At 59.5% G+C, this 57671-nt stretch carries 52 protein-coding genes (1 of these 52 running past the window's edge); 25 read left to right on the plus strand and 27 right to left on the minus strand.

The window, feature by feature from the left end; genetic code table 11:
* Positions 1-167 precede the first annotated feature (167 nt).
* Complete coding sequence (argH, locus tag AC13C0_RS07885) at positions 168-1577, plus strand: argininosuccinate lyase (RefSeq protein ID WP_117619365.1); 1410 nt, start codon at positions 168-170, stop codon at positions 1575-1577.
* A 34-nt stretch (positions 1578-1611) separates the two neighbouring features.
* On the opposite strand, the gene AC13C0_RS07890 is transcribed toward argH, so the two are convergent.
* On the minus strand, positions 1612-4056 hold the full coding sequence (locus tag AC13C0_RS07890) for an EAL domain-containing protein (RefSeq protein ID WP_482954241.1): 2445 nt from the start codon (positions 4054-4056) through the stop codon (positions 1612-1614).
* A gap of 109 nt (positions 4057-4165) precedes the next feature.
* Between AC13C0_RS07890 and AC13C0_RS07895 the strand changes: the two genes are divergently transcribed.
* From AC13C0_RS07895 to AC13C0_RS07930, 8 genes are all read left to right on the plus strand, one after another.
* Entirely contained in the window at positions 4166-7024 is a 2859-nt protein-coding gene (locus AC13C0_RS07895) for a class I adenylate cyclase (RefSeq protein WP_117619367.1), read from the plus strand.
* Between the two features lie 62 nt (positions 7025-7086).
* On the plus strand, positions 7087-7233 hold the full coding sequence (gene lptM / locus AC13C0_RS07900) for an LPS translocon maturation chaperone LptM (protein ID WP_227539315.1): 147 nt from the start codon (positions 7087-7089) through the stop codon (positions 7231-7233).
* Between the two features lie 41 nt (positions 7234-7274).
* Positions 7275-8525 carry a diaminopimelate decarboxylase gene (gene lysA, locus AC13C0_RS07905; protein ID WP_117619368.1) on the plus strand — a complete coding sequence of 417 codons (1251 nt, stop codon included), beginning with the start codon at positions 7275-7277 and terminating at the stop codon, positions 8523-8525.
* A 14-nt stretch (positions 8526-8539) separates the two neighbouring features.
* Positions 8540-9457 (plus strand): diaminopimelate epimerase, encoded by a 918-nt coding sequence (gene dapF, locus AC13C0_RS07910; protein WP_117619369.1) that lies wholly within the window; start codon positions 8540-8542, stop codon positions 9455-9457.
* A gap of 16 nt (positions 9458-9473) precedes the next feature.
* Complete coding sequence (locus AC13C0_RS07915) at positions 9474-10220, plus strand: DUF484 family protein (RefSeq protein WP_341581254.1); 747 nt, start codon at positions 9474-9476, stop codon at positions 10218-10220.
* 28 nt (positions 10221-10248) lie between these two features.
* A complete protein-coding gene (gene xerC, locus AC13C0_RS07920) occupies positions 10249-11190 on the plus strand; it encodes a tyrosine recombinase XerC (RefSeq protein ID WP_341582819.1) in 942 nt (313 codons plus the stop codon).
* Positions 11191-11249: 59 nt separating this feature from the next.
* A complete protein-coding gene (locus AC13C0_RS07925) occupies positions 11250-12347 on the plus strand; it encodes a GGDEF domain-containing protein (protein WP_482954242.1) in 1098 nt (365 codons plus the stop codon).
* A gap of 40 nt (positions 12348-12387) precedes the next feature.
* Positions 12388-12717, plus strand: a complete 330-nt coding sequence (locus AC13C0_RS07930) for a GGDEF domain-containing protein (protein WP_482954243.1) — start codon at positions 12388-12390, stop codon at positions 12715-12717.
* Here the strand turns inward: AC13C0_RS07930 and AC13C0_RS07935 are convergent.
* Positions 12714-12947, minus strand: coding sequence for a DUF2789 domain-containing protein (locus tag AC13C0_RS07935; RefSeq protein ID WP_117620424.1), 234 nt, complete (start codon positions 12945-12947; stop codon positions 12714-12716). The two genes, AC13C0_RS07930 and AC13C0_RS07935, sit on opposite strands and share 4 nt — an antisense overlap.
* Positions 12948-13043: 96 nt before the next feature.
* On the opposite strand from AC13C0_RS07935, the gene AC13C0_RS07940 reads away from it, so the two are divergent.
* Complete coding sequence (locus AC13C0_RS07940; RefSeq protein WP_341581255.1) at positions 13044-15845, plus strand: ATP-binding protein; 2802 nt, start codon at positions 13044-13046, stop codon at positions 15843-15845.
* 17 nt (positions 15846-15862) lie between these two features.
* Here the strand turns inward: AC13C0_RS07940 and AC13C0_RS07945 are convergent, their stop codons facing one another.
* Entirely contained in the window at positions 15863-16228 is a 366-nt protein-coding gene (locus tag AC13C0_RS07945) for a hypothetical protein (protein ID WP_117619373.1), read from the minus strand.
* A 218-nt stretch (positions 16229-16446) separates the two neighbouring features.
* On the opposite strand from AC13C0_RS07945, the gene AC13C0_RS07950 reads away from it, so the two are divergent.
* Positions 16447-17064, plus strand: coding sequence for a hypothetical protein (locus AC13C0_RS07950; protein WP_117619374.1), 618 nt, complete (start codon positions 16447-16449; stop codon positions 17062-17064).
* 7 nt (positions 17065-17071) lie between these two features.
* Complete coding sequence (locus AC13C0_RS07955; RefSeq protein ID WP_341581256.1) at positions 17072-19300, plus strand: patatin-like phospholipase family protein; 2229 nt, start codon at positions 17072-17074, stop codon at positions 19298-19300.
* 6 nt (positions 19301-19306) lie between these two features.
* Here the strand turns inward: AC13C0_RS07955 and AC13C0_RS07960 are convergent, their stop codons facing one another.
* The 3 genes from AC13C0_RS07960 to AC13C0_RS07970 all read right to left on the minus strand — a co-directional run bounded on the left by AC13C0_RS07960 (position 19307) and on the right by AC13C0_RS07970 (position 22582).
* Positions 19307-19984 (minus strand): GntR family transcriptional regulator, encoded by a 678-nt coding sequence (locus tag AC13C0_RS07960; RefSeq protein WP_117619376.1) that lies wholly within the window; start codon positions 19982-19984, stop codon positions 19307-19309.
* An 85-nt stretch (positions 19985-20069) separates the two neighbouring features.
* On the minus strand, positions 20070-21500 hold the full coding sequence (gene cls, locus AC13C0_RS07965) for a cardiolipin synthase (protein WP_117619377.1): 1431 nt from the start codon (positions 21498-21500) through the stop codon (positions 20070-20072).
* The gene (locus tag AC13C0_RS07970) at positions 21500-22582 is read right to left on the minus strand and encodes an AraC family transcriptional regulator (protein ID WP_117619378.1); all 1083 of its coding nucleotides are present in this window, start codon (positions 22580-22582) and stop codon (positions 21500-21502) included. Before AC13C0_RS07970 ends, cls begins: the two co-directional genes overlap by 1 nt.
* Before the next feature lie 398 nt (positions 22583-22980).
* Here AC13C0_RS07970 and AC13C0_RS07975 point away from each other — a divergent pair, with 398 nt between their 5' ends.
* From AC13C0_RS07975 to AC13C0_RS07985, 3 genes are all read left to right on the plus strand, one after another.
* Positions 22981-23778: an alpha/beta fold hydrolase gene (locus AC13C0_RS07975; RefSeq protein ID WP_341581257.1), complete on the plus strand. Its 798-nt coding sequence runs from the start codon at positions 22981-22983 to the stop codon at positions 23776-23778.
* 101 nt (positions 23779-23879) lie between these two features.
* Entirely contained in the window at positions 23880-24965 is a 1086-nt protein-coding gene (locus tag AC13C0_RS07980; protein ID WP_117619380.1) for an SMP-30/gluconolactonase/LRE family protein, read from the plus strand.
* A gap of 207 nt (positions 24966-25172) precedes the next feature.
* Positions 25173-26156: an NADP-dependent oxidoreductase gene (locus AC13C0_RS07985; protein WP_341581258.1), complete on the plus strand. Its 984-nt coding sequence runs from the start codon at positions 25173-25175 to the stop codon at positions 26154-26156.
* Between the two features lie 9 nt (positions 26157-26165).
* Here AC13C0_RS07985 and AC13C0_RS07990 read toward each other — a convergent pair whose 3' ends face one another.
* From AC13C0_RS07990 to speA, 5 genes are all read right to left on the minus strand, one after another.
* Positions 26166-28058, minus strand: coding sequence for a cation:proton antiporter (locus AC13C0_RS07990; RefSeq protein ID WP_482954244.1), 1893 nt, complete (start codon positions 28056-28058; stop codon positions 26166-26168).
* A 21-nt stretch (positions 28059-28079) separates the two neighbouring features.
* Positions 28080-28871, minus strand: a complete 792-nt coding sequence (gene tcdA, locus AC13C0_RS07995) for a tRNA cyclic N6-threonylcarbamoyladenosine(37) synthase TcdA (RefSeq protein ID WP_205422218.1) — start codon at positions 28869-28871, stop codon at positions 28080-28082.
* A 156-nt stretch (positions 28872-29027) separates the two neighbouring features.
* Positions 29028-29666 (minus strand): ChrR family anti-sigma-E factor, encoded by a 639-nt coding sequence (locus tag AC13C0_RS08000; RefSeq protein ID WP_341581260.1) that lies wholly within the window; start codon positions 29664-29666, stop codon positions 29028-29030.
* Positions 29663-30262 (minus strand): sigma-70 family RNA polymerase sigma factor, encoded by a 600-nt coding sequence (locus AC13C0_RS08005; protein WP_482954245.1) that lies wholly within the window; start codon positions 30260-30262, stop codon positions 29663-29665. Before AC13C0_RS08005 ends, AC13C0_RS08000 begins: the two co-directional genes overlap by 4 nt.
* Before the next feature lie 162 nt (positions 30263-30424).
* Positions 30425-32335: a biosynthetic arginine decarboxylase gene (gene speA, locus AC13C0_RS08010; RefSeq protein ID WP_341581261.1), complete on the minus strand. Its 1911-nt coding sequence runs from the start codon at positions 32333-32335 to the stop codon at positions 30425-30427.
* Between the two features lie 211 nt (positions 32336-32546).
* Here speA and speE point away from each other — a divergent pair, with 211 nt between their 5' ends.
* Positions 32547-33428 (plus strand): polyamine aminopropyltransferase, encoded by an 882-nt coding sequence (gene speE / locus AC13C0_RS08015; RefSeq protein ID WP_117619386.1) that lies wholly within the window; start codon positions 32547-32549, stop codon positions 33426-33428.
* 64 nt (positions 33429-33492) lie between these two features.
* Here speE and AC13C0_RS08020 read toward each other — a convergent pair whose 3' ends face one another.
* A complete protein-coding gene (locus tag AC13C0_RS08020; protein ID WP_117619387.1) occupies positions 33493-34761 on the minus strand; it encodes an ammonium transporter in 1269 nt (422 codons plus the stop codon).
* Between the two features lie 74 nt (positions 34762-34835).
* A complete protein-coding gene (gene glnK, locus AC13C0_RS08025; RefSeq protein ID WP_071264623.1) occupies positions 34836-35174 on the minus strand; it encodes a P-II family nitrogen regulator in 339 nt (112 codons plus the stop codon).
* 381 nt (positions 35175-35555) lie between these two features.
* Here glnK and AC13C0_RS08030 point away from each other — a divergent pair, with 381 nt between their 5' ends.
* The 3 genes from AC13C0_RS08030 to trmB all read left to right on the plus strand — a co-directional run bounded on the left by AC13C0_RS08030 (position 35556) and on the right by trmB (position 38210).
* Entirely contained in the window at positions 35556-35810 is a 255-nt protein-coding gene (locus tag AC13C0_RS08030; protein WP_117619388.1) for an accessory factor UbiK family protein, read from the plus strand.
* A 60-nt stretch (positions 35811-35870) separates the two neighbouring features.
* Positions 35871-37403, plus strand: a complete 1533-nt coding sequence (locus tag AC13C0_RS08035) for a YifB family Mg chelatase-like AAA ATPase (RefSeq protein WP_117620426.1) — start codon at positions 35871-35873, stop codon at positions 37401-37403.
* A gap of 72 nt (positions 37404-37475) precedes the next feature.
* Positions 37476-38210, plus strand: coding sequence for a tRNA (guanosine(46)-N7)-methyltransferase TrmB (gene trmB, locus AC13C0_RS08040; RefSeq protein WP_117619389.1), 735 nt, complete (start codon positions 37476-37478; stop codon positions 38208-38210).
* A 39-nt stretch (positions 38211-38249) separates the two neighbouring features.
* Here trmB and AC13C0_RS08045 read toward each other — a convergent pair whose 3' ends face one another.
* The 10 genes from AC13C0_RS08045 to AC13C0_RS08090 all read right to left on the minus strand — a co-directional run bounded on the left by AC13C0_RS08045 (position 38250) and on the right by AC13C0_RS08090 (position 47371).
* The gene (locus AC13C0_RS08045) at positions 38250-38783 is read right to left on the minus strand and encodes a hypothetical protein (protein WP_117619390.1); all 534 of its coding nucleotides are present in this window, start codon (positions 38781-38783) and stop codon (positions 38250-38252) included.
* The gene (gene hemW, locus AC13C0_RS08050; RefSeq protein ID WP_117620427.1) at positions 38783-39985 is read right to left on the minus strand and encodes a radical SAM family heme chaperone HemW; all 1203 of its coding nucleotides are present in this window, start codon (positions 39983-39985) and stop codon (positions 38783-38785) included. Before hemW ends, AC13C0_RS08045 begins: the two co-directional genes overlap by 1 nt.
* Positions 39986-39989: 4 nt before the next feature.
* Positions 39990-40607, minus strand: a complete 618-nt coding sequence (gene rdgB / locus AC13C0_RS08055; RefSeq protein WP_117619391.1) for an RdgB/HAM1 family non-canonical purine NTP pyrophosphatase — start codon at positions 40605-40607, stop codon at positions 39990-39992.
* Positions 40608-40614: 7 nt separating this feature from the next.
* Positions 40615-41082, minus strand: coding sequence for a DUF4426 domain-containing protein (locus tag AC13C0_RS08060; RefSeq protein WP_117619392.1), 468 nt, complete (start codon positions 41080-41082; stop codon positions 40615-40617).
* On the minus strand, positions 41079-41684 hold the full coding sequence (gene metW / locus AC13C0_RS08065; protein ID WP_117619393.1) for a methionine biosynthesis protein MetW: 606 nt from the start codon (positions 41682-41684) through the stop codon (positions 41079-41081). The genes AC13C0_RS08060 and metW overlap by 4 nt, the downstream gene beginning before the upstream one ends.
* Complete coding sequence (metX, locus tag AC13C0_RS08070; RefSeq protein ID WP_117619394.1) at positions 41681-42829, minus strand: homoserine O-succinyltransferase MetX; 1149 nt, start codon at positions 42827-42829, stop codon at positions 41681-41683. The genes metW and metX overlap by 4 nt, the downstream gene beginning before the upstream one ends.
* A gap of 127 nt (positions 42830-42956) precedes the next feature.
* Positions 42957-44921, minus strand: coding sequence for a dynamin family protein (locus tag AC13C0_RS08075; protein ID WP_117619395.1), 1965 nt, complete (start codon positions 44919-44921; stop codon positions 42957-42959).
* A gap of 243 nt (positions 44922-45164) precedes the next feature.
* Positions 45165-45749, minus strand: a complete 585-nt coding sequence (locus tag AC13C0_RS08080) for a YggT family protein (protein WP_117619396.1) — start codon at positions 45747-45749, stop codon at positions 45165-45167.
* A 22-nt stretch (positions 45750-45771) separates the two neighbouring features.
* Entirely contained in the window at positions 45772-46605 is an 834-nt protein-coding gene (gene proC, locus AC13C0_RS08085) for a pyrroline-5-carboxylate reductase (protein ID WP_117619397.1), read from the minus strand.
* Between the two features lie 61 nt (positions 46606-46666).
* A complete protein-coding gene (locus tag AC13C0_RS08090; RefSeq protein WP_117619398.1) occupies positions 46667-47371 on the minus strand; it encodes a YggS family pyridoxal phosphate-dependent enzyme in 705 nt (234 codons plus the stop codon).
* Between the two features lie 140 nt (positions 47372-47511).
* Between AC13C0_RS08090 and AC13C0_RS08095 the strand changes: the two genes are divergently transcribed.
* The 3 genes from AC13C0_RS08095 to AC13C0_RS08105 all read left to right on the plus strand — a co-directional run bounded on the left by AC13C0_RS08095 (position 47512) and on the right by AC13C0_RS08105 (position 51396).
* On the plus strand, positions 47512-48546 hold the full coding sequence (locus AC13C0_RS08095; RefSeq protein ID WP_008174189.1) for a type IV pilus twitching motility protein PilT: 1035 nt from the start codon (positions 47512-47514) through the stop codon (positions 48544-48546).
* A gap of 218 nt (positions 48547-48764) precedes the next feature.
* Entirely contained in the window at positions 48765-49886 is a 1122-nt protein-coding gene (locus tag AC13C0_RS08100) for a PilT/PilU family type 4a pilus ATPase (RefSeq protein WP_117619399.1), read from the plus strand.
* 118 nt (positions 49887-50004) lie between these two features.
* On the plus strand, positions 50005-51396 hold the full coding sequence (locus AC13C0_RS08105; RefSeq protein WP_117619400.1) for an OmpP1/FadL family transporter: 1392 nt from the start codon (positions 50005-50007) through the stop codon (positions 51394-51396).
* Between the two features lie 10 nt (positions 51397-51406).
* Here AC13C0_RS08105 and AC13C0_RS08110 read toward each other — a convergent pair whose 3' ends face one another.
* Positions 51407-51877, minus strand: a complete 471-nt coding sequence (locus AC13C0_RS08110) for a hypothetical protein (RefSeq protein ID WP_227539317.1) — start codon at positions 51875-51877, stop codon at positions 51407-51409.
* A gap of 131 nt (positions 51878-52008) precedes the next feature.
* On the minus strand, positions 52009-54738 hold the full coding sequence (gene polA / locus AC13C0_RS08115) for a DNA polymerase I (protein WP_482954246.1): 2730 nt from the start codon (positions 54736-54738) through the stop codon (positions 52009-52011).
* Between the two features lie 87 nt (positions 54739-54825).
* Here polA and AC13C0_RS08120 point away from each other — a divergent pair, with 87 nt between their 5' ends.
* Both AC13C0_RS08120 and AC13C0_RS08125 read left to right on the plus strand, forming a co-directional pair.
* Entirely contained in the window at positions 54826-55167 is a 342-nt protein-coding gene (locus AC13C0_RS08120; RefSeq protein WP_117619402.1) for a DUF2782 domain-containing protein, read from the plus strand.
* Between the two features lie 142 nt (positions 55168-55309).
* The gene (locus AC13C0_RS08125) at positions 55310-55735 is read left to right on the plus strand and encodes a hypothetical protein (protein ID WP_117619403.1); all 426 of its coding nucleotides are present in this window, start codon (positions 55310-55312) and stop codon (positions 55733-55735) included.
* Positions 55736-55844: 109 nt separating this feature from the next.
* Here the strand turns inward: AC13C0_RS08125 and AC13C0_RS08130 are convergent, their stop codons facing one another.
* Both AC13C0_RS08130 and pyrE read right to left on the minus strand, forming a co-directional pair.
* A complete protein-coding gene (locus AC13C0_RS08130) occupies positions 55845-56498 on the minus strand; it encodes a DUF4124 domain-containing protein (protein WP_376788052.1) in 654 nt (217 codons plus the stop codon).
* A gap of 3 nt (positions 56499-56501) precedes the next feature.
* Positions 56502-57140 (minus strand): orotate phosphoribosyltransferase, encoded by a 639-nt coding sequence (gene pyrE, locus AC13C0_RS08135; RefSeq protein WP_117619405.1) that lies wholly within the window; start codon positions 57138-57140, stop codon positions 56502-56504.
* A gap of 81 nt (positions 57141-57221) precedes the next feature.
* Here pyrE and AC13C0_RS08140 point away from each other — a divergent pair, with 81 nt between their 5' ends.
* Positions 57222-57671, plus strand: partial view of an exodeoxyribonuclease III gene (locus tag AC13C0_RS08140; RefSeq protein ID WP_117619406.1) — the 5' portion only. Its footprint extends 357 nt past the window's final position; 450 of the gene's 807 nt are visible here — the first part of the coding sequence; its start codon is at positions 57222-57224; its stop codon lies beyond the right edge, outside the window.

Consider the following 57671-nt stretch of genomic DNA (forward strand, 5'->3'; position numbering starts at 1 on the left):
TGATGTTGAGGCCCAGGAGTGCACTGATATTTAGAGCGATTCTGGAATCCTGAAACGTTACAATGTAGACAAGCACACGCTAAAAGTCGCGTAAACTGTCATTTTCATAATTTCTAATAATATCAAGCGGTCGCCGACTATTCACATGCAACTGGAGTACTAAATCCATGACGGATCAGAAAAAGTCTGACCAGACCACAAGTTCCGAAAAACCCTGGGGCGGACGCTTCAGTGAACCTACCGATGCCTTTGTCGAGAAATTTACCGCATCCGTGGGTTTTGACCAGCGCCTGTACCACCATGACATTACCGGTTCCATTGCCCACGCCACCATGCTGGCGGAAGTTGGCGTGCTCACCAACGAAGAGCGGGACCAGATCATTGAGGGCCTGAAGGGCGTCAAGGCGGATATCGAGGCCGGCAATTTCCAGTGGTCGGTCAGTCTTGAAGACGTGCACATGAATATCGAAGCGCGCCTGACCGACCGTATCGGCATCACTGGCAAGAAGCTCCATACCGGCCGAAGCCGAAACGACCAGGTGGCCACCGATATCCGTCTGTACCTGCGGGACGAGATCGATGTGATTGCCGAGGAATTACGGCGCCTGCAATCGGGATTGCTCGACCTGGCCGAGCGCGAGGCGGATACCATCATGCCCGGTTTCACCCATTTGCAGACTGCCCAGCCGGTGACCTTCGGGCACCATCTGCTGGCCTGGTACGAAATGCTGGTGCGGGATGCCGAGCGCCTCCAGGATTGTCGTAAGCGGGTTAACGTGATGCCCCTGGGCGCGGCGGCTCTGGCCGGTACCACCTACCCCATTGACCGTACCCTGACCGCGACGCTGCTGGGTTTTGACCGGCCGACGGAAAACTCCCTGGATTCGGTCAGCGACCGGGATTTCGCCATCGAATTCTGCAGTTTTGCCGCCTTGCTGATGACCCATCTTTCTCGGTTCAGCGAGGAGCTGGTGCTCTGGACCTCCGCCCAGTTCGATTTCATTGATCTGCCGGACCGGTTCTGTACCGGCTCGTCCATCATGCCCCAGAAGAAAAATCCGGACGTTCCGGAGCTGGTCCGGGGCAAGACCGGCCGCGTCAATGGCCACCTGATCAGCCTGCTGACCCTGATGAAAAGCCAGCCGTTGGCCTACAACAAGGATAATCAGGAAGACAAGGAGCCTCTGTTCGACACCGTGGATACCATCAAGGGTTGTCTGAAGGCCTACGCCGACATGATTCCGGCCATTCGTTCCAAGGCCGATAACATGCGGGTGGCGGCCAAGCGCGGTTTCTCCACCGCCACCGACCTGGCGGATTACCTGGTGAAAAAAGGTGTGCCTTTCCGGGACGCTCACGAAATCGTGGGTAAGTCGGTGGCGTTCGGCGTGGCTGAAGGCCGTGACCTGTCTGACATGACCCTGGAAGAACTGCAGCAGTTCTCCGACCGTATCGGGGCCGATGTGTTTGATGTGCTTACCCTGGAAGGGTCGGTTCAGGCCCGCAATCACCTGGGCGGTACGGCGCCGGATCAGGTTCGTGCGGCCGTTGGCCGGGCGCGCAGCCAACTGGGCTGAGCCGCACCTGCCGGCCACGGGTGGGGCCGTTAGCCTAGCCGCCAATCCGTCCCGTGGCCAGATCAACCGCTGCCGGCGTTAGCTGTTCCAGAGGTTGCGGGCGGAACAGGCGGTAGCCCTGGCCATAATGGATGCCGAGGGTCCTGACTTTCCGGAGGGCATCGTCGCTCTCGATAAATGTGGCCACGGTGACCTTGCCGGCGGCCTCGGCAATCCGGTGCAGGGCTTCGAGCATCACCTGCTGCACCGGATCCTCTTCCATCTGCTGCACCATCCGCCGATCCAGCTTGATAATGTCCACGGGCAATTTCGCCGCCAGGCTGTAACTTTCCACCGAAGCGCCGGCGCCGTCCAGAGCCACCCGACAGCCCGCCCGATGCAGGGCGTCGCAAAGCACGGCCACATCGTCCGGGTATTGGGTTGCATGAGCTTCGCGAATTTCCAGGCAAAAGCAGTTGGGGGCAAACGGCGATTCGCTCACAGCCCGGGCCATAAAATCCGGGAAGGTGTCATCCAGTACACTGGCCAGCGACAGGTTAAAGCCGCAGTATTTCAGTCGGGGTTCCAGCAGCGGCTGGTTGCCTAACCAGTCCAGGGTTTGGCAAATCACCTGGCGGTCCAGGCGTTTGGCCAGATCAAAACGTTCCGCGACAGGCAGGAAGTTGTCGGGCCTGAGCATGGTCCCGCCATCCGATGTTGCCGGGATCCGGCACAGGATTTCAATATGATCGCCCCAGGTGGGGCTGGCCACCGGTCGCATGGCTTGATATTCGAGAATCAGGTGACCGCCGTCCAACGCCTCGCGTATCTGCTCCACTCGTCGGCTGGCGGTTGAATCGTCGGTCTGTTGGGTGATTGCTCTGGCGGCATGGACCCGGTTTCGGCCCGAGGTTTTGGCGGTGTGGCAAAGGTCCGCGGCCTGGCTGAGCAGTTGTTCCGGATCGCCCGGTATGTCGCTGTCCATGATCAGGAGGCCGCCGGAGGCTGTGGTCTGAAGCTTGTGGCCCTGCCATTCGAAGACCAGTTCCCCGATCAGGTCCAGGGTTTCCTGGGCAATTTTCCGGGCCCGGGCCTCCGGGCAGTTCTCGATCAGCAGGGCGAAAGTGTCTCCGGCCAGTCGTGCCAGGGCGTCACGCTGATGCACCCGCACGCCGAGATTGCCGGCCAGCTCCCGCAGGTAGCGGTCACAGGTACCGCTGCCGGCCAAATCGTTGAAGCGTTCAAAGTCATCAAGATCCAGATACAGCAGGCTGTCACAGGAATTCCGGTGGGCTTTCTGTTCCAGAGTCCGGAGCATCCGGGCGATGAATTCCTTGCGGTTCATCAGGCCGGTGACCGGATCGTGCCGGATCCGGTGGTCGCCATTTGAGGCGTGGTTGATGCGGTTCCCGATGCGCCTTGCCACATGGACAGCGCCGGTCACTTCGCCAAGTTCGTTGGTCAGGCGCTGGTAGTGGAACTCATGCACCGGCAGCTCCCGGGACTGCTGGGCCATGGGCATCTCAACAACGAAGCCGTCCCGCTCAAAGGCACGATGCCAGAGGCGCTCCATCAGCCTGCGTTCATTCGGAAATTCCTGCAGAAGTTCGCTCAGGTTATCGCCGTGCCCGGGATTCACGCCAAACGTTTCCGCGAACTGGCTGGCCCAGGCGTCATTGAAATGCAGCAGGTTGAACGATGCGTCCACTGCAACCACAAGATCCGGAGTGGCCCGGGTAGTCGCTGCCAGCAGCTGTCGCGCATTCTGGCGGGCGCTTTCGCGCTGCATTTCGGCAGTCCGGTCCACCAGCGTTCCGCCGAGCCTGTGAATCCGGCCCCCCTGCTTGAGTGCCTGGCAATTCAGGGTGACCCGGCGCGGGTTCTGCCTGGAGGTAAGAATGTCGAGATCGAGGCAAAAGCGTTCGCCGGTCCGTATGCAGCGCCGGAACATGGCCCTGACCCGTGCCTGTCCGGTCTGGCAGTAGAACAGGGCCTGTTCCGGGGTGATCTCACTGCCGGGTCTGAGCTCAAGGAGCCGGAACATACCCTCCGTCCAGGTCATCTCGTTGGTTCTGGTGTGGAGCTCCCAGACCCCGAAACTGGCACTGCTCTCCGCCGAGCGCAGCAGCCGTGAGTCCCTGGTTGAACTGTCGCAAAGGGTTATGGTGGCGCTGGCGGCCTTGTCGGAATCACGCATGTCGACGCGCAGGCTCAGGCAGGCTGTGTAAAAGAAACCTTCCTTGTGCCTGAATGTCACTAGAACGCTCTGGCCACGTTCAATCCGGTGTCGGTTGGCCGGCGCGAAGGGGTCGTCCTGGCGGGATGCCAGAATCCGGTGTACCGGCTGGCCTTCCAGTTCACTGCTGTCGTAACCAAGGATGGCTTCGGCCTGATGATCGGCAAGCAGCACTTTGCCTTCATCGTCAATGCGCACAATCGTATGGCGCTCCGGTGTCGGGGACTGCTCCGAGCGGTAGCGGCGAATGATGAATTCTTTCACGACGGGTGAGCCTCGGGGGTTCTATAGCTTTTATTTTTTTGTCGGTTTTGCCACGATGCGTCCATCATACTCATACTGGCATTGAAAAGAACCTCTCCCCGGAGCCGCCTTGAGCACCCACGTTGCCCCGATTGCCCTCGATTTTGAGGAGGGTATAGACCGCAAGACTCTCCGTCGGCTGAGGGACCGGTTTCTCGTGGTCAACCAGCAGCGCTGGGACCGTGCCCATTCGGCGTTGTCCTACCGCCAGCAGATGGTTCTGGAGGTTCTGCCACTGGTGTTCCACCTCAATCATCCCGCCTTGCCGGGGTACCTGGATAGCGACTGCCCTTACGGCCTGAGTCACTACAAACCGCCAGACGCTACCATCAATGCGGCGAAGCGGCTGACCCGTACCTTTTCCCTGAAGGATGAAGGCAAGCGCAAACCGGATCTGGACGCCATGTTCCTGATGGGGAGCCCCGGTACTTTGGGGCATTCCGTTGCCAGTGATCTTGATGTCTGGCTCTGCCACCGCAACGATTTGCCGGAGCGGGGTATTCGCTGTCTCGAGCGCAAGGCGCAGAAGCTGGCCGGGTGGGCCGAATCCTTCGGCGTGGAGCTCCATGTGTTTGTTTTCTGTGCATCGGACTGGCGGGCCGGGCGCCAGCGGGCAGAGGTGACGGGGGAGAACTGTGGCAGTGCCCAGCACTTCCTGTTGCTGGACGAGTTCTACCGGACCAGCATCCACCTGGGCGGCGCCTGGCCGATGTGGTGGCTGATACCGGCCGACCAGGAAACCCGTTATGACCAGTGTATGCGAAAGCTGGTGGATTGCCGGTTTGTACGGGCCGAGGAGCACATTGATTTCGGCCCGGTCCCCTCGATACCGGAAGCAGAATTTCTGGGTGCCGGGGTCTGGCAGCTGTACAAGGGCATTGATGCCCCCTGGAAGTCCATTCTCAAGCTGCTGTTGATCGAATGCTATGCCCGGACCGCCGGGCAGGCGTTGCTGTCCGGTGAGTTCAAGCGGGCCGTCTTCCGGGGTGAAACCGACGCCGACAGTCTCGACCCCTATGTCATGCTTTATGACCGACTGGAGGGCTGGCTCTCCGGGCCGGAGGTGGCGTCGAGGCTGGACCTGGTTCGCCGCAGCCTGTACCTGAAAGCCGGCCTGCCGCTGACCCGTTCTGAGGTGTCCTCTGAGCAGTGGCGAACCCGTCTGCTGAGGCAGCTGGTTGAACGCTGGGACTGGCCGGAGAGCACGCTGGCGGAGCTGGATGAGCGCCAGCGCTGGCGGGCTGAGGATGTCACCACCCTGCGCCGGACGATCGTGAACGAGCTTACCCACAGCTACCGCTTGCTCTCAAAAATGGCCAGAGATCACGGCCAGCGGGCCGCCATCAGTGACAGCGATATCAACCTGTTGGGCCGTAAGCTGTACGCGGCGTTTCAGCGTAAAGCCGGCAAGATTGAACAGATCAATCCGGGCCTCGCGCCGTCGCTGGCGGAGGAGAATCTCGCTTTCCACCACCAGTCGGAGCAGGGTGGCAATGGTGAAGGCTGGTTGCTTTACCGGGACCTGGAAGATCCGGCCGATGCCTTCTGGCAGCCGGTTATCCGCCGCTCCGGCAATCTGGCCGAGCTGATGGTCTGGTGTTACTGCAATGGTCTGCTGACCCGCTCGACCCGGCTGAATGTCCGGGCGGGGACGAGCATTGCCTCGGTGAGCGAGCTGCGGGAGATGCTGGATGCCCTGTCCGGGTTCCTGTCATTCCCGGTTGCGCCTGCACCACGGGAGAGCCTGTCCCGGGGTGTCCGGCCCCTGAGAAATCTGTTGCTGGTCAATGTTGGCGTGGACCCACAGGCCCATCTTACGGACAAGGGGCTTCACAAGCTCAGCGCCCGGCACGATTCCCTCGGCTTCAGTGGCGGCCGGGAAAACCTGGTGATCAGCATCGATCAGATCACCTTCAACAGCTGGCACGAAGTCAGCCTGCAGCACTACGCTGCTGGCGACACGCTCATCCAGTGCCTGAAAAACGTTCTGGCATCGGTGGCGGCCAACCCAGCCGAATTGCCCGGCATTCTGGTGCATTGCCATAACCGGGGGCACGGCTCTGCCATTGCCCGCCGTGTCCAGGAGTTGTTTGCCGATGTCCTGAGGCCCTTCTTCGCCGGCGGTGCAGGGCCCCACCCGTTGCGCTACGTCATCGAAATGGATCGCCGTTATTTCCTGCTGCAGTTCAATGGCCTGGAGCCGGGCTTCGTGGCGCTGGAGAGCTTCGATGCCCTGATGGAGCACCTGGCGCTGCCCCAGGAGCGCTATCTGCCGGTGGTGTTCGATCGTTACGCGCTTCAGGACGAACCGGCCCTGCGGGCCGTTAGTCAGGCCAGTGAACCGGATAATATCCAGGTTTTTTTCCGGGTTCTGGGGGAACAGGCGCGGCTCTGGGTCGTTGATGAACTTGGCTCGGTGTTCAGCTGGGACCAGGCTGTGAACAGCCGTCGGCACCTGCTGGTGCCGGTGTTGCGGTTTCTGGACAACCTGATTGAACGGCGATTGCTCCGCCATACCGATTCGCCCGGCGTTGTTGCCGGGGTGCAATGCTACGAGATTGTCCGGCGCGACGGTGCCTGGCGTGCCGAATGCCGGCCGGAATCGGATTCGGGTGCGCCCTTGCCCGGGCTTGAGGTGCAGGCTGTCGGAATTCACGAAGGGGACAGCCGGCTGCGCTTTGATATTTTTTGTGGCGAGCAGGAATTTACCGTGCAGGAATACGGCGACCAGCTGATTCCCGCCGTGGCCCACTACATCCGTTCCCTGCGCCAGAGCGGCGAGGTTTACCCGGTGTACCTGACCGATGTCCATCTGCCCCACGATATTGACCCCAGGGTCTATCAGCAGGATATCCAGACCAGCCAGTACCTGTATTACCGGTCTGTGCTTGAGGATTCCCTGAATCGACAGCTTGCCAGAGGGCGCTGACCTCGCCGCGCGGTGCGGGTGTCAGGTATACTGCGGCCATAGTGAACTCAGGGGTAGCAGGTATGCGTGCGTGGACTCTTCCGATCATGGTGCTGTTGCTGGCGATCGCAACGAGTGGATGCGGTCAGAAAGGACCGTTGTACCGGGACAATCAGGATATTTCGGCCCGGGCTGCGGCCGAGGCATCTGATGAAGATAATCGTGACTAACGCTCCGGCCTTTCCGCCCCGTTAAACGAATCAGGAAACTCATGGATCATTTCAACTATCGCAACGGCGAGCTTTACGCCGAGGGTGTGGCTGTCTCTGCCATTGCCGGGCGCTTCGGCACGCCAGCGTACGTCTATTCCCGGGCGACCCTCGAGCGCCATTATCGCGCCTACGACGAAGCCCTCAAAGACCATCCCCATCTGGTGTGCTATGCGGTAAAAGCCAACAGCAACCTGGCTGTGCTGAATGTTCTGGCCCGGCTGGGCGCCGGCTTTGATATTGTCTCGGCGGGCGAGCTGGAGCGGGTGCTGCGGGCCGGCGGCGACCCGGCAAAGGTGGTGTTTTCAGGCGTTGGCAAGCAGGAATGGGAAATGAAGCGGGCGCTCGAGGTGGGTGTGCGCTGTTTCAACGTTGAGTCCGATACCGAGCTGGACCGACTGAATGCCGTGGCTGGCGAGCTTGGCGTCAGGGCGCCGGTTTCCCTGCGGGTGAACCCGGATGTTGATGCCGGCACCCATCCCTACATTTCCACGGGTCTGAAAGAGAACAAGTTCGGAATCGATATCGCCGAAGCGCCGGACGTATACACCCGCGCTGCGAGCCTGCCAAACCTGGAGATCAAGGGCGTGGACTGCCATATTGGCTCCCAGCTCACCACCGTCTCCCCGTTCCTGGATGCCCTGGACCGGGTGCTGGCCCTGATCGACACCCTGGCCGACCGAAGTATTCATATCCATCACCTGGATATGGGGGGCGGTCTGGGCGTTACCTACAATCAGGAGCAGCCACCGCAGCCGTCGGATTATGTCCGGGCGCTGGCGGAGCGTCTGGGTGACCGGAAGCTGGAGCTGATTCTCGAGCCCGGCCGTTCCATTGCCGCCAATGCCGGTATCCTGGTTACCAGGGTCGAGTTCCTGAAATGCACCGGGCACCGGAACTTTGCCATCATCGATGCCGCCATGAACGATCTGATCCGTCCGGCCCTTTACAGTGCCTGGCAGGCGATCATCCCGGTCACGCCGCATCAGGACGGCGAGGAAAAAGCCTGGGATCTGGTTGGGCCAGTCTGCGAAACCGGGGACTTCCTGGGTAAGGACCGTCACCTTCGCCTTCGGTCCGGGGACCTGCTGGCGGTTCGCTCTGCCGGCGCCTACGGCTTTGTCATGAGCTCCAACTACAACACCCGCAACCGGCCCCCGGAACTGATGGTCGATGGCGAGCAGGTGCATGTGGTCCGGCGCCGCGAAACCCTTGAAGACCAGCTCGCGCCCGAGAGCTGCCTTCCGGAATGAGCGGAGGCGAGGAGATGAACCAGCAGCGCCGGAGCCAGGGCCCCTTACTTCGGTTCACCAAGATGCACGGGCTGGGTAACGATTTCATGGTTGTGGATGCCATCAGCCAGCCGTTCCGGCTGCGCCCGGACACGATCCGGGATCTGGCCAACCGGAATTTCGGTATCGGGTTTGACCAGTTGCTGGTGGTGGAGCCGCCGGGTTTGCCCGACGTGGATTTCCGCTACCGTATTTTCAACGCGGACGGTTCCGAGGTGGAACAGTGCGGCAATGGCGCCCGTTGTTTCGCCCGGTTTGTCCGGGACCAGCACCTGACCAATAAAAAGGTGATACGGGTCCAGACCGCCAAGGGTGTGATCGAGCTGCGCGTTGGCCGGGATGGCATGGTCATGGTCAATATGGGGGTGCCTGAGCTGAATCCGCCGGCCATTCCGTTTGCTGCAGACCGTCGCAAGGACGTGTACACCGTGGATGTGGACGGCCAGACCGTGGAGCTCAGCGCTGTGTCCATGGGCAATCCCCACGGCGTGCTGGTGGTGGAGGACGTAGACACAGCGCCCGTGGACACCCTGGGGCCGAAGCTGGAGCGCCACCCCCGCTTCCCGGCCCGGGCCAACATCGGCTTCCTGCAGATACTGGATCGCAGCCACGCCCGCCTCCGGGTGTTCGAACGAGGCGCCGGCGAAACCCTGGCCTGCGGCAGCGGAGCCTGTGCCGCCGTGGTCGCTGGCTGTTTGCGTGGCCTGCTGGATTATCGGGTTGAAGTGGAGTTGCGCGGCGGCAAACTGGTCATTGAATGGCAGGGTGACGGGACCCCTGTTATGATGGAAGGGCCTGCAACCAGCGTATTTGAAGGGCAGTTAAGGCTGCCAGCTGATTCTGGCAGTCGCCGCCGAAAGGGCAGTGGCCGCCCCCACAAACAACGATCCTGACAGCCAGGAGTTCACCATGACAGAACAAACGGCCCGCCAGAAGGCCGGTGACCTCACCCGGAAAGAGGTGGCGGAGTACTTGCGGGCCAACCCCGATTTCTTTGTCGACCAGGACGAACTGCTGCGCAGTCTGACTCTGCCCCACGACAGCGGTCGCGCCATTTCCCTGGTCGAACGCCAGGTGCACCTGTTCCGCGAGCAGCGGGACACGCTGCGCAGGGAGCTGGTGGAGCTGGTGTCCATTGCCCGCCACAACGATCGCCTGTTTGAAAAGAGCAAGCGCCTGTTGATGCAGGTGATTGAAGCGCGGACCCTCAACGATATGGCCTCAGCCATTGATGACAGTATCCGTGGCGATTTCGGCCTCGACGCGGCCTCGGTGCTCCTGTTTACCGACGCTGAGCTACCGGAGGCCTCCCAGGGTGCCCTCCATGTGGTGAGCCCTTCGGTGGCCCGTGAACGACTGGGCAGCCTGCTTGAAGGCGAGCGGGCGGTGTGTGGCCAGTTCCGCGAGAGCGAACGGGAGTTCCTGTTTCCGGACCGGGAAGAGGCGATTGCTTCTGTCGCCCTGGTGCCCCTGCGTCATGATGAACTGGTGGGCGTGTTTGCCGTTGGCAGCTGCCAGCCGGGTTATTTTGACCAGAGCATGGGCTCGCTGTTTCTCAGCTACATCAGCGACACCCTGAGCCGGCTGCTGCCGCCCATGGTTCAGCGCCACACCATGGCCGCCCCGGTTACCGATATGGCGACGGAGTCGCGCTGAGGTGTCAGAGATTCCGGCGGCGTCGGACCTGCCCGATGAGCTGTGCGGGCCATTAACCGATTTCATCCGGCATCTGGCGTTCGAGACGCGGCATTCACCCAGAACCTGCGACAGCTATCAGCGGGACCTCCTGCGCCTTGCCCGGTGGCTGGCTGGCAGAGAGGTGCCTGCGTGGCGGCGGGTCACCAACCATGATCTTCGCCGCTATGTGGCTACTCTCAGCCGGGAAGGCCTCTCAGGCCGCAGTATTGCCCGGCACCTTTCGGCAACTCGCCGCTTTTTCCAGTTTCTGCTCAGGGAAAAGCTGGCGTCCGACAACCCGGCCCTGGACATCCGCGCGCCGAAGGGTGGCCGGCGCCTGCCCCGGGTGGCCGACGTCGACCAGCTGAGTCACCTGCTGGACAGCCAGCCGGACGACCCCCTCGAAGTTCGTGATCTGTGTATGTTTGAGCTGATGTATTCCTCCGGGCTGCGGCTGGCGGAACTGGCGAGCCTGGATACGGGAACCGTTGACCTGCGAAGTGGCGAGGTCCGGGTAGTCGGCAAAGGCGGTAAAGAGCGGCTGTTGCCAGTCGGGAAAAAAGCGGTGGAAGCGATCCGGGCCTGGCTGACTCAGAGGACGGCGCTGGCCAATGAGGGTGAAGACGCCCTGTTTGTCAGCCAGCGCGGTGGCCGGCTCAGTCACCGGAGCATTCAGGCCCGGCTTGGTCGCTGGGGGATCACCAGGGGGGCTGACCAGAAACTTCATCCCCATCTTCTGCGGCATTCCTTTGCCAGCCACATGCTTGAATCCAGTGGAGACCTTCGCGCCGTACAGGAACTGCTGGGACACGCCGACATCGCCACAACCCAGGTCTATACTCATCTTGATTTTCAGCATTTGGCCCGGGTTTATGACCAGAGTCACCCCAGAGCTCGCCGGGATAAGTATCATGGCAGGACCCATGGCGAAAACACCTCAGGTCAGTGACCGGCATGCCGGTCACTTCCACTCAATAACGGCACAGCCAGCGTAAACGGGAGCGCTCCATGGCATCCGATCCTTCCTGGAAGGAGAAATACCTTCAGAAACTCGAATCTGCTGATAACCGGGAAAAGCAGTGGAAGGCGGAGCGGAATACCCTTGAGCGTATGCTGGTGCGCACCAGCCTCGCATCCGAGGGTCAGACTCCAGAGCTTGACCGGTTGCTGGTCCGTATCCGCAAGGACCTACGGAAAAGCAGGGTGGATGTGGATGCCTGGAAGGAACTGCAGGACCAGATTGACCGCCAGGTAGCCCTGTTGGATGAACACCAGGCCTCCGGTGACAAGAAGCGGTCGTTTTTTTCGCGCAAAGAGCGGGAGCCAGAGCCAAAAAACGGTCCGGAGCCGCAACCAGAGCCTGAAATCGCCTCAGAAGCCGCTCATGCACCGGGCAATGGCCAGGATATTGAAGACAATGCCCAACGACTGCGCATTGCCCGCCGGGTTGGTCAGTTGCTGGGCCAGATGCTTACTCAGGTCTCTCTGGAACCCGCCGCCGAGGCCCGGGCCCGGGCCCTTCAGCAATCCCTGCTGGCAAGTAACGACTGGGACGAGTTGCGGGAAGGCCTGAATCATGTCGCGGAACTGGTCATTGCCGCGGTTACCCGGAGCAAGCGTGAGTTTGAGGCCTTTCTCAAGCGTCTGGATGAGCGACTCGAGATCCTGCGGGAACATTTCTCGGCCCAGTCCTCGGCCCAGACCGGTCGCCTTGATGCGTCAGAACATCTTGACCGGGAGATCCGCGAGGAAGTCGAGCGGGTCGGGCTGCAGTTGCAGGCCAGCGACAACCTCCGGGACCTCAAACAGTCTGTCAGTGGCCATCTGGAATCCATTGTTCAGGCGGTTGGCCGGTTCCGCACCCAGGAGTCAGAGCGTGAGCAGGTGCTTTCCGAGCAACTGGAGGCGATGCAGGAGAAAGTGGCCGCCATGGAGGCGCATTCAGAGCAGATGCAGGAACAGGTTCGCAAGGAACGTCTGCGAGCCATGACCGACCTGCTCACAGAGCTGCCGAACCGGGAAGCCTGGCAGGAGCGGCTGTCTTTCGAATGCAACCGCTGGCAGCGTTACCGTCATCCACTGACCATCGGCGTTCTCGATTTTTAAGCGAATCAATGACTCATACGGCCACAAGGCCGGGGACAGGGTGCTTCAGCTGGTTGCCAGGGAATTCAGGGAGCGGCTGCGCACCACCGATTTCGTGGCTCGCTTCGGGGGCGAGGAGTTTGTGGTGCTGTTCCCGGAAACCGGGCCCGCCGATGCCCGTACCGTCGTCGACAAGGTGCGGGAGCACGTCGGCAAGCTGCCATTTCATTTCCGGGGCGAGCCGGTAACCATTACCTTTTCTGCTGGCTTGGCGGGTTTTGTTTCGGGGGACACTGAAGAGTCGGTATTTGATCGGGCCGACCGCGCCCTTTACCAGGCCAAGGACGGGGGTCGCGATCGGGTTGTTATCAGTGAGGGCGCCGAGTCCTAGTGGCGCATCCGGGCATCCAGTTCATCGATAATCTCCGCCCAGTCACTGTCTTCCTCCAATCCTTCTTCCAGGAAATGGGACTGGCTCTCTGACCAGAAAGGGGCATCCTGGATAGCGACCTCGCTTGGCAGGGGGGAGTACCTGGCGACAAAATCCTCGATGCTCCTGGTGTCGGAGGCAAGGCCAAGCTGCTCAAATAAAGTGCTGAGGTTGTGTTTGCTGGTGTCCATGTCCATTCATCTCCTGTTGGCGGCTTGCCTGAATGAAATCGCCGGCGATTGCAGGTATTGTTCCCTGAAATGTAGCGGAACCCTTGAGGATTTCCAGTGAAGGTTAACCTTCCCCTCCTACTATGCTGCCTGCTGGCACTGTTTCAATCCCCGGTATGGGCGGACCCGCCGCAAACGTCGCCGGCGCCGGTACTCGGTATAAAGGAGCTGACCTGGCTGGCGGAGCAGGAACGCTTCCGGATAGGTCTGCGTAGTGCTCAGGTTCCGCTGGCTTTTGATACCGGCGAAGGTGCTCTGGCCGGAATCTACATCGATTATCTGGCCCGGTTATCGGAAAAGCTGGATGTGGCCATCGAACCCGTGATCCTTCGGTCGGAGAAAGACCGTGGCCCGGTTCAGCGCGAGTCTGAGACCGATGCCATTCTGACCACCCGGATGCCGGGCATGCCGGTGGTGCCGGGGAAACGGTTCACCGATCCGCTGATGTCCCTGACCTACGGCCTGTTTGTCAGTGCCGGCGATGCCGCCATTCGAACCCTGGCGGATCTGGAGGGCAGCCGGATTGCTGTCATCGACGGTGACCCGAATCAATACCCCATGCTCGACCCGGTGGAGGCGTTCACACCGGTTCCGGTCGCCAGTGTCAGCGAAGCCGTGGGGCAGGTTCTCTCTGGCAAGGCCGATGCATTTCTGGCACCGGTGCCTGTGGTTTCGGATTACCTGCAGTCGGCCATGGTGAACGGCATCGGCTTGTCGGATCTGCTCGATGACAATCCGGTGGATGTGGTGTTGCAGGTGGACGCCGGCAATGATCGTCTTTTTCAGGTACTGAACAAGGCCGTTTCGGCGATCAGCCACAACGAACATCGGGTGATCCGCCAGTCCTGGCTGCAATCGGGGCAGCCTGTGCTGGAGCGAACCGGGACCGAGCTATCTGCTTCCGACCATGACTGGCTGAAACGGCATCCTGATCTCAAGGTGGCCTTTCGCTCGGATTGGCCGCCGTTTGAATATTCCCAGGACGGCCGGCCCACTGGCCTGGTTCCGGATCTGCTGACCCGCCTCGAAGAGCAACTGAACATCCGGTTCACCCGTAAGTTGGCCGGGAGCCGGATGGACGCCGAAGACCAGCTCCGGTCCGGCGAGGTCGACATACTTCCCGGATTATCCCGGACGCCGCGTACCGAAGACGACTTTCTGTTTACCCGGGCCTACCTGACCGTACCTATAGCCCTTGCCATCCGGGATGACGGGCGCTTTATCGGCGATCTCCGGGAGCTTCGCAGTGAACGGGTGGGGGTGGTGAACCGGCACGCGGCCCACGACTACCTGCTGATTAACCACCCGAATCTGGACCTTTACCCCGTGGCCACCGTGGAGGAAGGGCTTCTGGCGCTCTCCAATGGGGATCTGGACGTTATGGTTACCCACATCCCGGCGGTCAGCTACACCGTGGCCCGGCTGGGCTTGTCGAACCTCCGGATCACCAGTATCACCCCTTACCAGTACGACCTCAGGCTGGCGGTCCGGAAGGACAGTCCGGAACTGCAGCGGGTGCTGAACAAGGCCCTGGGCAGCCTCGAGGCAAGCGAGACCGAGTCCATCTACAATCGCTGGATTCACCTCGATATTGAACAGGAAGCCGATTACACCGTGGTGCGCCGGGTGGTGCTCATTGCCATTGTCGTCGTTCTGATTTTCCTGTACTGGAACCGGAAACTGTCCCGGGAAGTGGATGAACGGATCCGTTCTGAAAATGCCCTTCGCCGCAGTGAGGACGAGTTGCGGGCGGCCAAGCTTGAAGCCGAGCGTCTCGCCCGGGAGGCAGAGGCCGCCAGCCTCGCGAAAAGCGAGTTCCTGGCAAACATGTCCCACGAAATACGGACACCGATGAACGCCGTGATCGGCTACAGTGATCTGCTCAGCAACACCGTGACCGATCCCCAGCAGCGAAACTATCTGGACGCCATCCGGGCTGGTAGCCGCAGCCTGCTAATGCTGATTAACGACATTCTGGATCTGTCCCGCATTGAAGCGGGGAAAATGCGGCTGGACTATTCCGCCGTGTCGGTGCGGCGACTGCTCGATGATGTCCGCCACATTTTCGATCTCCGGGCCCGGGAACAGGGCATCACCCTGGAGGTGAGTGTTGATTCCAAGATGCCGGCGGCCATGATGCTGGATGAAACCCGCCTGAGGCAGGTTCTGTTCAACCTGGTAGGCAATGCCATCAAATTCACCCATGAGGGTGGCGTTACTGTCCGCGCTACAGCGAAGCCCCTGAGGGTCCGGGGAGAGGGCGGCAGCCCGGGCTCCGAGACACCGGAACGCCAGTTTTACAAGCTGGTGGTGACCGTCAGGGATACCGGTATCGGTATCCCTCAGGATCAGATTGACCGGATTTTTGATGCCTTTGAGCAGCAGGAGGGCCAGAACACCCGGCGCTATGGGGGGACCGGCCTCGGCCTTGCCATCAGCCGAAAGCTGGCGCGGATGATGGGCGGAGAACTGGAAGTTGAGAGTGAATCAGGCACCGGCTCAGTGTTCACCGTGACCTTGCCGCGGGTTGAAGCGACCGTGGAAAAGGCGGAAGACGAAGGTGCCCCGAAAGAATCCGAGCGGCTGCTGGCCCAGACCCTCAGCATGCAGGAACGGGGCTGGCTGAGAGAACAGCTCGCGGCAGATTTTGGTGACGAGTGGAAAACGGTCAGGGAAAGCGGCGATCCGGAGCAGATGAAACATTTTGCCCGGCGGGTGCTTGCCTGGGGCCAGCGATTCCGGTCCCGTTCGGTGACTGGTTACGGGGAAAAACTGCTTGCCGATGTGGAGGCGTTCAACCTCGACGCCGTCAACAGCGCGCTCGAGGCGTTTCCGAAACTGCTGGGCCGCGATGACTGACCAACCCGGCAGCGGTGCTACAGGCAGTCAAACTGGGAGCGGCGGTCGAAGGCGACTGATACCATGTCGTAACCGGAATCCGACAGCTGCCGGATCAGCTCGCGGTCTTTTAGCAGCGTCATGCAGACTTTGTGAACACTGGCCTGAAGCTGTTCTGAGGCCAGCTGACTGGAGGCCAGGCGAAAATCTACAATCAGGTATTTTCGCTCTACCGGGGCGCTGGCCGGGATATCCTCCCGCTCGACGCTTTCATAACCGATGTAGGTTGCCTGTGCCTGCGGGAAAACCTGGCTCATCAGTACGTCCAGGTTTTCACCATGGGCAAGCGGTGCCGACAACAAAAGCGTTACGGCGGTGATGCGAAGTGATTGTGTGATCGTCATTGGAGACCACTCCCTGGTGATGTTCCGGTCAATATGTAACCAATTGTAAAATTTGGTTACCGTTGATTATTGCAGAGTCTGTCGCAATTTGCGTGATATGTGACATCGATTTTTCAATTGTTTGCAGTCTGGACACAGAGGCAGCATGTTTCGCGGACTCCCGGAGCGCCACGCGATCAACTATGATGTGAGAAAGACGGACGCCAAGAGGAAGACGCATGTTTCAGCTTGTCTTTAAAGGGGAATGCGTTCCCGGAACGGATCTGGAAGCTGCGCGCAACAATGCCCGCACCTTGTTCAAGGCTTCGCTCGAGCAGGTCGACCGTATGTTCAGCGGCCAGCCGGTGGTTATTCGCAACAAGCTTGAGGAGGTGCAGGCCGAAAAGTACCGTGCTGTGCTGAAAAAACACGGCATGGTCGCTTATGTACAGCCCATGGCCGATGCCCGGCCCGCCGCCAGCCCTCCGCATCCGCCTCAGCCGAAGCCGGAGGCGCCGGCAGGGCAGGCGAGTCAGCAACCTGCTGCGCCGGCAACTCCCGCCGCTGTCGCAGAGAAGAAGGGCACGGTTCCTCAAACCGAGCCTGGCGATCGTCTGCCGGTGGCGGGTGAAAAGGTAGACGACATTCTCTCTGGCTCCGGCCTGAGCCTGGCCCCGGTTGGAGAAACGCTGGCAGAGCGATCGGAGGTAGAACCACCGATGTTCCAGCATCTGGACGAATGGAGCCTGGCGCCGGCCGGCAGTGATCTTGGCGTTGAGCGCAACCTTCCTCCGCCGGTGGTGCCGGATGTGTCCCATTTGTCGCTGGCGGACGACAATTCCTCTGACAGAAAATGATGCGGCTGTGAGTTTGCGGAACTTCTGGGCGCTGCGAGTCCCATGGCTGCTGACCTCGGTCCTGCTGTTTTTCGCACCCCTTTTCGCACCCCCGGCCCTGGCCGAAGAACGACCCCGTATAGGTCTGGTTCTCAGCGGCGGTGGCGCCAAAGGCATGGCCCATGTTGGCGTTCTGCGGGTTCTGGAAGAAATGCGGATTCCGGTGGATCTGGTGGTTGGCACCAGTGCCGGTTCTGCCGTTGGCGCCCTCTACGCCAGCGGGATGCCGGTTACCGAGATTGAACGTCGTTTTATTCGGATGGACTGGCTCTCAAGCTTTCTGGATGACCCTGGCCGGGCCTATAAGCCGGTGCGCCGAAAGCGGGATGACTGGCGGTTTCCGGTGGTTCCGGGCATCGGGGTCCGCGCCGATGGATTGCATGTTGGTGGTGGGCTTATTGCCGGCCAGAACCTGGGCTTCATCCTCAACGAGCTGACCAGAAACGCCGCCCTGGTTGAAGACTTCGACCGCCTTCCGATTCCCTTCCGCGCCGTTGCCACGGATCTTGAGAGCGGTGAGCAGGTGATCATCGACAATGGCAACCTGTCCGAAGCTATTCGTGCCAGCATGAGCATTCCCGGTGTCTACGCGCCGGTGGAATGGCAGGGCCGGCTGTTGGTGGATGGTGGCGTGGCCAATAACCTGCCGATCAGTGTCGCCCGGGATCTGGGCGCCGACATTGTTATTGCGGTTGATATTACCGACAACCTGATGGAAACGGATGAATTGCGGGAGGCCTTCTCCGTTGTTGGCCAGCTCACCACCATCATGACCCGACGAAATACCGATCAGCAACTGGAGTTACTAAAGGGTAGGGATGTTTTGATACGTCCCGACCTGGAAGGCTACACCTCCGCTGATTTCTACGATGCGCCCATCCTGTTTGAACTCGGTGCCAGCACCGCCCGGGAGCACGGTGTGGAGCTTCGTCCGCTCTCGGTGTCGCAGGCAGACTGGAACACCTGGCGAGCAAGGATTGGCGCACGGGCATCGGAGTCTGAACCCGTTGCCCGGATCGAGATCGAGGACAGCCGACGGCTGGCCAGCGACTTTCTGAAAGAGCGAATCCGGCAAAAGCCCGGGGAGCCATTGGATACCGGACAGCTCGAAGTGGATCTCAAGCGCATCTATGGCCTGGGCTACTACGAGATCGTGTCCTATTCCACGTCCCGGTCCCCGGAAGGTACGATCCTGACCATACGGGTTCAGGAAAAGAGTTGGGGACCGAATTACCTGTCGTTTGGTCTCAACTACGAAGACAATTTCGACGGCGAAACCCACTTCAATATTGCGTCCTTGCTTCGTATGACCGAGCTTAACGCGCTGGGTGCCGAGTGGCAGACCGGCGTCCAGCTGGGTACCGAACCCTGGGTCCGCAGCCAGTGGTATCAGCCGCTGGACTACGGCTATAAGCGATTCCTGGTCTTGGGCGGTGAGTATTCCCGGGACACCCTCAGCCTGTTTGATTCCACTGGCACGCGCATTGCTGAACTGAATGTGACTTTCCGCAAAGCAGACCTTGCTCTTGGTATGGAGGTCGGAGGCAGCGCCGAAGTCCGTCTGACGTATTCGCGGGGCTATGCCACGGTGGATGAACAGATCGGCCAGCCGGTGGCGCCGGAGGATTCCGTGCATCAGGGTGGCCTTGCCCTGCAGCTGGTTCATGACTCGCTGGACGACACGTTTTTCCCGCGCAAAGGAGGCTTCGTAGGACTTCGGGGGCGCTTTGAGCGCGAGGGCCTGGGTTCCGACCGCCGGTTTGATTCGGTGACCGGCATGGCGCTGGGGACGGGGAGCTGGAAGACACTGACCCTGACGGGGTTGGTCTACGCCCATGCGGTGACCCGAGGCACGCCGGGGATTGAAAACGCGGTCCGTCTTGGCGGGTTCCGGCGGTTGTCGGCCTATGCGCCGGGTGAAATTACCGGTGACAATGCCCTGATGGCCTCTGTCTATGCCAGCCAGACCTTCGGTGGGCCGCTTTTGCCCTGGTTTGTTGGTATGGGTTTTGAGGCGGGGAACGCGTGGCCGTCGCTGGATTCGGCGAGCTGGGACAGCTCGGTGAAATCCTCAAGTGTGTTTGCCGGCCTGGATACCTTCCTGGGCCCGGTGCAACTGGCGGCGGCCTATAACAACGAGGATAACTGGACCGCCTACCTGAATATCGGCTTCTCGTTCACCCAGCTCTTCTACTGAGAACCGTTACCCGAGTTTGCCGCTGGTATTGTCAATCGCGTCCAGAACCTGATGGCATTGCTGCAGGGCATAGCGGTGCAGAATGTCCGCCAGGCGCTCTTCATCCCGGTCCTTGATGGCGCTGATGGATTCCTGCATGTGGGCGAGGTTGTCTTCCAGCACCTGGTTGCCACCCCGCTGGAAAGCGACGAAGGCGCAGCGCTTCGCCGACGGCCAGAGGTCGTCAATGGCGGAGACAATAAAATAGTTATCGGCGTAAGCCAGCGATGCCTTGGTGTATTCGATGCCCAGCTCCAGAAAGGCCATCAGATCGTTCTTTTCGAAGCAGGCTTTCATCTGATCGTACAGCGATTCTAGCCGGGCCATATCATCCGCTTGCCAGTTGCGGACCAGCTTGCGGCCGGTGTGGGTGAGGTAAAGTTCCAGAGTCTCATAGAGGCTGCGAACGAAGTAGTCGTCCAGCGGCGTGACAAACGCGCCCTTGCGGGGAACATTGCGGACCAGGTGCCGCTTCTCCAGCAACAAGAGCCCCTCTCGTATCGAGCCATGGCTGACGTCCATCTCTTTGGCCATGGCGCCCTCGTAGATCCGTTCTCCGGACCGGAGCTGACCAAAGGCAATGAGATTTTCTATGTGGCGGGCGACCTGCTCGGTCAATGTTTCTCTGGGTTTGAACACGTTCATGATGATCTGTCGCTACTGCATGCTGGCTGATTCGTGCTGGCATAGTCGCACATTCGTGCATGCCGGAGCCAGTAGCCGCAGAAGGTCAGAGCAGGGGCGCCAGCAGCCGGACCGCCCGACAGCCCAGGCGGAACAGGAGGGAGCGATCCTGGTAGTCGCCTTCGGTCATCAGGCGTGAGCTGTCCAGATCCTCCTCCAGCATGGACTCGACGCTTCGGACAAAATGGCATGCTGTGGTAATGGCGGTAATTTCGAAGTTGAGGCGCATGGAACGGTTGTCCATGTTAGCGGTTCCGACCGCCGCGTAGCGGTTATCCACCAGAATCACTTTCTGGTGCATGAAGCCCGGCTGGTACCGGTAGATGCCTATGCCGGTCTTGCAGGCCTGGACCAGGTAGGAGTAGGCCGCTAAACCGATCAGGCGGCTGTCGGATTTTTCCGGAATAAGGATTCGTACATCCACGCCCCGCAGTGCCGCCAGCTGAAGGGCGTTCATTATCTGGAAATCCGGGACAAAATAGGGCGAGGCAATCCAGAGCCGGGTGCGGGCATTATTGATGCAGTTGAGGAAAAACAGAGTGCAGGTTTCCCAGGTATCCGCAGGCCCGGTTGGCAGCATCAGCACCTCGTCGTCGCCGGCCTGGTTCTCCACCGGGGTCCAGTCCAGATCAGGAAAATCGCTACTGGCCCAGTTCCAGTCTTCCAGCCAGGCCAGTTGAAGGCCGGTAACCGCCGGACCCTCGATGCGGCAGTGGGTGTCGCGCCAGGGTTCCTGATCCATGACAGTGCCCAGATACTCATCCCCGAGGTTAATGCCGCCGACAAAGCCGATCCTGCCGTCACACACCAGCAGCTTCCGGTGGTTCCGGAAATTGATCTGGAAACGCCGCCTGCGAATATTGCCGTTGCCGAACGAGGCCACCCGGGCGCCCGCTGTGGCGAGCTGGTTCAGATAGGTGCGCGGCAGCCAGACGCTGCCGATATCGTCGTACAGGAACCAGACTTCCACACCCTGGGCCAGTTTGCGCTCAAGGATGGACTTGATCCGTCGCCCGACCCGGTCCGAGCGGACAATATAGAACTCAAGGAGGATATAGCGCGTGGCGTCCTCCATGGCTTCAAACAGAGCCTCGAAGGTGGCTTCTCCGTCCCGTAACAGTGTGCACCGGTTGCCGTTGGTAAACGGCTGGCGACCCAGCCTGCACAATACCTGAAGCTCTTCGGTGGACCGGTCACTGGTGGGTGTCGGGATGGACGTGGTCTGTTGTTCAAACCGGTTGAGCAGATCAGTCAGGGATTCGTCGCCCAGCCGGCGGGCCTTGACGTAGCCGCCGAACCGGTATCGCCCGAACAGCACGAACATGGGTACGGCGACATAGGGCAGGCCGAGAAGCCCAATGATCCAGGCGATGGCGCCCTGGGTGGTGCGATAGGTCAGAAGTATGCGGTAGATGCACACCAGTGCGCCAAGATAGATGGCGCCTAACGCGATGGCAACCAGCGGCAACTCTCCCATCATCGTTCTCCACTAGCGTCAGCCGGCGCCTGGTCGGCTGTTCCTGGCGGTGCGAGATGCCTGGCGCGGTACTCCGCCGGGGACGTGCCGGTCCAGCGTTTGAATGCCCGACTGAAAGCACTGAGTTCGGAGAATCCGAGTAAAAAGGCAATTTCGCCGAGGGCGTAGTGGTCGGCGGCAACATAGCGCAGGGCCTTGTCCTGGCGAACCTGCTCCACCAGGCCATGGAAACTGAGTCCTTCCTTTTTCAGTTTACGGTACAGGGTCTGGCGGCTCATGTGGCACTGCCGGGCCAGGGTATCGGCGTCGATTTTTTCGGTTGCCATCTGCCTTGAAATCAAACGGCGAATCCTGCGGCCGAATGAGCGGCGGGTCTGCAGCCTGGCCAGGAGTGAGTTGACCTGTTTCAGCACGGCCGAATAGACATAAGGATTTCGGCGCGGAATCGGGTGCCCCAGATGTCGGCTGCTGAAGGCCAGCCGGGTTATGCCACAGTCAAACCGGACCGGGCCGCCCAGAAGCTTCTCGTACTCATCGGCGTAAGCGGGGGCAAGGTGGGCGATTTCCGCCCAGTCGGCACGAATGCCCGGATGGATGAAGTGCCGGGTCCGGGTGATGGCGGCGGCCAGTGTCCGGTCCATATCCTGCCGGCAATAATGCTCGGCCATGTCCGGTTGCCAGCACAGGATGGCCTGGTCTCCGGCCTGCTCAAAGCTCAGCAATACCGACTCATTGATCAGCCGGTGCAGGCGCACGTATTGGGTAACCGCTTCTCCCAGGGTGTCGCAATTGAAAAACACATGCCCCACCAGCCCCATCCGTTCCGGATCCACCATCTGGCCGGCATGTAGCCCGACGCCCGGGTCGCCTGTTACCTGTTCGGCATGTTCCCACAGGCGGTAATGAGCATCGGCCGGTACCCGCCGGTCCGGATCCCTGAGTTCCGACATGGCCAGACCGGTGAGCTGCTCAACACGGGACGGGTTCAGCACGCCCTGGCGCTCAAGGTAGTGCACCAGTGCGAGGGTGCTGGACGCCGCAACCAGCGGTGCGCTAGCGGTGTCTGGCTGAGCTGATGTCACATTGTCCGGCCTGATAGTTAACAACCCGTCATGATTGCTGATACAAAATGTCAAGTGTCTGCAACCGCCTGTCAACGGTTACTCCTGTGCTTAACGATAGCATTAACCTGACAGGTTGAAGCAATGGAAAGACAATCAGGAGGTGTATTATGGAACAGCAGATCTTCGTACCCCATACCGAGGTTGAGCGCAAAAACGTGATTGAGCTCGCCGAGTACCTGAACAGCATCTTTTACTGCTGATCTTTCAGGCGTATTGTCTATGACCTTGATGTCGGGCTTTGCCCGGCTTTTTTTCGACTTCAGAAAATGACCGCCAATACCGGCACTTGCTCGCGAGACTGGCAGTGGTAATGTATTCGTTTTGAGAATGCAGACCTATCCGGAGACTGACTGCCCATGAGTGTTGCGCTGAATCACCGCATTACCGGCGAAGGCCCGCCCCTGATCCTGTTACACGGCTTGTTCGGATCCCTGGAAAACCTTGGTGGTATCGCCCGGCGCCTTGAGGATCAGTGGCAGGTCCACGCACTGGACGAGCGCAATCATGGTGGCTCTCCTCACACTGAAGCCATGGATTATCCGACGATGGCTGAGGACGTGATTGCCTATATGGACGCTCAGGGGATCGCAAAGGCCAGCCTTCTGGGCCACTCCATGGGCGGCAAGGTAGCGATGCAGGTTGCCCTTCAGGCGCCGGAACGGGTGGATAAACTGATCGTGGCCGATATTGCGCCAATCAGCTACAAGCCCCACCACGACGCCATCCTGGAGGGCCTGAATGGCATCGACCTGAACGGTGTGCGATCCCGTCAGGACGCAGACAAGCTGATGGCCGGGTTTGTTGACATCCCGGGCGTCCGGCAATTCCTGTTGAAAAACCTTGAGCGTATCCCCCGGGAACAGCAGGAAGAGGGGGGGGCGATGTTTCGCTGGCGCCTGAACCTTCCTGTCATTGACGCCTGCTACGAGAACCTCGCCAGGGCACCGGAGGGCGAGGGGCCGTTCACCGGCCCGGTGCTGTTTCTCAAGGGTGCGGATTCCGCCTACATCCAGGAAAAGCACCGGGACGATATCCAACGCCTGTTCCCCCAGGCTCAGTTGCGGATTATTCAGGACACCGGTCACTGGCTGCACGCCGAAAAAGCCGATACCTTCGCGGCGTTGTGCGTCCGTTTCCTCAGCGCCGATAGCTGAGCGGCTTCGAAGACCGGCATTTTCATGCTCACCGGCCTGTCTGCTAAGGTTAGGCAATCGCTGATATACGGAATGTACATAACAACAGGCGGGCAGAGTGTATGAAATGGCTGATGGTGGGGTTGCTGGTTGTTTTCCTGCTGCTTGGCAGTTTCCTGCTGACGCCCTCACCCGTTGACAGCAAGGCCTGGGACCCTCCCGCTCCGCCGCCCCTGACCGGGCTGTTGGCACCGAACGAGCGTTTGCGGCTTGCCGATCTGTTGGCCCGGGGCCAGGTTTACGGCCCGGAAGACACCACCATTGGCCCGGATGGCGTGCTTTACACAGGAACCCAGGATGGGTATATCGTGCGGGTGTTCCCGGATGGCCGGGTGGAAAACTGGCTGTCCACCGGTGGCCGGCCTCTGGGCATGGTGTTTGACCACCAGGGCAATCTGATCGTGGCGGATGCCTGGAAAGGCCTGCTATCCATTAGCCCCGATGGTGAGATTACGGTGCTGGCCCGGGAAGCGGAAGGCACACCGTTCCGGTTCACGGACGATGTCGATATTGCCGATGACGGACGTATCTACTTCACCGATGCCAGTTCCCGCTTTGAACAGCCGGACTACCGGCTGGATCTGCTTGAAATGCGGCCCCACGGCCGTCTGCTTCGTTACTCCCGGAAGACCGGCAAGGCCGAGGTTCTGCTGGGTAACCTGCACTTTGCCAATGGTGTCGCGGTATCTCCCGACGGCGATTCCGTGCTGGTTAATGAAACCTGGAAATACCGGATCCTGCGTTACTGGATCCGCGGCCCCAGGGCGGGACAGGCGGAAGTGTTTGCCGACAATCTGCCGGGCTTCCCCGACAATCTGGCGGTGGATGATGAGGGCCGCTACTGGGTCGCGTTTCCGACCCTGCGCAATCCCCAGGTGGACACCATGCATCGGCACCCCTGGCTCAAGGATCTGGTGGCCAAGCTGCCGGACAGTCTGAAGCCGGCGCCCCAGGAGTATGGTCTGGTGATAGCCTTTGACCGAAAAGGGCAGGTCATTACCAGCCTCCACGACACCCGGGGCACGCATCTTCAGGAGATCACATCAGTGAACCCCCAGGATGATTACCTGTACCTCGGGTCACTTCACAACGATCGCATTGGCCGGCTGGCGTTTCAGGCCATTCCGGGCCTCGGAGATAACCAATAATGCCTTACCAAGACATTGCCTGGGACCTGCCGGATCCGTTCACCATCGAGATCACCGTGCGGGGCACCAAAAGAGTTTGCCGGGATTCTCAGACCTGCTGTTGTTGCAGGCGGCAAGGGGCTGTAGGTTTCCTGAGCCCTTTTGTGCTTAACTTCTGCTAGTCTGAAGCAAAGCCAACCCCGTTTAACCTGTTGTCCGGAGATCCTCATGGAAACGACTGCTGATCAGAATACTGAATCCAAGATGCGCCATGTGGTCTACGATCGCTTTGGTGCACGCGATGTGCTGCAGGTGGCTCAATCCGACGTGCCGGCGCCCGCGGCGGGGCAGGTGCTGGTCAGGGTGCATGGTGCGGGCCTTAATCCCATCGATTGGAAAACCCGTAAGGGCCTGGGCTTTGCGGCCCGGCAGATCGAAAATTCCCTGCCCTGGACACCGGGATACGATGTCGCTGGCGAGGTAGTGGCTGTTGGCGATGCTGTCACTACGCTGGCCCCGGGCGACCGGGTGATGGGTATGGTCGGCTTTCCCGCCGGAGGTGGCGGCTACTCGGAATACGCGTTGGCGGCGGCGGATGAACTGGCTATCGTACCGGAGGAGCTGGATCTGGTGTCTGCCGGCGCTTTGCCACTGGCGGCGCTGACTGCCTGGCGGGCCCTGTTTGAGGTCGCCAAGCTGGACTCGGGCCAGAAAATCCTGATCCACGCGGGCGCCGGTGGTGTTGGGCATTTTGCGGTGCAGTTTGCGCTGGAACGGGGGGCTCATGTGATTGCCACGGCCTCTGCCGGCAACCGGGACTTTCTGGCGGAACTTGGGGTCCATGAAGTGATCGATTACCGCACCACGGATATTGCTGAGGAATGCTATGGCCTGGATGTGGTACTGGATCTGGTTGGTGGCGACACCGGCAAGCGTTCACTGCACACCCTCGGCGAACATGGTGTTCTGGTGACAATTCCGACTGTCACCGCCGATGAGATCATCAGCGCAGCTGAAGAGCTGGGCTTACGTGCCCACGGCATGACCGTCCGCCCGGATGTTTTTCACCTGGACGAGATTGCCGAACTGATCGAAGATGGCGACGTGAAGGTGCACATTGACAAGGCTTTCCCGCTGGAAGAGGTCGCGCAGGCCCACGAGCTTCTGGAAGGTGGGCACGTGCGTGGTAAGTTGGTGCTGGACTGCCGCTGAGGCGCTTCCTCAGCCGTCCGTTGAAGGCTCTTTACTGGCTGAAGGCTCTTTACTGGCGGAAGGCTCCTTGCCGGTTTCTTCCCCGCCATCTTTCTCCTTGCGTTCTTTTCTTGGCTGCGGGGGCACCAGGCTGATCAGGATCCAGTCGTCATCCGGTTTCAGGTCTTCCATACTGCAAACCGGGGCGACGTGTTCCTTGCTGTCGAAGGTGAACAGTACCAGGGCCTGGTTCTGGTACTTCTTCAGGAAATCCTCGTAGCCGAACGATTCGCTCAGCTGGGTGGTCTTTATGGTGTAGCCCTGGCTCACCAGGCTGGCCAGTTTAGCGTAGCTGACGCCGTCAAAGAGTCCCCGTGTCATCTGGATCTTTTCGGCGGTCTGGTGCCGGGCCTTCTGGTCCTGATCACCCTCGGCAAGGCTGTATACACATTTGTTTCCAAACCAGTCAAGGAAGTGGTAGATGGCCAGGGAGTTCATGTGCTTGTAGGGGGAAATCACCAGAAGCTTGCCAATTCCAGTCAGGTCCAGGTGTGTGGAGGCGTGTTCTGAAACCGGGTTGCCGAAGTAAGCCTGAAGGTTTTCCATGCGTGCCTGGCGAACGTTTTCCCAGTTGGTGTCTGCCAGGGTCACCGGTACCTCATATTTTTTCAGAGCCTTTGCTATCATCCGGGCCACCGGATTGGCTCCGAGAATCAGGAAGCCGTATTCTGCCGGCTCAGCGACCTTCAGCAGTCGAGCCACCGGCCTTGCTGTCATGCTTTGCAGGGTGACAGTGGCAATAATCAGTATGAATATCAGCGGCACCAGAGCGCCGGCGCTCTCATAGCCGAGCTTCTGAAGCTGGAAGGCAAACAGGGCAGAAACCGCCGCAGCAACAATGCCCCGGGGGGCAATCCAGCTGAGGAAAAGCTTCTCCCGCCAGTTCAGGTTGGTGCCGATGGCCGAAAGGAAGATGCTCAGGGGGCGGGCGACCAGCATCAGTAGCGCCAGCACTACCACCAGGCCCCAGCCGAGCTCGGCGATGGCGGAAAACTCCACCCGTGCCGCCAGAATGATGAACAATGCCGAGATCAGCAGAACACTGAGGGATTCCTTGAATTCGAGGATACTGTCAATTGGCACCTGCTTCATATTGGCCATCCAGATGCCCATTACGGTCACCGTCAGCAGACCGGACTCGTGGGCCAGTTCGTTGGAAATGGCATACACGCCGAGCATGAAGGTCAGGGTGCCGGCATTATGAAGGTATTGGGGGATCCAGTGCTTGCGCAGTACCATGCCATTGAGGTGGCCGGCTACGGCGCCAATCAGGAAGCCCACCGCCAGGGTCTTGCCGAAAATGTACAGGGAGTGTCCGAACACATTGCCCTGGCCCCAGGAAACAATACCCTCGAACACCAGAACCGCGAGCAGGGCGCCGACGGGGTCAATAATGATGCCTTCCCAGCGCAGGATGTTGGCCAGCTTTGAATCCGGCCGCACGGATCGTAGTAAGGGGGCGATCACGGTGGGACCGGTGACAATTGAAATGGCGCCAAAAAGCAGCGCTACGGCCCAGGAAACATCGAGTACCCAGCGTGCTGCCAGCGTGCCGATGATGCAAGTGACAATGGAGCCCACCGGAATCAGGTTGCGGACCATCTTGCCGTGGCCGCGTATTTCCGCAAAGCGCAGGGTCAGGCTGCCTTCAAACAGAATAATGGCGACGGCCAGTGAAATAACCGGAAACAGCAGATCGCCGAACACGGCCTCGGGTACCAGGAACCCCAGTACCGGCCCCGCAGCGATGCCGCCCGCCAGAAGGAAAACAATGGCCGGCATGCGGACACGCCACGCGAGCCACTGGCAGAACAGTGAGAGAACGCCAATGCTGGCAAGAAGCAGGACAGTGCTGACAGGCATACTGGTTTCAGGTCCGTTGAGTTATTGGTTGGCGCGTCGAGCAATGCGGTTCAGCAGCCGGGACGCTGCAAAGAATCCGAAGCTGGCAGTCACCGGGCTGGCGGCGCCAAAACCGGAGGCGCAGTCGAGCCGGACCGGGCCATCAGTGGCGGGCTTATGCAGGCAGACTTCCCCGTCTCCGGCAGGATACGTCAGCTGCTCGAGGGAGTATACGGCCTCAATGCCAAAGCGCCGTTTCGGGTTACGGGAAAAGCCGTATTCCCGGCGCAGCAGGTTGCGCACCTTGGCCAACAACGGATCCTGAGTGGTTTTGCTCAGATCGGCTACCTGAATCTGCGTCGGGTCGATCTGTCCGCCGGCACCGCCGGCGCAGATCAGCGGGATTTTCCGGCGCTGGCAGTGGGCAATCAGGGCCGCCTTGGCCTTGACGCTGTCGATGGCATCGACCACGCCGGTCATGTCGGCCATGATCAGCTCACCGACGTTTTTGGTGGTCAGGAAACCGAAGTGCACACGGATGTCTGCTTGAGGATTGATCGCCCGCAGCCGATCAGCCATGGCATCGGTTTTGGTGCGCCCGTACTGGCCCTCCAGGGCATGGAGCTGGCGGTTGGTGTTGGAGACACAGACATCGTCCATGTCGATCAGGGTAATGGTGCCAATGCCACTGCGGGCCAGGGCCTCGGCGGCCCAGGAGCCGACGCCGCCGAGTCCGATCACGGCAATGTGGGCGTGGCGAAAGGCCTCCAGGGCGCGGCGCCCGTGCAATCGTTCAATGCCGCCAAAGCGGAAAGCGTAATCGTCGGCGTTCATGGTGTCCCCGTGCTGGTCCTGCTGGAAGCCGGACGGAATCAAAGAACGCAATTGTAACCCAGTGGTGGCGCAGACAAAAAAGCGACCATAAAAAAGCCACGCGAAGCGTGGCTTGCAATAACTACCCGGTCCGACCGGGAGCCGGGCAGGACTGGTTCAGCGGATGAACGGATTGAGCATCCGGGTAAAAGTGCCCGTAAGCTTGACTGGCGCGCTCAGCACAGACAAGGTAATGCAGTCTTCACAGCCAACCGCGACTGGCTTGTGCTCATCCTGATCGGTCAGTACCACGAAGTCCCACTGGTTGAACACCCCTTTCTGATCGGCAAAGGCGCCTTGCAGAACGATGGTCGTTTCCTCACCCCGGTGGGTGTGGGCCGGAGCCTTGCCGCCAGCCGCCAGCTTCTGCAGCACCACCTGGTCTTTCTGGCCAGGGAACCGATCGGTAATATCCAGCACGCTGACATCGCCCAGTTGCCGCTTCCAGGGCAGGCTGTTGAGGTCTTCGCCAAACAGCTTCTGAAGGGCGCCGATCCTTGGGGCCGGTGGCATTGCCGGTTGGTCAGCGGGTGCGCTGTCGATCCTGGCAAGTAGGCTGTCGAACATGCTTTCCGAGACGGTCACCTTCGGCTGTTGCTCCATCATCACAGCGCCAAGACTGTCCAGGGTGTCCACATGGCTGCGGCAATGCGAGCACTTATCCAGGTGGAGTCGGATGCAAAGGGCATGGGGCTCGCTCAGGTTGCCTGCGCTGTACTCCATCAGGCTCAGGCTGTCGGGATGATGCCGTGTCATACGTTCTGATCCTGCAAAATCACTTTCAGTTTGTTCAGTGCCAGGCGCACCCGGCTTTTCACGGTGCCAAGGGGAATGTTCAACTCATCGGCCACCATCTGGTGAGACTTGTTTTCCATGTAAACCTTGGCAATCACCGTAGTCTGTTCTTCCGGAAGATGACTCAGGGATTCGCGAATCCGCCGCTCCGACATCAAACGGTGCAGCGAGGTGACTGGCTCATTCTCGTTTTCGCCAAGGATTTGCCAGAGATCTTCGGTTTCAACCGGCATCTCGGCACTGGTGCGTTGCATCTTTCTCAACATATCAATGCGCTGGTTCCGGGCAATAGTGAAGATCCATGTGGACGCAGCCGCTTTGCGCCAGTCATAGAGGCAGGAGCGCCTCCAGATAGACACAAACACTTCCTGAACCAGTTCTTCCGCGTGGCTTGCCAGACCATTGGCCATGGCGTAGTACTTGATCTGCGGACCGAAATGCTGGAAGAGCGCATGATAGGCCTCACGATCCTGGTCCTTGCCCACTTTCTGCAGCATCTGGCTCCAGGGGTCTTTACGCCCCTCGGAACTGGTTGGCTTCTGATCCAGTGTAGTCACCGGACGCTCCTTGACAGTCGCATGATTTGAGCTTGTTCTGGTCATCATTCTATGCACTCATCCCGGGTTTGTCAGTCTGAGTGTTTACGGGCCGTTTTGTCCTGTGGATCTGTGAATCCGCAAAACCACCGACCGAGACCTGAAGACGGCCAGCCGTTTTAACTATTCTTCCAGATAGGTGTAGCCCTCCAGCCCGGCGGAGAGCTCGGCCAGCAGTGCCGACTGGGTTTCCGGTGTCAGCCCGGATGCCATGAACTTTCGCCGATACGCTTCCAACAGGGCGTCCGGTTCAAAGTTTACGTAACGAAGGACCTTGGCCACGGTATCTCCGGTGATGGGCGCGCCGATCTCGTACCCGCCCTCCGGTGTCAGGCGGACATCCACGGAATGGGTGTCGCCGAACAGATTGTGCATGTCCCCCAGAATTTCCTGGTAGGCCCCGGTCATGAAAAAACCCATGAGTAGTGGTTCTCCGGGCTGGTCTTCCGGTAAAGGCAGGGTGGTTTCAGTGCCCTGGCCATCCACGTACCGGTCGATGCGGCCATCGGAATCACAGGTGATGTCCTGGATCACGGCGCGGCGATTCAGGGGGCGATTCAGGCCGTTGACCGGCATGACCGGGAAAATCTGGTCAATGCCCCAGACATCCGGCAGTGACTGGAACAGGGAGAAATTCACGAACAGCTTTTCCGCCAGTTTTTCGTTGAGCTCGTCGATGATTTCCCGGTGGGCCCGGTTGCTGCTGTCCAGCTGGTTTCGCAGCAGGCGGCAGCAGCGGGTATACAGCGTTTCAGCCTCCGCCCGCTCCTGCAGTGAAAGCAGGCCGTGGGCAAACTGGCCATGAACATCAGCCATGGCATGCAGCACATCGTGGTAGATCTCCGCCAGTGAGCGCGGGGAGCCGGTATCTTCCAGACTCTCCAGGTCGCGCCAGAGATCGTGCAGCGGGGCCGGTGCCTCAGGTTCCGGCCGCTTCGGCGCGCGATTTTCCGGCGCTTCGCGATCAATCACGTTGGTCACCAGCACCGAGTGGTGGGCGGTCAGGGCGCGCCCGGATTCGCTGACCAGATCCGGGTGGGGAATGCCGTGGCGGTCACACTCCGCCTGCAGGACATGCACCACGTTGTAGGCGTATTCATAAACGCTGTAGTTCATGGAACAGCTGCTGCGGGAGCGGGTACCCTCATAATCGACGCCCAGACCACCGCCGATATCGACCGTACCGATCGGGGCGCCCATCTGGCGTAGCTCACTGTAAAACCGGGCGCATTCCCTGAGGCCGGTCTGGATGTCCCGGATATTGGCAATCTGGGAGCCGAGATGGAAATGCAGCAGTTGCAGGGTATCCAGTGCATCGGCCTCGCGCAGGGTGTTTGCCACATCCAGTACCTGGCTGGCGGACAGACCAAACTTGGATTTTTCACCGCCGGTATTCTGCCAGTTGCCCTTGCCAATGGTCGCCAACCGGGCCCGAACGCCAATCAGCGGTGCAACGCCCAGGTTAGTGGCTTCCTCCAGAATCAGCGGCAGCTCGGACTGTTTCTCCACCACAATAAATACCCGATGGCCCAGGGTCTGGCCAATCAGGGCCAGGCGAATGTATTCCCGGTCCTTGTAACCGTTGCAGACGATCACCGAGCCCGGTTGCCGGGACATCGCCAGTACCGCCATCAGCTCGGGCTTGCTGCCTGCTTCAAGGCCGATCTGTCCCTTCGAGGCGGCGGGCTCCGCAGCCAGCAGTTCTTCAACCACCCGGCGCTGCTGGTTCACCTTGATGGGGTAAACCGCTGTGTAGCAGCCCCGGTACGCCTGCTCATCCGCGACCTTGTTGAAGGCATTGCACAGTTTATTGACCCGGTCGTGCAGGATATCGACAAAGCGGATGAGAACCGGAAGCTGGAGCCCGGATTCGGTCAGTGTACGGGTCAGCTGTGGCAGATTGATCTGAGCCGGGGTGTGGCCCCGGTCCGGCCGGATCATTACCTGGCCCTCGGCGTTGACGCCGATGTAGCCATCACTCCAGTGGGCAATGTTGTAAACCTTGTGAGCCGGGGTGGCGCTGGCTTCGCTCATGCTTGCTATCCTGTCAGGAAACCGGAGCCGGCGGTTGTTCGGTCAGGGGCCGGCCTATGGCCGCCATTGTATGGATTCCCACCCCCGGCTAAAAGAACCGGGTGTGGAAAATATGTGGCCGGTAGCCACGATTATCGCTTTAGCTCACGGTGGGGCACCCCTACAATACGCCCTTTTAACACAGCCCATGGCCCACAGCGGGAGGCAAAACATGACAGCACTGAATGATGGCTGGTTTACCGAGGTATTCCAGGACCAGGGAACGGCGTTCTCCCTGCAGGTGAAAAAGAAGCTCCACGAGGAGCAGACCCCGTTCCAGAAGCTGGAAATATACGAGACCGAGACCTTCGGCAACCTGATGGTTCTGGATGGCTGCGTGATGCTGACCACCCGCGATAATTTCCTGTACCACGAGATGATGACCCACCCGGCCCTGTTTACCCACCGGGACCCGAAAAAGGTGGTGATTATCGGTGGCGGCGACTGCGGCACTCTTAAGGAAGTGCTCAAACACCCGGGTGTGGAAGAAGCCTGGCAGGTGGAAATTGATGAGCGGGTCACCCGTATGTCGGAAAAGTACTTCCCGGAATTGTGCGAAGCCAACGGTGATCCGCGCGCCAATTTTTTCTTCGGTGACGGCATCCAGTGGATCCGCGACATGGCGCCGGGCAGTGTAGACCTCATCATTATCGACAGCACGGATCCGGTCGGCCCGGCGGAAGGCCTGTTTGCCCTGGATTTCTACCGAGACGCCATGCTGGCATTGCGCGAGGGCGGCATTATTGTCCAGCAGAGTGAATCACCGCTGCTGCACACCCATAGCATCATCAAGGACATTCACAATGACATGCGCAAGGCCGGGTTCGAACACGTGCAGACCCTGCCATTCCCGCAACCGGTCTATCCCACGGGCTGGTGGAGTTGCACCATGGCCAGCAAGGAGAACCCGGTAAAATATTTCCGTGAGGAAGACGCCAACAACCGGCCGTTCGTGACCCGCTACTACAATGCCGGAGTGCACCATGGTGCGTTGGCGATGCCCCAGTTCATGGTGGATGCGCTGGAGGATGAGGTCAGGCCAGAGGAGGGTTAAGCCGGCAAAACCAAAGAGGGGTGCCAGATGGCACCCCTCTTTGGTTTTGCGTTGCCAGAGATTGTTACTTGCTGCTGACAAACTCCGGATAGGCTTCCATGCCACACTCGGACAGATCCACGCCTTCGTACTCGTCCTCTTCGCTCACCCGAATACCCATGACAGCCTTGAGGATGCCCCAGACAATCAGGCTGGCGACGAATACCCAGACGAATATGGTGATGGCGCCGATGATCTGGCCGCTGAAGCTGACATCACCGTTGGTGACTGGCACCAGAAGCAGACCCAGCAAGCCACAGGTACCGTGAACCGAGATGGCGCCCACCGGATCGTCGATGCGCAGCTTGTCCATGGTCACGATGCTCAGGACCACCAGGATACCGCCGAAGGCACCGAAGAGGGTCGCAGTCAGGGCGCTCGGAGTGGATGGCTCAGCCGTGATCACTACCAGGCCAGCCAGCGCGCCGTTCAGCAGCATGGTCAGATCAGCCTTGCCAAACATCAGGCGGGCGGTGATCAGGGCAGCAATTGCACCGCCGGCAGCGGCGGTATTGGTATTCAGGAACACCATGGCCACGGAGTTGGCGCTGGCGATATCGCCCAGCTTGAGAACCGAACCGCCGTTGAAGCCGAACCAGCCCATCCACAGGATGAAGGTACCGAGGGTCGCCATCGGCAGGTTGGCACCCGGGAAGGCGCGGATTTCACCGTTCGGGCCGTATTTGCCTTTACGGGCACCGAGAAGGATTACACCAGCCAATGCGGCTGCTGCACCCGCCATGTGAACGATGCCGGAGCCGGCGAAATCGCTGAAACCGAGATCGCCCAGGGTATACATGCCGAAGACAGACGCGCCGCCCCAGGTCCAGGCGCCTTCCATCGGGTAGATAAAGCCGGTCATGAACACTGCAAAGACCAGGAAGGCCCAGAGTTTCATGCGTTCGGCCACAGCACCGGAGACGATGGACATGGCTGTTGCGACAAACACAACCTGGAAGAAGAAGTCAGACGCGCCGGAGTAGATGGAGCCACCCTCGAAGCCGCCGTCCCGGCTGGCGAAGTCACCCAGAACAGCCGCAGTGTCAACGTCTGCGATTCCGGAAAGGAAAATGTTACCGCCGTACATGATGGCGTAACCACTAACCAGGTACATGATGCAGGCAATGGCAAACAGAGCCACGTTCTTGGTCAGGATTTCCGTGGTGTTCTTGGCACGCACCAGGCCGGATTCCAGCATGGCGAAGCCCGCTGCCATCCACATCACTAATGCACCGCACACCAGGAAATAAAAGGTGTCTATAGCATACTGCAGGTGAAAAAGATTGCTTTCCATATGAAGCCCTCCGCACGAGGCTTTTCAGGTTATAAATTTTTTTGCGTTGGCTGATCGAAAAAATCAGAGCTGGTTCAGACCGCTTCTTCGCCGGTTTCGCCGGTCCGGATCCGGATGGCCTGTTGCAGTTCGGTCACGAAGATCTTGCCGTCACCGATCTTGCCGGTGTTGGCTGCCTTGGTAATGGATTCGATGACCTGGTCCAGCAGATTGTCGCCAATGGCAACTTCCACTTTGACCTTGGGCAGGAAATCCACCACGTATTCCGCGCCACGGTAAAGTTCAGTGTGGCCTTTCTGCCGACCGAAGCCTTTGACTTCAGTGACGGTTACGCCTTGCACGCCAATCTCGGATAGTGCCTCACGGACATCATCCAGTTTGAAAGGCTTGATGATCGCTGTCACAAGTTTCATTGCTTTCTCCTTGGTAAAGCCGTCCCAACAGTGAGGGCCCGTCGGCCAGTTGTTGAGGTCGGGATGCTGCCACCTCGCACACCAATTGTGCGGATTGCGTACGAGGGCTTTAGCATCGGGTATGCCAACGCAAAAAAATACATTTAAAACAATAATCTACAATATGCGCGTACCAGAATGGCGCAAAGATCTGCACCAAAATGGAGCGGGTAGCCAGCCGATGAGTCAAATTGGAGCGGACTCACTGGCCGTTCGTCCATTATTATAAGGCCGACCGGGCACAGTATGGCAGGGGCTGCGGTGTGATACACTCCCGCAAACCGGTGAGAGCCCCTCTCTTTTAGTCGAAGCCGGACATTTCTGGAATCAGTGAGGTGATATGTGAAGGGTCCCCAGGATATTTTCGCCCAGTTACAGGGTCAGTTTGGTCAGTTCGTTCCCGATATGGCCCGCGCCGCCCGGGAGGATTTTGAAACCCAGGCCCGGGCAACAGTGATGTCGGTCCTTTCCCGTCTGGAGCTGGTAACCCGGGAAGAGTTTGATGCCCAACAGGCGGTGCTGCTGAAGACTCGTGAAAAGGTGGAGGCGCTCGAAAAACGGGTCGCCGAGCTGGAAAAATCCCTGCAGGAACAATAAACTCCGGATTAGCCCGGCAGGACGCCGGGCATGGTTTTCCGGTCACCATGGAAGGTTGTCATGCTAGCTATCGTTCATTCCCGCGCCATAATCGGCGTGTCTGCTCCCCCCGTTACGGTTGAAGTCCACCTCTCCGGGGGATTGCCCGCACTCTCGATTGTCGGCCTCCCTGAAACCGGCGTTCGCGAGAGTAAGGAGCGGGTTCGCAGCGCCCTTCTGAATGCGGGGTTCGACTTCCCCGCCCGCCGCATTACGATCAACCTTGCCCCCGCTGATCTGCCCAAGGAAGGCGGCCGGTTTGACCTGCCCATTGCCCTTGGGATTCTGGCGGCCTCGGGCCAGATTCCGGCGGAGAGTCTCGCCGATTGCGAGTTTCTCGGGGAGCTGTCCCTCGATGGTGCGCTGAGGCCTCTCAAGGGCGTGCTTCCGGCTGTGCTTGCTGCCCGGCAGGACCAGCGAGCCTTGCTGGTTCCCCATGGCAATGCCGGCGAGGCGGCCCTGGCCAGCCAGGGTGACGTGCTGGCGGCCGGCCACCTGTTGACCGTGTGTGAACACCTCAGCGGCCGGGCCAGGCTGGTTCCGGTGCCGAAATCACCATTGGAACGGGTGCCCGGCAACAACAGTGAGATACCGGACCTGTCCGATGTCCGCGGCCAACGGGTCCCTCGCAGGGCGCTCGAAGTTGCCGCCGCCGGCGGCCACAACCTGTTATTCTTCGGGCCGCCTGGCACCGGCAAGAGCATGCTGGCCAGCCGTCTGCCGGGTATTCTTCCGGCACTGACCGACGATGCGGCCATGGAAGTTGCCAGCGTTCACTCGGTTGCCGGGCTTGCCATGAGAGAGGGCGGGTGGCGCCAACCGCCGTTCCGGGCGCCCCACCACACAGCATCCGCGGTGGCCCTGGTCGGTGGCGGGAGCAGCCCGCGGCCTGGGGAAATCTCCCTCGCCCATCGCGGCGTACTTTTTCTGGATGAATTGCCAGAGTTTGAGCGTCGGGTTCTGGAAGTGCTTCGGGAACCCATGGAAACGGGGCACATCACGATCAGTCGGGCCGCGCGTCAGGTGAATTTTCCGGCTCGCTTTCAAGTCGTCGGTGCAATGAACCCATGCCCCTGCGGTTACAGTGGTCACCCGACCATTGAGTGTCAGTGCACACCGCAGCAGGTAATACGGTATCGGTCGAAGATCTCCGGGCCTCTGCTGGACCGGTTCGATCTCCATGTCGAAGTTCCGGTTCAGGGTGGCGGCGTACTGATGCAACAGGGCGGCGATGGCGAGACCAGTGCCACTGTCCGGGAACGGGTTATCGCTGCCAGGATGAAACAATCGGAACGGGGTTGCGTGAATGCTGCGCTGGCAGGGCGCGAACTGCATTCCGCTTGCCAACTGGACCGCCAGGGTGAGCAGTTGCTCTCCGGCGCCATGGAGAAGCTGGGGCTATCGGCCCGGGCATTGCACCGGATATTGCGGGTGGCTCGCACTCTCGCAGACCTTGAGGGCTGTGACGAGCTCCACCAGGGCCACCTGGTTGAAGCGCTCGGCTACCGGCAACTGGATCGTCAACAGGGGCGCAATTCGGTGGTATCCGCCTGAACCTTGTCACTCTGGTAAACTGTAGCCAAAGCCCATTAAACAAGACCCGCTGCCCGCGGTTAAGGATTGCAGATGACTAACCAGAAAGAGCCGCAAGATCCGAAAGACACTGCCACGGAATCACCGGTAACAACCCGCCGTGGTGTGCGTAGCTTTGTCCTGCGCCAGGGCCGCATGACCGAAGGTCAGAAAAAGGCGTTTGAGCGCAGCTGGCTGAAATATGGTCTCACCCGGGAAGACGGAATGATCGATCCGCGCCAGGTGTTTGGCCGGGATGCCATGCTGAACCTGGAAATCGGGTTTGGCATGGGCAAGTCACTGGCGGAGATGGCGGAAGCTGCCCCGGAGCAGGACTTCATCGGTGTCGAGGTGCACCAGCCAGGTGTGGGTGCTCTGCTCAAGGAGATTGAGGATCGCGGCCTGAAAAATGTCCGGATCTACAGTATCGACGCCAATGACGTGATTGATCTGTGCCTGCCGGATGCCTGTCTGGATCGGGTGATGGTGTTCTTCCCGGATCCCTGGCACAAGAAAAAGCATCACAAGCGCCGGCTGATCCAGCATGAGTTTGTCCAGCGCGTTCGTCACAAACTCCGCGTGGGCGGTATTCTCCATCTGGCGACAGACTGGGAGAACTACGCGGAACACATGATGGAAGTAATGAATGAATCCGAAGGGTTTGCCAACGCCCAGGAATCCGGAGGATATTCACCACGACCGGAAGATCGTCCGATTACCAAGTTTGAAAAGCGGGGCGAAAATCTTGGGCACGGAGTATGGGATCTGTTGTTTTATCGAACCAACTAGTAGTCGGTGATCCCCTGCGGGAATGTTCGGGGGCGGGCTTCAGTGGTGCGCCAGCGGATGGCGCCGCGAGGCCCGGAGAATGACCAGCCCGGCCATACCCAGGGTCAGCGCGGTAAATTTGACCAGGGCGCAGAGGGTTGCCGAAAGGCTCATCGCATCGGTGGGCGGACTGAAATTGTTCAGCAGCAGGATGTTCTCGGCGACATCACTGAGGCCGGCCGTTACGAATAGTGCCCGGACCCATCTGGCCACCATGCGCTCACGGATTCCGGGGCGGTCCCGGGTGAAGTGATGGGTCAGGAGGATGAGGGCGATGGTGTAGGCGGGAATAAACAGGAAATCCAGCCACAAGGAAACTTTGGCCCAGACTACGCCCTCACTGCGCCAGCTGCGAATGATGGCGTGCGCCTGATCCGCCGTGCCGGCGAGCTGGTAACTGACGATACCCTGGGGGGCGGAAGCGGACTGCAACGGCTGATTGATCAGCAACAGGGCAAACAGCAACACCGCAGCCACGGCCAGGCTGACTTTCAGGTCTTTTGGAAAGGCTGCCAATCCGTGTGCAGGGTCCATTACAGAAAACGCTCCAACAGGCTGTTAAGGTATCTCTGGCCCAGGGTTGTGGCCTGCAGCCGGTCTTCAACCAGCAGTTTCTCATCGCGTGCTGTTTTTAGTTTTACCCCAACTGACGACAGGGGTAAACCCGTTCGCTCGCAAAAAAGGCGTTCGCTCACCCCCTCTGTGAGCCGCAGGGCGTTCATCAGGAATTCCAGGGGCAGGTCTTCGGGAGCAATGATGTCACTGCCTGCCGTCCGGCTACCAATCCGGTTCAGGTAAGCTTCGGGCTGGCGGGTTTTCCAGTATCGCCGGATGCTGCCATTGGCCAGGCTGATCTTGCCATGGGCTCCGGCACCAAGCGCCAGGTAATCACCAAAGGTCCAGTAATTCAGATTGTGGCGTGACGCCCTGCCGCCCCGACTCCAGGCCGAAACCTCGTAATCCCGAAAACCCTGCTGCTGCAGAAATTGGGCGCCCTGACGATAGATGTCCCAGAGGTGATCGTCGTCCGGCAAATCCGGTGGCCGGCTGTAGAATTCGGTATTCGGCTCCAGGGTCAGTTGATACCAGGACAGATGCGGAGGCTGGTAATCGAGAGCGGTCCTGAGATCCTCCAGTGCCTGCTCCGGCGTCTGGCCTGGTAATCCGTGCATCAGGTCTATGTTGACGTTGTCGAACCCTGCCTGACGGGCGGCACTAATGGCGCAGTGGGCGGCTTCGCTGTCGTGGATTCGCCCCAGTGCTTTCAGGTGGCTGGAGTTGAAACTCTGAACCCCGATGGACAACCGGTTGATACCGGCTTTCCGAAAGGCCTCGAAGCGGCCGGTTTCCAGTGTTCCCGGATTGGCTTCCAGGGTGATTTCCGCATCGGGGGCGATGTTGAGTCTTGCCCGCAAGTGGGCGAGCAGCCGGTTATAGAAATCACCACTCATCAGTGACGGTGTGCCACCGCCGATAAAGATGGTTTCTATGGGGCGTCCGGAGACCAAGGCCAGGTCCTGGTCGAGGTCTTCAGCCAGGGCATCAAGGTAGGCGGATTCCGGAATGGCGCCTCCTGTAGTGGTAGTGGCGTAAGTGGCGTGAGAAGCGTGGATGGCGTGGGAGTTGAAGTCGCAGTATGGGCACTTGCGCACGCACCAGGGCACATGGATATACAGGCTCAGCGGCGGGCAAACCGCCACCGGTTGGTAACTGTCGACCGGCCCATGGCTATCCACCGGTTCAGGACTGCGCACCAGCTAAGGACTCCGCCCTGAGCTGTTCTGCCAGAATTCTCAGGGCCCGGCCCCGATGGCTGATGCGGCTTTTCTCGGTGCGGGACAATTCCGCCGCGCTGCAACCCTGTTCCGGAGCCAGGAACACCGGATCATAGCCAAAACCGCCGTCGCCACTGGGTACCCGGAGTATTGACCCGGGCCAGCGACCATGGCAAATCACCGGGGTCGGGTCATCGGCGTGGCGAAGGTATACCAGCACGCAGTGGAACTGCGCTCCCCGCTGCTCATCCGGGATGTCGGCCATGGCTTCGAGCAGCGCGTTTATGTTGTCCTGGTCGGTGGCGTTTTCGCCGGCAAAGCGGGCAGAGCGAACACCGGGCTGGCCCCCGAGGGCATCAACGGCCAATCCGCTATCGTCCGCCAGGGCGGGCAGTCCGGTTGCCCTTGCTGCGTGCCGGGCCTTGAGAATCGCATTCTCGACAAACGTAACGGCGGGTTCCCCGGCCTCATCCACGCCAAGCTGTCCCTGGGCAACCGGGGTCATGCCCAGGGGCGCCAGCATCCCGGCCAGTTCGGCAATTTTGCCTTTGTTGTTACTGGCGATAACCAGGTTTTCGGTCATAACGGGCTCAATCGTTGAACAGTGTGTGGGCAAACCGTACCGCCAGATCCTGCTGATGGCCGGTGGGGCGAGCGGTGATGTTGAAGGTCATCAGCTCACCGGACGGGTACTGGTACTCGGCGATGAAATAGACGGAATCACCTTCCTGAATCCGGCGGAACGCCAGAAATCGCACCTGCTGGACATCGTTGGCCACCTTGCCCTCCACCTGGCCGCTCACCGGAGACATGGAGCCGTCCTCGTTTTCCTCCATGATGGCAATGTTGACGATGCCAATGCCCTTGCTGCGCTGAAGGTTGTTGGCTTTGGCAATCTCCGGGGCCAGAAAAGTGCTGGGAAAAACGCTCCAGAGTACGGTGTAGTCACCGAAGTTTTTTGAACCCGCATGGACCTGAGCGCTGAACAGGCCAATGAGTGTGACAACCAGGAGGTTGCGCAGAAGGCTGCGGCATGTGGAAACGGTTTTTTCGATCATTGTTCGGTCTCCCGTGTAATTCGGTAAATGGCAATCTCGCCCAGCAGGTTTGGCCACAGGCGAGCCAGCCAGCTGTTCTGGTGCTGGCCGTCCACCACCCGCCGGCTTTTGATTTTAATGCCTTTCTGTCGGCACAGGGCTTCAAAATCCTTGAAGGTGCACAGCCGTATGTTGGGCGTGTTATACCATTTATACGGCAGTGCCTCGGATTCGGGCATACGCCCGCTCAGGGTCAGTCCCCAGCGCAGGCGCCAGTGGGCAAAGTTCGGAAAGGTGACAATACCCTCGCTGCCGACCCGCAGCATTTCATCCAGAACCTTGTCTGGCCTGCGCACGGCCTGCAGCGCCTGGGTCATCAGAACAATATCGAAGCTTCCGTCATCAAAGTTGCCCAGCCCCTGGGTGTCCAGGTTCTGTTCGATGACCGCCACGCCCCTGCCCATGCAGGTTGTGATGTGGTCCGGGTTGATCTCCAGGCCAAAGCCGCTGGCGCCTCGCTCCCGGTGAAGGAAGTCGAGCAGGGTGCCATCACCACAGCCCAGATCAAGCACATGGTGGCCGGGCTGAACCCATTGCTGGATGATGTTGAGATCCGGTCTCATGCACCAACCTCCCTTGCGACGCGGTCCATGTAGGCGTTGAAAATATCAGTATACCGTGGCGTGGGAATCAAAAAGGCATCGTGCCCCCAGGGTGCGTCCACTTCAGCATAGCTGACTTTGCGCCTGGCCGCGATCATGGCGTTAACCATCTCTTCCGAGCGGGCCGGAGTGAAGCGCCAGTCAGTACTGAAGGAAAGGACCAAGTATTCGCAGGTGGCGGCAGCGAGGGCCTTGGACAGATCGCCGCCGAACTCATAGGCCGGATCAAAGTAATCCAGTGCCCGGGTCATCAACAGGTAGGTGTTGGCGTCGAAGGATTCGGAGAATCGCTCGCCCTGGTAACGCAGGTAGCTTTCCACCTGGAATTCGGCGTCGTAGCCGAACTTATAGGCCTGGTCCCTCAGTTCGCGGCCAAACTTCTCGCCCATGGAGGCATCGGACAGATAGGTGATGTGCCCGACCATACGCGCCAGCATAAGGCCCCGGCGGGGTACGGTATCGAAGTCGTAATAGCGGCCGTCATGGAATTCCCGGTCTGAGGTGATGGCCTGGCGCGCCACCTCGTTAAAGGCAATATTCTGGGCCGTCAGCCGGGGTGTGGAGGCAATAACCACCGCATGCCGCAGGCGGCCCGGGTAGTCCAGGCTCCACTGCATTGCCTGCATGCCGCCCAGGGACCCCCCGACCACGGCGGCCCAGCAATCAATGCCGAGCCGGTCCGCCAGCAGGGCCTGGCTTTTTACCCAGTCGCCGACGGTAATGACCGGAAACTCCGGCCCGTAAGGTTTGCCGGTCGCGGGGTTGGTGCTGATCGGGCCGGTGCTGCCGTGGCAGCCTCCGAGGTTGTTCAGGCTGACGACAAAAAAACGGTCGGTATCGATGGGTTTTCCCGGCCCGATGCAGCTGTCCCACCAGCCCGGCTTGCGGTCTTCGGCGGAATGATAGCCGGCGGCGTGGTGATGCCCGCTCAATGCGTGGCAGATGAGCACGGCGTTGCTCGCATCTGCGTTCAGTTTGCCGTAAGTCTCGACCACCAGGTCATAATTTTCCAGGGTCTGGCCACAGGCCAGATCAATGGGAGCGTCGAAATGATAGGTCTGCGGGGTGACTATCCCAACAGAATCCGCAGGCAGGGAATCGGGCATCGGCGCGAGAGGTTCCTGGTTCGATCCGTAAGTGTCTGGAACAGCAACGGCAAAGCCATCGCCAGCCCAGCAGTTTAAAGCCGGGGCGTGATGGCTGCAACCGCCTGCATGGTCGCTGTGGCGGGGCTTACACAGCCCCGGAGATGTTTACCACTTTCTGCTGGATCAGGGTAGGGGCCGGCTTGCGGATCTGGCGCTGCATGGCATCGGCCAGTTCCAGTTGTCGGCGGAGGTCGGTGATGGCGTGATTCAGGCGCTGGCGCTCGGCCCGGCTGTCCCGGTCATTGCGGACCATGTCGCGCAGGCGCCGGATCTGGTGTTCCAGCAACTGCTTCTGTTCCATTGAGAATTGCATAATGGGCAGCAATGCTTCCGATGGCCAGCGCTCGACGTCTTTGCGCACCCGGGCGTGCAGGGTGCGGGCTTCACCGACCATGACATTGAAGAAGCGGCGAACCAGGACGGATTGCTCGGTCAGCAGGTTTTTCGGGCTGCTGCGGAAGCGGCGGGCCTTTTTCCGCAGTTCGCGGATGGCAATGACGTGGCGGCCGGCCCGCAGAGGTATGGGTTCCAGGTGGCGGGCACGGTTATCCTCGTTGTAGCGGCGGTATATGGCGCCCACCATTTTCTCGGCCAGATGACCTTCGCTCAGCAGGTTGGTCAGATCACTCTCAAGCAGCTCAAAGAACTGATCCATGGCGCGGTTCATGCCGGCTGTGGTCCAGCTTTTCGACATGTTATCGCGGACTCGCTCGGCGTGGCCCTCAAGGCGCTCCTCGCTAACCAGCTTTTTCAGCAGGTTACCCTGGGAGTCCATCAGGCGCCGGCTGGAGCGCAGGGTGATCAGCTTCTTGTAGTAGTAGTCGTAGTCTTTCTGGGCCCGCTCGGCCAGCCGGCCCAATGCCGCTTTGTCCATGGTCGCGCCGGCACAGGCCTGGAGTTCCTCTTCCAGGGATTCCAGGCGATATTGCATGGCTGCCTGACTGTTCTGCAGCATGCCCATAAGATCGTTGATCAGGCTTTGGGTGATCAGCTGCTCCTTGTGCATCAGGATGCGCTGTATAATCAGTTGTTCGAGCTGACCAATATTGGAGCGGTCGAAAAGTTCACTGTTCCGCCTGACTCTTGCCATCAGGCCCTGTTTGGCGGAGACGGGGATGACGTCATGCTGGCGCATGCCCAGATGGTCGGCGGTATAGCTGCGCACCCGCCCGATGGCTTCCTGAGTGTGGCGCTCACCCTGCAGGTCGTCCCAGAGCACATCGATTTTGTTCAGAACGGCAAAGCGGCCGGCACGATGGTCTGCGTGCTGGGTGTCGATATGCTCTTTCCAGATGGTCATGTCACTGGCGGTTACGCCGGTGTCGGCGCTGAGCACGAAGATTATGGCATGGGCCCGGGGCAGCATGCTGATGGTCAGTTCGGGCTCGGAACCCAGGGCGTTCAGCCCCGGGGTGTCGAGTATGCGGAGCCCGCGCTCGAACAGCGGGTGTCGGATGCTGATCTGGGCGTTACGCCATGCCGGCACCTGAACATTGCCCGGGTTGTTGCGGTCATGCTCCAGCATATTCTCGTCAAACCCAAGGCTTCGGGCCTCTTCCGGCGGCACGCTCTTGACCCGGGCCACCTCGGCCAGTACTTCGCGCATGATTTCGGGGTCGCGCTCGTCCAGTTCGTGCTTGACCCAACGTTCCGGCTGTTTGCGCAGTTGTTGCAGGGACAGATCGCCGTTTCGGGTTTCAATCGGCAACAGAAGCAGATAATTCTCGTTGGCGCTACGATCGAAAAACAGCTCGGTGGGACACATGGTGGTGCGCCCGGCCTGGGACGGCAGCATACGTTGGCCGTATTCCGAGAAGAACAGGGCGTTAATCAGCTCGGTCTTGCCGCGGGAGTACTCTCCGACAAACGCAATGGTCAGTTCGTCCTCAATAAGCAATTCGAGCCCGTGGCGAATGCGGATGCTGATATCGTCGGAAAACAGATTGTTATCCTGCAGCCATAACCGGTAGCGGCCAATCTGGCGGATCAGCTCTTTTTTCCAGTTGTGGTAAGCCTCTACCTGCTGCGACAGAGTTCCCTGTGGGTTCATCGGATTTTCCTTCTGCGCGACTTCCGGGTATCCCGGGCAAAACGGGGTGCTCACGGGTGACGGATTAATTACCGGTAATACTATCCTGTCCCGGTAATGTTTGCGGCTGGGCTGCGGGGGTCAAATTGGGTGAGTTGAAAGAGTAATCATAAAAAAGGCTGCAAAATCAGAATCCTGAGCCTGCAGCCAAGCAATAATCGTTTTCGTCGCTAAGTGTTACAAAATGTATATTTGAGACGCGGTTTACAGTCCGAGTCCGATGGATCCCAGCCCTGCTGCCACTTTCATATGTCCAATGACCACCGAAATGACATTCAGAATCAGGAAGACAATGATCGGTGACAGATCCAGGCCGCCCATGGAGGGTATGATGCTACGCACCGGGCGCATCACCGGTTCGGTGATCTGGGCAACCAGCTGAATCGCCGGATGGCCGCTGCCGGGCGCTATCCAACTGACAACCACGACGGCAATGACTGACCAGAAGTAGATCTTCACGATCAGATCCAGCACGTTCAGTACCGCCCAGACCAACAGGGTGAGCGGGTTCATGGCGGGAATACCGCCGTTCAGGGCGATCAGAATCAGGAAGAGGGTGATGGCCTGGATAATGACCGCCAGAACCAAAGCGGCACCGTCAATTCCGCCCCACCCTGGGATAAAGCGCCGGAGTGGCCGTAGCAGGGGGTTGGTGGCCTTGACCGCAAACTGGGTGATCGGGTTGTAGAAATCCGCCCTGGCCAGCTGAAGCAGGAACCGCAACAGGACAATGGTCAGATAAAAGGTGGATGCGATCAGCAGGATGGTAATCAGAATGTCTGCCAGCATGAAGCCGTGTCTCCGTTATCGGTTACTGTTTGCCAGCCAGTTCTTTGGCCATTTCTTCCGAGCGCTTGAACGCCGCGTTGTAGGCCTTGCGGACCAGATCCCGCATACCGCCCGCTTCAAAGGTATTGATGGCCTGCTCCGTGGTGCCTCCGGGCGACATCACATTACGCTTGAGCTGGCCGGGATCGTGTTCACTGCGGGCGGCCATCTCGGCAGCCCCTGCCATGGTCTGGATGGCCAGTTCCCGGGCGGTGCCAGCGGCGATGCCGGCTTCCGTCGCCACTTCCTCGAGTGCTTCGAGCATCAGGAAGAAATAGGCCGGCCCGCTGCCGGAAAGGGCGGTAACGCCATGCAGAAGGTTTTCGTCGTCGACCCACAGCGCTGACCCGATGCTCTCGAACACCGACTCCACCATCTTCTTCTGGTTGTCTTTTACGTCCTTGTTGGCAAAGAGGCCGGCAGCCCCTTTGCCGACCAGAGACGGCGTGTTGGGCATCACCCTGACCAGGGGCAACCCGCCACCGAGCCAGCCATCCAGCGTGTCAACAGTCAGGCCGGCGGCAATGGAAACCATCAGTGGTCGGGTGTTCTGCACCACCGGAGCAATATCGCGACAGACATCGGCCATCACCTGGGGTTTGACCGCGAGTACCACCATGTCAGCCTGTTGGGCGCAGTAGCGATTGTCGGTGGTGACGCTCACGCCGAAACGCTTGCGGATGGATTGCAGGTGCGCGTCATCCGGTGCGCTGACCCAGATGTCGCCGGCCTTGTAGCCGTTGTCCAGCATACCGCCAATGATGGCGCTGGCCATGTTGCCGGCGCCAATAAAAGAAATGGTTGGTGATGTGCTCAAGGTTCACTCCCCGGTTGATCGGTTAAACGTCTGGACCTGATGATAGCAGGAACCGGCCGCTTCAGCTCTTTGCTGGCCGCTTGCCAAACAGTGCAGTGCCCACTCTCACCCAGGTGGCCCCTTCGGCAATGGCAATGTCCAGGTCGCCGGACATGCCCATGGACAGTGTGTCCAGGGGGCCTGCGTCTGGATAATCCGTTTTCAGTTGCTTCAGGGTGTTGGCCAGTTTCCGGAAGCTGGTCCTCAGCTCTGCCTCGGGCTGGTCCGGGTCCGGAATGGCCATCAGGCCTCTCAATTTCAGGTTCGGTAACTCGCCGATGGCGGCCACCAGTTCCGGAAGCTCCGTAATTCTGCTACCTGATTTGCTGTCTTCCTCATTAATATTGACCTGAAGGCAGATATTCAATGGTGGCATACCCGGGTCTCGTTGCTCACTGAGTCGACGGGCAATCTTGAGGCGATCGACACTGTGGACCCAGGAAAAGGCAGACGCAATTTGTCGGGTCTTGTTGGATTGTACCGGGCCGATGAAATGCCACTCGATGCCGTCGAGATCCGCCAGCGCTTCGATCTTCGCCAGGGCTTCCTGAAGGTAACTCTCACCGAACGCGCGCTGCCCCGCGGCGTAGGCCTCATGCAGATCGTCAGGCGGTCGCGCCTTGCTCACGGCGAGCAGCTGCACGGCTCCCGGCTCGCGGCCCGCCTGCAATGTTGCTTTTTGTATGCGTCGGGTTACGCTCCCGATGTTGTCTGCTATGCTGCTCATAGTGTGAAAATGCCATGTCCGGTCTGTCACTTGTACGATGACACGTTACCCGCAGGTCACTGAAATGCCAAGTGAACCACGCCGGGGCCTCGCCGGGCGCATGCGACCGGGATAAAAGAAAAAGCCTTCCGAGGATTCCTATGGATATTACTGAACTGCTTGCCTTTTCGGCCAAACAGGGTGCGTCTGACTTGCACCTGTCTGCCGGCCTGCCACCGATGATTCGTGTTGATGGGGACGTTCGCCGCATCAACCTGCCGCCCATGGAGCACAAAGAAGTCCACGGGCTGATCTACGACATCATGAACGACAAGCAGCGCAAGGACTACGAAGAATTCCTGGAAACCGACTTTTCCTTTGAAGTGCCGGGTGTGGCTCGTTTCCGTGTCAACGCCTTCAACCAGAACCGCGGTGCCGGTGCGGTGTTCCGGACTATCCCCTCCAAGGTTCTGACCATGGAAGATCTGGGCATGGGCCAGGTCTTCAAGGATGTGTCTTCGGTGCCCCGCGGGCTTGTGCTGGTGACCGGCCCGACCGGTTCCGGTAAGTCCACCACGCTGGCCGCAATGATCGACTACATCAACGATACCCGTTACGAGCACGTCCTCACCATTGAGGACCCTATCGAATTCGTGCATGACTCCAAGAAATGTCTGGTGAACCAGCGGGAAGTGCACCGGGATACCCTGGGCTTCAACGAAGCGCTGCGTTCGGCACTGCGGGAAGACCCGGACATTATCCTGGTAGGTGAGCTCCGGGATCTGGAGACCATTCGCCTGGCCCTCACCGCCGCGGAAACCGGCCACCTGGTGTTCGGCACCCTGCACACCACCTCTGCAGCCAAGACCATCGACCGGGTGGTGGATGTGTTCCCGGCCGAGGAAAAGTCCATGGTGCGTTCGATGTTGTCGGAATCGCTGCAGGCGGTTATTTCCCAGACCCTGATGAAAAAGATGGGTGGCGGCCGGATTGCGGCACACGAGATCATGATTGGTACGTCGGCAATCCGTAACCTGATCCGTGAGGACAAAATCGCCCAGATGTATTCCTCGATCCAGACCGGTGGTTCCCTGGGCATGCAGACACTGGATCAGTGTCTGGAGCGGTTGTTGCAGAAAGGGCTGATATCCCGCGAAGCGGCGCGGGCCAAGGCGAAGATGCCGGATAACTTTTAACAATGGTGCTCCCGGGGCTGGAGTTTGGGTGCCGGGAGCCGCGGGGTAATCCAGCCGGACTCCCCGAATTGAGTTTGAGGGGTGGGGCGGGTACTGCTTCCCGGGACTGTCTGCAGCATGGATGCTGCAGTCAAGCTTACATGGATGTATTCACAGCGTGTCCCGGGAAGCAGTACCCGCCCCACCCAGGCACCAAATAATGAAGACTGGGTAGAAAAATGGAATTCGAAAAACTGTTACGGCTGATGGTGGAAAAGGGCGGTTCGGACCTGTTTATTACCGCGGGTGTGCCGCCGAGCATGAAGGTGAACGGGAAAGTGCTGCCGGTCACCAAGAACGCGCTGACGCCGGAGCAGACGAGGGAATTTGTCTACGGCTCGATGAACGAGAAACAGCGCGCCGAGTTTGAGGAAACCCACGAATGTAACTTTGCGATCAGCGCCCGGGGCATTGGCCGTTTCCGGGTCAGCGCCTTCTTCCAGCGTAACCTGTGCGGCATGGTATTGCGCCGGATTGAGGTGAAGATCCCCCAGATTGACGACCTTGCCCTGCCGGGGGTGATCAAGGATCTGGCCATGACCAAGCGGGGCCTGATCATGTTTGTGGGTGCCACCGGTACCGGCAAGTCCACCTCGCTGGCGGCCATGCTGGGGCACCGTAACCGCAACAGCCGTGGCCACATTATCTCCATCGAGGATCCGATCGAATTCGTACACCAGCACCAGGGCTGTATCGTGACCCAGCGGGAAGTGGGGATTGATACCGAAAGCTTCGAAGTGGCTCTGAAGAATACCCTGCGTCAGGCGCCGGACGTTATTCTGATTGGTGAGGTGCGTACCCGCCAGACCATGGAATACTCGGTGCAGTTTGCCGAAACCGGCCACCTGTGCCTGGCGACATTGCACGCCAACAACGCCAACCAGGCGCTGGACCGGATCATTCAGTTTTTCCCGCCGGAACAGCATAACCAGATCTGGATGGACCTGTCCCTGAACCTCAGGGCCATTGTGGCACAACAGCTCATTCCCACACCCGATGGTAAAGGGCGTAAGGCGGTTATCGAGGTGCTGATCAATACCCCGCTGGTGGCGGACCTGATCCGTAAGGGCGAGGTGCATCGCCTGAAGGAGCTGATGGCCAAGTCCAACGAATCCGGTATGCAAACCTTCGATCAGGCGCTTTACCAGCTATACTCCGAAGGGTCGATTACCTACGAAGACGCTCTGGCTCATGCCGACTCCGCCAATGATCTGCGCCTGATGATTAAACTGGGTGCCGATGCCCAGGGGGCGGATAAATTGTCGTCTTCGGTGGACAGGCTCTCGATTCAGGACGACTAGAACTCGCTGCCCTCTCAGACTTTGGTCGTAGGTAGTTGGGGGCTGAACCGTTAGGGATGGCATTTGAAGCTGGTCGGTTCCGCCGCGTATACTTCGCGCGACAGAACAAGGAGAGACCATGCACAACAATTCCTCAATGCTTGCGCGAGCAATACAGCTGACCACTCTTGCGGCAATTGCCGCACCTGCGGGCGCCCTGGCGGGGGGCTTTTCCCTGAACGAGCAGAGCGCCAGTGCCATGGGCACAGCCAATGCCGGTGCCGCCGCCAATCCCGAGAACGCCACCACGGCTCTGTTTAATCCCGCCGGTATGAGCCAGTTGTCCGGCACCAATATATCTTTTGGTGCGGCGGTTCTGGATATTGATGCCGAGGCGCGGCAGTCATCTCTCTCAGCGGTTCGTCGGAACCCGGCAGTTCCCGTTCAGCCGGCGACTGGGGGTGGTGATATCGCTGATCCGGCTGTTCTGCCTAACTTTTACCTGACTCATGAAGTCAGTGACCGCGTTGACGTTGGCTTCGGTATCCATGCGCCCTACGGGCTGGCAGCGGATTACGAGGACGACTTTGCGGGTCGCTTCTTTGCCGATAAGACCGAGCTGACGGCCATTGCCTTCACTCCGTCGATCTCCGTGAACAACGGTAATGGCCTGTCCGTGGGCGCCGGCATCAACCTGATTTACGCGGAGGGCCGTCTCAGCCGGTATCAGGACCTGAGCGCTGTTGCCGGCCCGGCTGCCCTGGCTCTGGATGAACCTTATGCCGATATCGAAGGCGATGATATAGCCGCTACATTCCGGGTTGGTGTCCTTTATGAGCTGTCCGGGATGACCCAGATCGGCCTGAGTGTCCAGACGGGCACCGATCTCGATCTGGACGGCGACGCGACCATCTCCGATTTCCCGGTACTTTCCTCGCCCGGTCAGACCACAACACTGACAGAAAAGGTCCGGGTTCCGCTGGCCATTCCCGGGAGTGCAACGCTTGGTCTGCGGCATCGCTTTAACGACTCGTTTACCCTGCTGGCGGGTGCTACCTATGCCAGGTGGAGCCGGTTCGAAGAACTCGATATCTACAGCCGGGAGGGGCAGAGTGGTGAGGTATCCCAGGCAACCGGACGTCAGCCCGGCCAGCCGATCACGCACATCACCGAAAAGTGGCAGGATACCTGGCAACTTAACCTTGGCGGCATATGGCAGGTCACGCCCGACTGGGCACTGAAGGCCGGCTACGCCTGGGATGAGTCACCCGTGAACAAGCAATATGTGACTGCCCGCATACCTTCCCAGGACCGCCACTGGCTGACACTGGGTGCCCAGTGGAAGGAGATTGCTGGCGGCTGGACCGTTGACGCAGCCATGGGAACGCTGTTGTTCTCCGGAGACGCCAAGGTGAATGATCGTGAGTATGGTCATGACAATCCGACTCAACCCGCCACGCCTGCCAACTACCAGGGCACCTATGATCTGAGTGCCTGGAGTGCGGCTCTGCAGGTTAGCAAAGCCTTCTAGCCCGCACTGATCAGCCAACCACCTGACCACGGTAGATGACCTTTTTCTTCCGTGGCGGGTGGCTTTCTCCCTCGCCGTTTTCATTGGCCGTGACAGGTGGCGCGTCGGCGATCACCTGGCCGCGGTAGGTGCGCTTCAGGCCGTTGTCCTCTTCCTCGGGTTCAATGTTCAGTTGCGGAACCTGTTGCTTCAGGGTTTCCCAGGTCCGGATCAGATGGCTTGAGCGGGTTTTTCGGGCGTAATCCGCCAGTTGCTGTTCCAGATGCTCTTCCGTGAGATGCAGTTTGACGCCGAATTCTGAGTGAATCAGGCGCCGGCACTGGTGAACCAGTTTCAGCAGGCCGGGGTCCAGCAGCCAGCTACGTTCAGATGCCAGAGAAGTCATGGTTTGAGCCTCGGGAAAGTGTGTCACAACATGGCGTTGCCCCGGAACATCCGGCATGGGCAAGGCGCCGACCCTGGGGCCGGAAGCGAATTTCATGCCGTATCCGGGTGGGGCGGTGTCCGCCGCGCCCTGGCGTGAAACCCTGGCAGGAACAGGCGCCTTTGTGCTCTGAATCTCTGGCGCATTTCAGTGCATTGGCGGGCGTCCATGCCCTGTTTTGGGGTGGGTCAGTGGGCTTCGTCCCAGTTGTCGCCGGCCCCGGCCTCCACAAGCAGCGGTACATCCAGTTCTGCGGCTGCCGACATGCGTTTCACCAGTCCTTTACGGATTTTATCCAGGGCCGATTCCTTCACTTCCAGAATCAGTTCATCGTGAACCTGCATGGTCATCCGGGCTTCGTCGGCGTGCTCGGTGAGCAGCCAGTTCTCCACATCCACCATGGCCCGTTTGATAATGTCCGCTGCGGTGCCCTGCATGGGCGCGTTGATGGCCGTGCGCTCGGCAGCCTGTTGCAGCTGTTTGTTTCGGGCGTTGATTTCGGGCAGATACAGGCGGCGACCAAACAGGGTTTCCACAAAACCGTCCTCGTGGGCCTGTTTGCGGATGTTGTCCATGTATTTCAGTACCCCCGGGTAACGCTCGAAATAGCGGTCGATGTATTGCTGGGCCAGCTTGCGTTCCACATCCAGCTGCCGGGAGAGACCAAAGGCGGACATGCCGTAGATCAGGCCAAAGTTGATGGCCTTGGCGCTCCGGCGCTGGTCCGCCGATACCTCGTCCAGGTTTACACCGAAAACTTCGGCCGCGGTTGCCTTGTGAATGTCTTCCCCGTGTTCAAAGGCAGTGAGCAGTCCCTTGTCGCCGGACAGGTGAGCCATGATCCGCAGTTCGATCTGGGAATAATCCGCCGCGACCAGTTTGTACCCTTCCTGAGCGATAAACGCCTGACGTATCCGTCGTCCCTGCTCGCTGCGGATAGGGATATTCTGCAGGTTGGGCTCGGAGGAGGATAATCGTCCGGTCGCTGTGACGGCTTGATGGTAAGAGGTGTGCACACGGCCCGTCCGGTGGTGAATCAGCTCGGGCAGAGTATCGGTGTAGGTGGACTTGAGCTTGCTCAGGCTCCGGTGTTCGAGGATCAGCCGCGGCAGTTCATAGTCATGAGCGAGTTCCTGCAACACCGGCTCAGCGGTTGACGGTGCGCCCTTGGGGGTTTTCTTGACGACCGGTAAGCCCATTCTTTCGTAGAAAATGACCTGGAGTTGCTTGGTGGAGCCCAGATTAAAGGTCTCGCCTGCGACGTCGTGGGCTTCCTTTTCCAGTTCGGCCAGACGTTCGGCCAGCTCCTGGCTGTGCCGGCGCAGTGTACTCGCGCTGATCAGGGTTCCCCGCTGTTCCATACGCGAGAGCACTGGTACCAGGGGCAGGTCGATTTCCTTGTAAACGGATGCCAGTTTGCCGGTTTGCTTCAGCCTTGATCTCAGGGTCTGGTGCAGGCGCAGGGTGATGTCCGCATCCTCGGCGGCGTAGGGAGCGGCTTTCTCCAGCTCGATCTGGTTGAAAGTAAGCTGCCTGGCGCCCTTGCCGGCGATGGACTCGAAGCTGATGGTCTTTTCGCCCAGGTAGTGCATGGCGAGGCTGTCCATATCGTGGCGGGTGGCCACGGAATTCAGGACATAGGACTCAAGCATGGTGTCCTCGGCAATCCCCTCGAGGCAAATGCCGTGATTGGCCAGCACATTTTTGTCGTACTTCAGGTTCTGTCCGACTTTGGCCTGGCCCGGATCTTCAAGCAGTGGCTTGAGCTGTTCCAGTACCGCCTCACGGTCCAGCTGATCCGGAGCCCCCATGTAGTCGTGAGCCAGGGGCACATAAGCCGCTTCGCCCGGGGTGATGGCAAAGGAGACGCCAACTATCTCGGCGTCCATATAACGAAGGCTCGTGGTTTCGGTATCAAAGGCGAAAAGGTCGGCGGATTTGAGGCGCTGCAACCAGCGGTCAAGATCGCTCTGATCGGTAATAACGCTGTAGTTTTTACCGGCCTCGGGCGCCGGGTTTTCGCTGTAGTTTTTACCGGCCGGTGTTTGCGAGTCTTTATTGCTCTCCAGTTCAGCAATCCAGCTCCGGAATTCGTACTCCCGGAACAGTTCCAGCAGCTGCTGGTCATCCTGTTCACGCAGCTCCAGATCTTCCAGGCCAAAGTCCAGCTCCACATCGGTGCGGATGGTGGCCAGTTCGCGGCTCAGGGGGAGGGTTTCAGTGGCTTCCCGGAGGTACTCACCAATCTTGCCTCTGATCTCATCGGCATGCTCAATCAGATTGTCCAGATCTTCGTAGGTCTGCAGCCATTTCACCGCGGTTTTCGGTCCGCACTTGTTAACTCCCGGGATGTTGTCCACCTTGTCGCCCACCAGGGCCAGGTAGTCAACGATCTGCTCGGGGGTAACACCGAACTTTTCCACCACGCCCTCCCGGTCCATCCGGGTTTCGGTCATGGTGTTGATCAGCGTTACGTGGTCGCTGACCAGCTGCGCCATGTCCTTGTCGCCGGTTGAAACCACCACATCAATGCCCTTGCTGGTGGCTTCTTCGGCCAGTGTACCGATCACGTCGTCCGCTTCTACGCCGGTTACGGTCAGCAGGGGCAGGCCCATGGCCTTCACGATTTCGTGGATGGGTTCGATCTGGCAGGCCAGATCCTCAGGCATCGGCGGCCGGTTGGCCTTGTACTCTTCGTACAGGTCATGCCGGAAGGTTTTGCCCTTGGCGTCAAAGACCACCACCATCTTTGAGCCGGGGAAATCCTGCTCCAGGCGCCGGATCATGCTGATCACACCCTTGATCGCACCGGTGGGGTGGTCCTTGCTGGTGGTCAGCGGTGGAAGTGCATGATAAGCACGGAAAAGATAGGACGATCCGTCCACAAGAACCACTGGTGGTGTGTTTTTGCTGGTCATGTCAAAACAAGTCCGGATTCTGATTGAAGCATGGGTTGGCTTATGCAACTCTGTACTGAAATCGATGGACGAAAGGGTATCACGAAAATGAAACAAATCGCCTGCCCGGCATTGCTACTCGTCTGTTTGCCGTTGGCTGCTCTGGCCCAAGAAAAAGGGGCGCTGAACGAGACGCCGGTGGAAACGCCGAAAGAGCCCGTTGTGGTTTCCGATTATCAGCCTGCTGGCGAGGGCCCGCAAATTGTTATCCGCCCCGGCGAGAACGAGGTCTTTTATGAGTACCGGGTTAATGGTCAGCTTATGGAAATCAAGGTTGTGCCGGAAGTCGGGCCGGAATATTACCTGGTACCTGCCGATGGCGGTGGTGGTTGGGTCCGGCAGTCCGAGTCCGACACGCTGCTGCCCCGTTGGGTTATTTTCCGCTGGTAACCCTGATTCGTCTATTTCCCGCTTTTAGTATGAACATTCTAATTTTTCGGCGTAACTTGGATCCTGAGCTTGAAGCAAGGCCTGCTCCCAAGAAGTTTTAGCAGCGCCTTGGAACTTTCAGGAAACCAATAGGAGAACAGACATGGGTAAACTCAAGTCATATCAGGAACAGCTTCAGGAAATCGTCGATAAAGGCATCAATGCCGCTGAAGAGCAGCAGAAGAAGCTTGCCTCCAAGCCGTTTGATTACGCGGAAAAGCTGGAGGCCGAGGCGCGTGAGTACAGCGTCAAGACCCTGCGCAAGCGTTACAACGGTTACAGCGATAGCCTGTTTGGCCAGCTGCGCAGCCTGAACAGCCGCTTTGGCAGCTTCGCGGGTGATCTGGTCGCCAAGCTGGAAAAAGAGGCCGCTGAAGGCGCTGACGCGGTATCTGAAGCTGCCGAGGATGTTTCCGAAGCCGCTCAGGACGCCAAGAAGTCCGTTGAGGCCAAGAAGCCGGCTGCGCGCAAAACCACCGCGCACAAGACTACCGCTACTACCAAGAAGAGCACTGCTGCTTCCGCCTGAAAGCGGTGAGGCATCTCACTTGATCAGTCAGTGAAATGAAAGAAGGGCCTTCGGTTCACCGCTGGCCCTTCTTTTTATTCCGCGCTCCGGTGCGGCCCGGCTGCGGCGATCAGTTGGTTTCCCCGGCGGGCTCCAGCGGCAGTGTCCGGGCCTCGTCGGTGACTTCTTCCAGGCGTTCTATATCGGCTTCGAAGGCCTTCTGCAGTGCCTCAATTTCCTGGGTTTGCGAGGCAATCTCCCGCTCAATGTCCCGAATCTGTGACTCCAGCCTCCGGATTTTCTCAAGGATGGATTCAGGTATGTCGCGTCCGGTCCGTTCCATATCGGCCGCGCGGCTTTGTTCGCTGTCCAGCTGGCTGGATATTACCGAGATGTTGCCTCGCTTGAGCTGGATCAGGCCCTCGAGTTCCCGGATCTTTCGATGCATTGCTTTCACCGCCTGATCCGGGTGGCTGAAGCGCTTCAGCAACTGCCTGTCTTTCTCACGTTGTTCGGCGAGCTCTTGCTGGCGTTGTTTTTCCGCTTCCCGGGCGGCAATTTCCTCTTCCGTGGGCGCGGGAGGAATGGTCTCGATCACACGACCATTGTTGCCCAGAATATCGTAGCCCCGTTTGGTGGCTTCCTGGGGAATAGTGCTGCTGATCACAACCTGGCCGTTCGCATCCGTGTATCGGTACATGTTGGCTGCGGCGTGGGGCGCTATGCCCAGCATAAGCGCACATGTACAAGCCCTGGCTGAAAATGCGGTCAGACGATTAGCCATTAATCAGACTCCGTAACGATCCCGGTAACTGGCGACCTTCCCGGCATGCCCGGCGAAGTCCGGGTTGGCCTTGAGGTAGTCCAGGATTTGTTCGAGGCGAATGATGCTCACCACCGGGATACCGAACTCCTTTTCCACTTCCTGAATGGCCGACAGTTCGCCATTGCCTTTTTCCTGCCGGTCCAGCGCTATAAGCACACCGGCTGGTTCGGCACCGGCGGCCCGAATAATGTCGATGGACTCACGGATCGCAGTGCCCGCAGTAATAACATCATCGACAATCAGTACTCTGCCCTGCAGTGGTGCGCCAACAATGTTGCCGCCCTCACCATGATCCTTCTTTTCCTTGCGGTTAAACGCAAAAGGTTTGCTGTTACCGTCTGTAGCCAGGGCCATTGCTGTTACGGTGGCCAACGGAATGCCCTTATAGGCAGGCCCGAAAATAATGTCATAATCCAGCCCGCTGCGTGCTATCGCAGCGGCATAGGCCTTGCTTAACTGAAGCAGGTCATCCCCGGTATTGAACAAGCCTGCGTTGAAGAAGTACGGGCTGGTTCGACCCGACTTGAGCGTAAACTCGCCAAAGCGCAGTACGTTCCGGCGGATGGCAAACTCAATAAATTTTTGCTGATAGTCGTGCATGACAAGGCTTCTGGCGGGTGTTGATCTTTAATTAACACGTAAAAACGGTATCATACACACAAACCGAATCAGGGAACACGTATGCGGGTAGTATCAATCAGCGTCAATGGCCTCGCCCAGGCTGTTGAGAAGGGCTTTTTCGACTGGCTGGCGCAGCAGGATGCCGACGTGGTCTGCGTTCAGGACCATCGCATGCGGGCCTACGAGATTGAGGACTACAACCTGATTCCGGAAGGTTATGAGGCCTATTTTATTGATGGCGAGAACAATGAGGATGGTGGCGTGGGCATTTACACCCGCCACTTTCCGAAGGCCATCATGTACGGTTTCGCCAACGAGCAGGCGGATCGTGAGGGCCGGTTTATTCAGGCCGATTTTGACAAGGTTTCCGTGGCCTGTGTGCTCGCGCCCTGTGCCCTTGGCCGGGAAGAAGAACTGATCGGCGAGGACGACCTGACAGTGCTGGACCATAAGGACGAGTTCATGGAGTCTTTTGGTCTGCACATGCAGAAGACGCTGCGTAAGCGCCGG

The organism is Marinobacter sp. B-21 (genome assembly GCF_056857895.1).

Bases quoted from the DNA above. Each gene is read 5' to 3' on its own strand.
- AC13C0_RS08125 (WP_117619403.1), top strand. From the start codon at position 55,310: ATGGGTAAACTCAAGTCATATCAGGAACAGCTTCAGGAAATCGTCGAT.
- AC13C0_RS07925 (WP_482954242.1), top strand. From the start codon at position 11,250: ATGGCATCCGATCCTTCCTGGAAGGAGAAATACCTTCAGAAACTCGAA.
- argH (WP_117619365.1), top strand. From the start codon at position 168: ATGACGGATCAGAAAAAGTCTGACCAGACCACAAGTTCCGAAAAACCC.
- AC13C0_RS08035 (WP_117620426.1), top strand. From the start codon at position 35,871: ATGCTAGCTATCGTTCATTCCCGCGCCATAATCGGCGTGTCTGCTCCC.
- AC13C0_RS08090 (WP_117619398.1), bottom strand. From the start codon at position 47,371: ATGAGCAGCATAGCAGACAACATCGGGAGCGTAACCCGACGCATACAA.
- glnK (WP_071264623.1), bottom strand. From the start codon at position 35,174: ATGAAACTTGTGACAGCGATCATCAAGCCTTTCAAACTGGATGATGTC.
- dapF (WP_117619369.1), top strand. From the start codon at position 8,540: ATGAACCAGCAGCGCCGGAGCCAGGGCCCCTTACTTCGGTTCACCAAG.
- AC13C0_RS07990 (WP_482954244.1), bottom strand. From the start codon at position 28,058: ATGCCTGTCAGCACTGTCCTGCTTCTTGCCAGCATTGGCGTTCTCTCA.
- polA (WP_482954246.1), bottom strand. From the start codon at position 54,738: ATGACCAGCAAAAACACACCACCAGTGGTTCTTGTGGACGGATCGTCC.
- AC13C0_RS08100 (WP_117619399.1), top strand. From the start codon at position 48,765: ATGGAATTCGAAAAACTGTTACGGCTGATGGTGGAAAAGGGCGGTTCG.
- AC13C0_RS07960 (WP_117619376.1), bottom strand. From the start codon at position 19,984: ATGAACGTGTTCAAACCCAGAGAAACATTGACCGAGCAGGTCGCCCGC.
- tcdA (WP_205422218.1), bottom strand. From the start codon at position 28,871: ATGAACGCCGACGATTACGCTTTCCGCTTTGGCGGCATTGAACGATTG.
- AC13C0_RS08110 (WP_227539317.1), bottom strand. From the start codon at position 51,877: ATGAAATTCGCTTCCGGCCCCAGGGTCGGCGCCTTGCCCATGCCGGAT.
- metX (WP_117619394.1), bottom strand. From the start codon at position 42,829: ATGCCCGATTCCCTGCCTGCGGATTCTGTTGGGATAGTCACCCCGCAG.
- AC13C0_RS07975 (WP_341581257.1), top strand. From the start codon at position 22,981: ATGAGTGTTGCGCTGAATCACCGCATTACCGGCGAAGGCCCGCCCCTG.
- AC13C0_RS08095 (WP_008174189.1), top strand. From the start codon at position 47,512: ATGGATATTACTGAACTGCTTGCCTTTTCGGCCAAACAGGGTGCGTCT.
- speA (WP_341581261.1), bottom strand. From the start codon at position 32,335: ATGAGCGAAGCCAGCGCCACCCCGGCTCACAAGGTTTACAACATTGCC.
- AC13C0_RS08045 (WP_117619390.1), bottom strand. From the start codon at position 38,783: ATGGACCCTGCACACGGATTGGCAGCCTTTCCAAAAGACCTGAAAGTC.
- AC13C0_RS07935 (WP_117620424.1), bottom strand. From the start codon at position 12,947: ATGGACACCAGCAAACACAACCTCAGCACTTTATTTGAGCAGCTTGGC.
- pyrE (WP_117619405.1), bottom strand. From the start codon at position 57,140: ATGCACGACTATCAGCAAAAATTTATTGAGTTTGCCATCCGCCGGAAC.
- AC13C0_RS08060 (WP_117619392.1), bottom strand. From the start codon at position 41,082: ATGATCGAAAAAACCGTTTCCACATGCCGCAGCCTTCTGCGCAACCTC.
- AC13C0_RS08130 (WP_376788052.1), bottom strand. From the start codon at position 56,498: ATGGCTAATCGTCTGACCGCATTTTCAGCCAGGGCTTGTACATGTGCG.
- lysA (WP_117619368.1), top strand. From the start codon at position 7,275: ATGGATCATTTCAACTATCGCAACGGCGAGCTTTACGCCGAGGGTGTG.
- AC13C0_RS08120 (WP_117619402.1), top strand. From the start codon at position 54,826: ATGAAACAAATCGCCTGCCCGGCATTGCTACTCGTCTGTTTGCCGTTG.
- AC13C0_RS08000 (WP_341581260.1), bottom strand. From the start codon at position 29,666: ATGACACGGCATCATCCCGACAGCCTGAGCCTGATGGAGTACAGCGCA.
- lptM (WP_227539315.1), top strand. From the start codon at position 7,087: ATGCGTGCGTGGACTCTTCCGATCATGGTGCTGTTGCTGGCGATCGCA.
- AC13C0_RS08080 (WP_117619396.1), bottom strand. From the start codon at position 45,749: ATGCTGGCAGACATTCTGATTACCATCCTGCTGATCGCATCCACCTTT.
- AC13C0_RS07985 (WP_341581258.1), top strand. From the start codon at position 25,173: ATGGAAACGACTGCTGATCAGAATACTGAATCCAAGATGCGCCATGTG.
- cls (WP_117619377.1), bottom strand. From the start codon at position 21,500: ATGGGAGAGTTGCCGCTGGTTGCCATCGCGTTAGGCGCCATCTATCTT.
- rdgB (WP_117619391.1), bottom strand. From the start codon at position 40,607: ATGACCGAAAACCTGGTTATCGCCAGTAACAACAAAGGCAAAATTGCC.
- AC13C0_RS07945 (WP_117619373.1), bottom strand. From the start codon at position 16,228: ATGACGATCACACAATCACTTCGCATCACCGCCGTAACGCTTTTGTTG.
- AC13C0_RS07950 (WP_117619374.1), top strand. From the start codon at position 16,447: ATGTTTCAGCTTGTCTTTAAAGGGGAATGCGTTCCCGGAACGGATCTG.
- metW (WP_117619393.1), bottom strand. From the start codon at position 41,684: ATGAGACCGGATCTCAACATCATCCAGCAATGGGTTCAGCCCGGCCAC.
- AC13C0_RS08075 (WP_117619395.1), bottom strand. From the start codon at position 44,921: ATGAACCCACAGGGAACTCTGTCGCAGCAGGTAGAGGCTTACCACAAC.
- AC13C0_RS07915 (WP_341581254.1), top strand. From the start codon at position 9,474: ATGACAGAACAAACGGCCCGCCAGAAGGCCGGTGACCTCACCCGGAAA.
- speE (WP_117619386.1), top strand. From the start codon at position 32,547: ATGACAGCACTGAATGATGGCTGGTTTACCGAGGTATTCCAGGACCAG.
- AC13C0_RS07980 (WP_117619380.1), top strand. From the start codon at position 23,880: ATGAAATGGCTGATGGTGGGGTTGCTGGTTGTTTTCCTGCTGCTTGGC.
- AC13C0_RS08020 (WP_117619387.1), bottom strand. From the start codon at position 34,761: ATGGAAAGCAATCTTTTTCACCTGCAGTATGCTATAGACACCTTTTAT.
- trmB (WP_117619389.1), top strand. From the start codon at position 37,476: ATGACTAACCAGAAAGAGCCGCAAGATCCGAAAGACACTGCCACGGAA.
- AC13C0_RS08105 (WP_117619400.1), top strand. From the start codon at position 50,005: ATGCACAACAATTCCTCAATGCTTGCGCGAGCAATACAGCTGACCACT.